51 protein-coding genes, 3 tRNA genes and 1 pseudogene (2 of these 55 only partly in view) are annotated in these 55,503 nt (G+C 72.2%); 28 read left to right on the top strand and 27 right to left on the bottom strand.

Translation table 11 applies throughout. The features are described from left to right. Positions 1-1,000: the 5' portion of a LacI family DNA-binding transcriptional regulator gene (locus tag M8J74_RS15675; protein ID WP_249836978.1), read on the bottom strand. It extends 59 nt beyond the left edge of the window; only the first 1,000 of its 1,059 coding nucleotides appear in the window; it begins with the start codon at positions 998-1,000; its stop codon lies beyond the left edge, outside the window. A 351-nt stretch (positions 1,001-1,351) separates the two neighbouring features. Here M8J74_RS15675 and M8J74_RS15670 point away from each other — a divergent pair, with 351 nt between their 5' ends. The 4 genes from M8J74_RS15670 (at position 1,352) to M8J74_RS15655 (ending at position 6,105) form a co-directional block, all read left to right on the top strand. Then, complete coding sequence (locus tag M8J74_RS15670; protein WP_249836977.1) at positions 1,352-2,674, top strand: ABC transporter substrate-binding protein; 1,323 nt, start codon at positions 1,352-1,354, stop codon at positions 2,672-2,674. Continuing rightward, positions 2,671-3,696 carry a carbohydrate ABC transporter permease gene (locus M8J74_RS15665; protein WP_249836976.1) on the top strand — a complete coding sequence of 342 codons (1,026 nt, stop codon included), beginning with the start codon at positions 2,671-2,673 and terminating at the stop codon, positions 3,694-3,696. The genes M8J74_RS15670 and M8J74_RS15665 overlap by 4 nt, the downstream gene beginning before the upstream one ends. Next, positions 3,693-4,586 carry a carbohydrate ABC transporter permease gene (locus M8J74_RS15660; RefSeq protein WP_203237724.1) on the top strand — a complete coding sequence of 298 codons (894 nt, stop codon included), beginning with the start codon at positions 3,693-3,695 and terminating at the stop codon, positions 4,584-4,586. The genes M8J74_RS15665 and M8J74_RS15660 overlap by 4 nt, the downstream gene beginning before the upstream one ends. A 79-nt stretch (positions 4,587-4,665) precedes the next feature. Continuing rightward, on the top strand, positions 4,666-6,105 hold the full coding sequence (locus tag M8J74_RS15655) for a GH1 family beta-glucosidase (protein ID WP_058925130.1): 1,440 nt from the start codon (positions 4,666-4,668) through the stop codon (positions 6,103-6,105). Positions 6,106-6,208: 103 nt separating this feature from the next. Here M8J74_RS15655 and M8J74_RS15650 read toward each other — a convergent pair whose 3' ends face one another. From M8J74_RS15650 to M8J74_RS15640, 3 genes are all read right to left on the bottom strand, one after another. Next, positions 6,209-7,669 (bottom strand): glycoside hydrolase family 18 protein, encoded by a 1,461-nt coding sequence (locus M8J74_RS15650; protein WP_249836975.1) that lies wholly within the window; start codon positions 7,667-7,669, stop codon positions 6,209-6,211. A gap of 614 nt (positions 7,670-8,283) precedes the next feature. Then, a complete protein-coding gene (locus M8J74_RS15645; protein ID WP_249836974.1) occupies positions 8,284-9,660 on the bottom strand; it encodes a sensor histidine kinase in 1,377 nt (458 codons plus the stop codon). Beyond that, a complete protein-coding gene (locus tag M8J74_RS15640; protein WP_058925127.1) occupies positions 9,657-10,361 on the bottom strand; it encodes a response regulator transcription factor in 705 nt (234 codons plus the stop codon). The genes M8J74_RS15645 and M8J74_RS15640 overlap by 4 nt, the downstream gene beginning before the upstream one ends. 97 nt (positions 10,362-10,458) lie before the next feature. Here M8J74_RS15640 and M8J74_RS15635 point away from each other — a divergent pair, with 97 nt between their 5' ends. After that, positions 10,459-10,968, top strand: a complete 510-nt coding sequence (locus tag M8J74_RS15635) for a hypothetical protein (RefSeq protein WP_249836973.1) — start codon at positions 10,459-10,461, stop codon at positions 10,966-10,968. Between the two features lie 6 nt (positions 10,969-10,974). Here the strand turns inward: M8J74_RS15635 and M8J74_RS15630 are convergent, their stop codons facing one another. Next, positions 10,975-11,844: a spermidine synthase gene (locus M8J74_RS15630; RefSeq protein ID WP_058925126.1), complete on the bottom strand. Its 870-nt coding sequence runs from the start codon at positions 11,842-11,844 to the stop codon at positions 10,975-10,977. 48 nt (positions 11,845-11,892) lie between these two features. Continuing rightward, entirely contained in the window at positions 11,893-12,324 is a 432-nt protein-coding gene (locus tag M8J74_RS15625) for a hypothetical protein (protein WP_249836972.1), read from the bottom strand. A gap of 270 nt (positions 12,325-12,594) precedes the next feature. On the opposite strand from M8J74_RS15625, the gene M8J74_RS15620 reads away from it, so the two are divergent. Beyond that, a complete protein-coding gene (locus M8J74_RS15620; protein ID WP_249836971.1) occupies positions 12,595-14,028 on the top strand; it encodes an NsdA family TPR-like regulatory protein in 1,434 nt (477 codons plus the stop codon). A 35-nt stretch (positions 14,029-14,063) separates the two neighbouring features. Here M8J74_RS15620 and M8J74_RS15615 read toward each other — a convergent pair whose 3' ends face one another. Beyond that, positions 14,064-14,657: a histidine phosphatase family protein gene (locus tag M8J74_RS15615; RefSeq protein WP_249836970.1), complete on the bottom strand. Its 594-nt coding sequence runs from the start codon at positions 14,655-14,657 to the stop codon at positions 14,064-14,066. 194 nt (positions 14,658-14,851) lie between these two features. On the opposite strand from M8J74_RS15615, the gene M8J74_RS15610 reads away from it, so the two are divergent. From M8J74_RS15610 to M8J74_RS15580, 7 genes are all read left to right on the top strand, one after another. After that, complete coding sequence (locus tag M8J74_RS15610; protein ID WP_249836969.1) at positions 14,852-15,805, top strand: phosphatase PAP2 family protein; 954 nt, start codon at positions 14,852-14,854, stop codon at positions 15,803-15,805. Then, complete coding sequence (locus tag M8J74_RS15605) at positions 15,756-16,886, top strand: PD-(D/E)XK nuclease family protein (protein WP_249836968.1); 1,131 nt, start codon at positions 15,756-15,758, stop codon at positions 16,884-16,886. The genes M8J74_RS15610 and M8J74_RS15605 overlap by 50 nt, the downstream gene beginning before the upstream one ends. Beyond that, positions 16,877-18,478, top strand: coding sequence for a hypothetical protein (locus M8J74_RS15600; RefSeq protein ID WP_249836967.1), 1,602 nt, complete (start codon positions 16,877-16,879; stop codon positions 18,476-18,478). The genes M8J74_RS15605 and M8J74_RS15600 overlap by 10 nt, the downstream gene beginning before the upstream one ends. Then, positions 18,475-19,809: an AAA domain-containing protein gene (locus M8J74_RS15595; protein ID WP_249836966.1), complete on the top strand. Its 1,335-nt coding sequence runs from the start codon at positions 18,475-18,477 to the stop codon at positions 19,807-19,809. The genes M8J74_RS15600 and M8J74_RS15595 overlap by 4 nt, the downstream gene beginning before the upstream one ends. A 168-nt stretch (positions 19,810-19,977) precedes the next feature. Continuing rightward, a complete protein-coding gene (locus M8J74_RS15590; RefSeq protein ID WP_249836965.1) occupies positions 19,978-20,343 on the top strand; it encodes a DUF8844 domain-containing protein in 366 nt (121 codons plus the stop codon). Positions 20,344-20,469: 126 nt separating this feature from the next. Then, positions 20,470-21,027: a bifunctional DNA primase/polymerase gene (locus M8J74_RS15585; protein ID WP_249836964.1), complete on the top strand. Its 558-nt coding sequence runs from the start codon at positions 20,470-20,472 to the stop codon at positions 21,025-21,027. Next, positions 21,018-21,091, top strand: a tRNA-Lys gene (locus M8J74_RS15580). Before M8J74_RS15585 ends, M8J74_RS15580 begins: the two co-directional genes overlap by 10 nt. 48 nt (positions 21,092-21,139) lie before the next feature. Here the strand turns inward: M8J74_RS15580 and M8J74_RS15575 are convergent. Beyond that, a complete protein-coding gene (locus M8J74_RS15575; RefSeq protein ID WP_249836963.1) occupies positions 21,140-22,411 on the bottom strand; it encodes a M6 family metalloprotease domain-containing protein in 1,272 nt (423 codons plus the stop codon). 313 nt (positions 22,412-22,724) lie between these two features. On the opposite strand from M8J74_RS15575, the gene M8J74_RS15570 reads away from it, so the two are divergent. Then, entirely contained in the window at positions 22,725-24,530 is a 1,806-nt protein-coding gene (locus tag M8J74_RS15570; RefSeq protein ID WP_249836962.1) for a putative bifunctional diguanylate cyclase/phosphodiesterase, read from the top strand. On the opposite strand, the gene M8J74_RS15565 is transcribed toward M8J74_RS15570, so the two are convergent. The 3 genes from M8J74_RS15565 to M8J74_RS15555 form a co-directional block, all read right to left on the bottom strand. After that, a complete protein-coding gene (locus tag M8J74_RS15565; protein ID WP_249836961.1) occupies positions 24,509-25,597 on the bottom strand; it encodes an LLM class flavin-dependent oxidoreductase in 1,089 nt (362 codons plus the stop codon). The two genes, M8J74_RS15570 and M8J74_RS15565, sit on opposite strands and share 22 nt — an antisense overlap. Positions 25,598-25,691: 94 nt before the next feature. Further along, positions 25,692-26,423, bottom strand: coding sequence for a maleate cis-trans isomerase family protein (locus M8J74_RS15560; protein WP_249836960.1), 732 nt, complete (start codon positions 26,421-26,423; stop codon positions 25,692-25,694). Continuing rightward, on the bottom strand, positions 26,420-27,229 hold the full coding sequence (locus M8J74_RS15555) for a maleate cis-trans isomerase family protein (RefSeq protein ID WP_249837000.1): 810 nt from the start codon (positions 27,227-27,229) through the stop codon (positions 26,420-26,422). Before M8J74_RS15555 ends, M8J74_RS15560 begins: the two co-directional genes overlap by 4 nt. Before the next feature lie 142 nt (positions 27,230-27,371). Between M8J74_RS15555 and M8J74_RS15550 the strand changes: the two genes are divergently transcribed. Both M8J74_RS15550 and M8J74_RS15545 read left to right on the top strand, forming a co-directional pair. Further along, the gene (locus M8J74_RS15550; protein ID WP_249836959.1) at positions 27,372-28,319 is read left to right on the top strand and encodes a D-2-hydroxyacid dehydrogenase; all 948 of its coding nucleotides are present in this window, start codon (positions 27,372-27,374) and stop codon (positions 28,317-28,319) included. A gap of 22 nt (positions 28,320-28,341) precedes the next feature. Next, entirely contained in the window at positions 28,342-29,739 is a 1,398-nt protein-coding gene (locus M8J74_RS15545; RefSeq protein WP_249836958.1) for an amidase, read from the top strand. Here the strand turns inward: M8J74_RS15545 and M8J74_RS15540 are convergent. Next, entirely contained in the window at positions 29,720-30,214 is a 495-nt protein-coding gene (locus M8J74_RS15540; protein WP_249836957.1) for a DUF3830 family protein, read from the bottom strand. The genes M8J74_RS15545 and M8J74_RS15540 overlap by 20 nt on opposite strands. Before the next feature lie 100 nt (positions 30,215-30,314). Between M8J74_RS15540 and ehuB the strand changes: the two genes are divergently transcribed. The 6 genes from ehuB (at position 30,315) to M8J74_RS15510 (ending at position 34,671) form a co-directional block, all read left to right on the top strand. Further along, complete coding sequence (gene ehuB / locus M8J74_RS15535; protein ID WP_079078128.1) at positions 30,315-31,244, top strand: ectoine/hydroxyectoine ABC transporter substrate-binding protein EhuB; 930 nt, start codon at positions 30,315-30,317, stop codon at positions 31,242-31,244. Then, positions 31,241-31,993 carry an ectoine/hydroxyectoine ABC transporter permease subunit EhuC gene (gene ehuC / locus M8J74_RS15530; protein WP_249836956.1) on the top strand — a complete coding sequence of 251 codons (753 nt, stop codon included), beginning with the start codon at positions 31,241-31,243 and terminating at the stop codon, positions 31,991-31,993. Before ehuB ends, ehuC begins: the two co-directional genes overlap by 4 nt. Further along, a complete protein-coding gene (gene ehuD / locus M8J74_RS15525) occupies positions 31,990-32,640 on the top strand; it encodes an ectoine/hydroxyectoine ABC transporter permease subunit EhuD (RefSeq protein WP_249836955.1) in 651 nt (216 codons plus the stop codon). The genes ehuC and ehuD overlap by 4 nt, the downstream gene beginning before the upstream one ends. A gap of 49 nt (positions 32,641-32,689) precedes the next feature. Next, complete coding sequence (gene ehuA, locus M8J74_RS15520; protein ID WP_058928390.1) at positions 32,690-33,460, top strand: ectoine/hydroxyectoine ABC transporter ATP-binding protein EhuA; 771 nt, start codon at positions 32,690-32,692, stop codon at positions 33,458-33,460. A 269-nt stretch (positions 33,461-33,729) separates the two neighbouring features. Beyond that, complete coding sequence (locus M8J74_RS15515; protein WP_249836953.1) at positions 33,730-34,488, top strand: IclR family transcriptional regulator; 759 nt, start codon at positions 33,730-33,732, stop codon at positions 34,486-34,488. 106 nt (positions 34,489-34,594) lie between these two features. Then, positions 34,595-34,671, top strand: a tRNA-Lys gene (locus tag M8J74_RS15510). On the opposite strand, the pseudogene M8J74_RS15505 reads toward M8J74_RS15510, so the two are convergent. The 5 genes and pseudogenes from M8J74_RS15505 to M8J74_RS15485 form a co-directional block, all read right to left on the bottom strand. Next, positions 34,634-36,300, bottom strand: a pseudogene (locus tag M8J74_RS15505) (long-chain-fatty-acid--CoA ligase). The gene M8J74_RS15510 and the pseudogene M8J74_RS15505 sit on opposite strands and share 38 nt — an antisense overlap. Positions 36,301-36,340: 40 nt before the next feature. Continuing rightward, positions 36,341-36,805: a DUF3592 domain-containing protein gene (locus M8J74_RS15500; protein ID WP_249836952.1), complete on the bottom strand. Its 465-nt coding sequence runs from the start codon at positions 36,803-36,805 to the stop codon at positions 36,341-36,343. Between the two features lie 90 nt (positions 36,806-36,895). Further along, complete coding sequence (locus tag M8J74_RS15495; protein WP_249836951.1) at positions 36,896-37,501, bottom strand: lytic polysaccharide monooxygenase auxiliary activity family 9 protein; 606 nt, start codon at positions 37,499-37,501, stop codon at positions 36,896-36,898. 97 nt (positions 37,502-37,598) lie between these two features. Next, complete coding sequence (locus M8J74_RS15490; protein ID WP_249836950.1) at positions 37,599-38,717, bottom strand: SPFH domain-containing protein; 1,119 nt, start codon at positions 38,715-38,717, stop codon at positions 37,599-37,601. Positions 38,718-38,802: 85 nt separating this feature from the next. Then, the gene (locus M8J74_RS15485; protein ID WP_249836949.1) at positions 38,803-40,167 is read right to left on the bottom strand and encodes a peptidoglycan-binding protein; all 1,365 of its coding nucleotides are present in this window, start codon (positions 40,165-40,167) and stop codon (positions 38,803-38,805) included. 187 nt (positions 40,168-40,354) lie between these two features. Between M8J74_RS15485 and M8J74_RS15480 the strand changes: the two genes are divergently transcribed. The 4 genes from M8J74_RS15480 to glxA all read left to right on the top strand — a co-directional run bounded on the left by M8J74_RS15480 (position 40,355) and on the right by glxA (position 45,571). Continuing rightward, positions 40,355-40,428: transfer RNA gene (locus M8J74_RS15480), tRNA-Lys, on the top strand. A 176-nt stretch (positions 40,429-40,604) separates the two neighbouring features. Further along, the gene (locus M8J74_RS15475; protein ID WP_249836948.1) at positions 40,605-41,321 is read left to right on the top strand and encodes a FadR/GntR family transcriptional regulator; all 717 of its coding nucleotides are present in this window, start codon (positions 40,605-40,607) and stop codon (positions 41,319-41,321) included. Between the two features lie 318 nt (positions 41,322-41,639). Beyond that, complete coding sequence (locus M8J74_RS15470) at positions 41,640-43,637, top strand: glycosyltransferase family 2 protein (RefSeq protein ID WP_249836947.1); 1,998 nt, start codon at positions 41,640-41,642, stop codon at positions 43,635-43,637. Beyond that, positions 43,634-45,571: a radical copper oxidase GlxA gene (glxA, locus tag M8J74_RS15465; RefSeq protein WP_249836946.1), complete on the top strand. Its 1,938-nt coding sequence runs from the start codon at positions 43,634-43,636 to the stop codon at positions 45,569-45,571. The genes M8J74_RS15470 and glxA overlap by 4 nt, the downstream gene beginning before the upstream one ends. A gap of 7 nt (positions 45,572-45,578) precedes the next feature. On the opposite strand, the gene M8J74_RS15460 is transcribed toward glxA, so the two are convergent. The 6 genes from M8J74_RS15460 to M8J74_RS15435 all read right to left on the bottom strand — a co-directional run bounded on the left by M8J74_RS15460 (position 45,579) and on the right by M8J74_RS15435 (position 51,425). Beyond that, a complete protein-coding gene (locus M8J74_RS15460; protein WP_249836945.1) occupies positions 45,579-46,616 on the bottom strand; it encodes a glycoside hydrolase family 6 protein in 1,038 nt (345 codons plus the stop codon). A 410-nt stretch (positions 46,617-47,026) separates the two neighbouring features. Next, positions 47,027-47,716, bottom strand: coding sequence for a class F sortase (locus M8J74_RS15455; protein ID WP_249836944.1), 690 nt, complete (start codon positions 47,714-47,716; stop codon positions 47,027-47,029). A gap of 203 nt (positions 47,717-47,919) precedes the next feature. Next, positions 47,920-48,456, bottom strand: coding sequence for a hypothetical protein (locus M8J74_RS15450; protein ID WP_249836943.1), 537 nt, complete (start codon positions 48,454-48,456; stop codon positions 47,920-47,922). A gap of 128 nt (positions 48,457-48,584) precedes the next feature. Next, positions 48,585-49,364 carry an HAD-IIA family hydrolase gene (locus M8J74_RS15445; RefSeq protein ID WP_058925096.1) on the bottom strand — a complete coding sequence of 260 codons (780 nt, stop codon included), beginning with the start codon at positions 49,362-49,364 and terminating at the stop codon, positions 48,585-48,587. Between the two features lie 85 nt (positions 49,365-49,449). Beyond that, complete coding sequence (locus M8J74_RS15440; RefSeq protein WP_249836942.1) at positions 49,450-50,247, bottom strand: hypothetical protein; 798 nt, start codon at positions 50,245-50,247, stop codon at positions 49,450-49,452. A 92-nt stretch (positions 50,248-50,339) separates the two neighbouring features. Beyond that, on the bottom strand, positions 50,340-51,425 hold the full coding sequence (locus M8J74_RS15435; protein WP_249836941.1) for an ROK family transcriptional regulator: 1,086 nt from the start codon (positions 51,423-51,425) through the stop codon (positions 50,340-50,342). Between the two features lie 30 nt (positions 51,426-51,455). Between M8J74_RS15435 and M8J74_RS15430 the strand changes: the two genes are divergently transcribed. Next, on the top strand, positions 51,456-52,532 hold the full coding sequence (locus tag M8J74_RS15430; RefSeq protein WP_249836940.1) for a Gfo/Idh/MocA family oxidoreductase: 1,077 nt from the start codon (positions 51,456-51,458) through the stop codon (positions 52,530-52,532). Continuing rightward, a complete protein-coding gene (locus M8J74_RS15425; protein ID WP_249836939.1) occupies positions 52,529-53,035 on the top strand; it encodes a heme-degrading domain-containing protein in 507 nt (168 codons plus the stop codon). Before M8J74_RS15430 ends, M8J74_RS15425 begins: the two co-directional genes overlap by 4 nt. Positions 53,036-53,130: 95 nt before the next feature. Here M8J74_RS15425 and M8J74_RS15420 read toward each other — a convergent pair whose 3' ends face one another. The 4 genes from M8J74_RS15420 to M8J74_RS15405 form a co-directional block, all read right to left on the bottom strand. Then, positions 53,131-53,988 (bottom strand): fumarylacetoacetate hydrolase family protein, encoded by an 858-nt coding sequence (locus M8J74_RS15420; protein ID WP_249836938.1) that lies wholly within the window; start codon positions 53,986-53,988, stop codon positions 53,131-53,133. A 128-nt stretch (positions 53,989-54,116) separates the two neighbouring features. Continuing rightward, a complete protein-coding gene (locus M8J74_RS15415; protein ID WP_249836937.1) occupies positions 54,117-54,839 on the bottom strand; it encodes a YidC/Oxa1 family membrane protein insertase in 723 nt (240 codons plus the stop codon). Between the two features lie 91 nt (positions 54,840-54,930). Then, positions 54,931-55,242 (bottom strand): DUF6412 domain-containing protein, encoded by a 312-nt coding sequence (locus tag M8J74_RS15410; RefSeq protein ID WP_249836936.1) that lies wholly within the window; start codon positions 55,240-55,242, stop codon positions 54,931-54,933. 47 nt (positions 55,243-55,289) lie between these two features. Continuing rightward, positions 55,290-55,503, bottom strand: the 3' portion of a protein-coding gene (locus M8J74_RS15405; RefSeq protein WP_249836935.1) for a winged helix-turn-helix transcriptional regulator. Its footprint extends 314 nt past the window's final position; only the last 214 of its 528 coding nucleotides appear in the window; its start codon lies off the right edge, out of view; its stop codon occupies positions 55,290-55,292.

The raw sequence follows: 55,503 nt of genomic DNA, 5'->3' as shown, positions 1-55,503 counted from the left end.
CGCGTGACGCCGCCGGGCGGCGGTCGGCGATCTCCTCCAGCAGGAGGTCGATCATGCGGCGGCCCATCTCCTCGATGGGCTGGCGGACGCTGGTGAGCGGCGGCTCCATGTGGCGGGCGATGGCCGAGTCGTCGTAGCCGACGAGCGCCACGTCGTCGGGGATGCGGCGGCCCTCCTCGCGCAGGACCTGGCGGGCGCCGGCCGCCATGACGTCCGAACCGGCGAAGACCGCGTCCAGGTCGGGGCAGCGGGAGAGCAGACGGGTCATCGCGCGGCGGCCGCCCTCCTCGGTGAAGTCGCCCGGTTCGATCAGGCTCTCGTCGACCTCGTGACCCGCGTCGCGCAGGGCGTCGCGGTAGCCGTCGACGCGGCGCTGGGCGCCGTAGACGTCGAGCCGGCCGGTGATGTGGGCGATCTTGCGGCGGCCCCGGGAGAGCAGGTGCTCGGCGGCCGAGCGGCCGCCGCCGTAGTTGTCGGAGTCCACCGAGGTCAGGGTCTCGGCTGCGGACCGGGGGCCGCTGATGACCGCCGGGATCTCCAGCTGGGACAGCAGGTCGGGCAGCGGGTCGTCCGCGTGGACCGAGACCAGCAGGACGCCGTCCACCCGGTGCGCGGCCAGGTACTGGGCGAGCCTGCGGCGCTCCCGGTCGCTGCCCGCGAAGATCAGCAGCAGCTGCATCTCCGTGTCGGAGATCTCCGCGCCCACGCCCTTGAGCATGTCGGAGAAGTACGGCTCGGCGAAGAAGCGGGTCTCCGGCTCGGGGACCACCAGGGCGATCGCGTCGGTGCGGTTGGCGGCCAGGGCGCGCGCGGCCGTGTTGGGGACGTAGCCGAGCTCGGCGACCGCGGCCTCGACCGCCGCGCGGGTGGCCTCGCTGACGCGGGGGGAGCCGTTGATGACCCGGGAGACCGTGCCGCGGCCGACGCCGGCCCGCGCGGCGACCTCCTCGAGGGTGGGCCGGCCTCCGCTGCGACCCCGCGCTCCGTGGCCTGTTGCCATTGGCTCCGCCCTCCCATGGACCTACGTTGGCTGGAATCTAACAGCCCCGCCGCCGGCGGTGACCGCGACAGGGTGCCGTCGTCCCCGGCCGGGGACCGTCCGGAGGGAGCAGGTCACGGACCCTGCTATTCCACTTAACGGCCAGATAACTGAACGCATAACTCCGCGTCTGCTCCCTTGACACCCCCGCCGGAACCGACGAACCTTCAACACATCACCTGTGGGAGCGCTCCCACAGTACCTGACACATACACATCCCGCACGTTCCCCGCCCGAGCCGCAGCGAGTATGAACGGGCCCAACAATGCCGTTGGCCGGGGGGTCGGCACGTCAGGCAACAGGAGGACGCACATGGGCACGAGTACCCGACGGTCCCGCAGGCTCATGGCCGTCGCGGCCGTGGCCGCGCTGGCCACGGGGCTGCTGGCCGGCTGCTCCAAGGACTCGGACAGCGGTTCGTCGAACGACGGTGGTGGCAGCGGCAAGGGCAAGACCACGCTGACCATCGGCACCTTCGGTGTGTTCGGCTACAAGCAGGCCGGACTCTACGACGAGTACATGAAGCTGCACCCGAACATCAGCATCAAGGAGAACGTCACCACTCGTACCGACGTGTACTGGCCGAAGGTGCTCACCCGCCTGCAGGCCGGCTCCGGCACGGACGACGTGCAGGCCATCGAGGTCGGCAACATCACCGAGGCCGTGCAGACGCAGGGCAGCAAGTTCGTCGACCTCGGCAAGGACGTCGACAAGTCCCAGTGGCTGGACTGGAAGAACGCCCAGGCCACCACGAAGGACGGCAAGCTGATCGGACTCGGCACGGACGTCGGTCCCATGGCGATCTGCTACCGCAAGGACCTGTTCAAGAAGGCCGGCCTCGAGGCGGACCGCACCAAGCTCGCCGCGCAGTGGAAGGGCGACTGGGCGAAGTACGTCGACCTGGGCAAGGAGTACATGAAGAAGGCGCCCAAGGGCACCAAGTTCGTGGACTCGGCCTCCTCGATCTACAACGCGGCCCTCGGCGGCGCGAGCGAGCGGTACTACGACAAGAGCGGCAACGTCATCTGGGACAAGTCCGCGGGCGTGAAGAAGGCCTGGGACGTCGCGATGTCGGTGGCCACCAGCAACATGTCGGCCAAGCTGAAGCAGTTCGACAAGCCGTGGGACCAGGGTTACGCGAACGCGTCCTTCGCCACGGTGGCCTGCCCGGCCTGGATGATCGGCTACATCGAGCAGAAGTCCGGCGACGCCGGCAAGGGCAACTGGGACGTGGCCGCGGCCCCGACCGCGTCCAACTGGGGCGGCTCCTTCCTCGGTGTGCCGACGGCGGGCAAGCACCAGAAGGAGGCCATCGCCCTGGCGAAGTGGCTGACCGCGCCCGAGCAGCAGGCGAAGGTCTTCGCCAAGCAGGCCAGCTTCCCGTCGACCCCGTCGGCGTACGCGAACCTGAAGCCGGCCGCCGACACCACGGCGTACTTCTCCGATGCGCCGATCACGCAGATCTTCGGTGACTCGGCGAAGACCATCCCCGTCCAGGTCTTCGGCATCAAGGACCAGCCGATCAACACCGCGATCACGGACGTCGGCATCCTCCAGGTCGAGCAGAAGGGCAAGAGCCCCTCGCAGGGCTGGGACGCGGCCACGAACGAGATCAAGGACGTGCTCGGCCAGTGACCAGCTCCAAGGCTCTCGCGCACCCCGCGACGAGCGCCGACGCCGCGCCCGGCACTTCGCCGGGCGCGGCCCGGGGCGCTCACGGTCGCGGTACACCGCCCCAGGGCCCTTCGTCCTGGCGCAGCCGGCTGTACCGCTGGGACATGAAGGCGTCCCCGTACGCGTTCATCGCTCCCTTCTTCATCATCTTCGGGGCCTTCTCGCTGGTCCCGCTGCTCTACACGGCCTGGTACTCGCTGCACAACGTGCAGCTGTCCTCGCTGGACACCCAGACCTGGGCCGGCCTGGACAACTACAAGAACCTGCTCAGCTCGGACTTCTTCTGGAACGCCCTGAAGAACACCTTCACGATCGGCCTGATCTCGACGGTGCCGCAGCTGATGGCCGCGATCGGGCTGGCCCACCTGCTGAACTACCGGCTGCGCGGCTCCACCGTCTGGCGGGTCGTGATGCTCACCCCGTACGCCACCTCGGTGGCGGCGGCGACGCTCGTCTTCACGCTGCTGTACTCGTGGGACGGCGGCATGATCAACTGGCTCCTGCACTTCGTCGGGATCGACCCGATCAACTGGCGTGAGTCCGACTGGGGTTCGCAGTTCGCGGTGTCGTCGATCGTCATCTGGCGGTGGACCGGCTACAACGCGCTGATCTACCTCGCGGCGATGCAGGCCATCCCGACCGACCTCTACGAGTCGGCGGCGATCGACGGCGCCAACCGCTGGGAGCAGTTCCGGCACGTGACGATCCCGCAGCTCAGGCCGACCATCCTGTTCACCGTGGTGGTCTCCACCATCGGCGCGACCCAGCTCTTCGGCGAGCCCCTGCTGTTCGGCGGGGTCAGCGGGTCCAAGGGCGGCTCGGAGCACCAGTACCAGACGCTCGGTCTGTACATGTACGACCAGGGCTGGATCATCGGCAACCTCGGCAAGGCCTCGGCGATCGCCTGGTCGATGTTCCTGATCCTGATGATCATCGCGGTGATCAACCTGCTGTTCACCCGACGCCTGAGGAAGTCCCAATGACCACCAGTGACCTGACGCTGCCTCAGGCGAGGCCGAAGAAGACCCGCAGCCGCCGGGTGATGGGCGCGGGCAAGCAGCTGCACGCCGGCCCGGTGACCTACATCGTCCTGGGGATCTTCGCGCTGGTCTCGCTGGCGCCCCTGGTGTGGACGGCGATCGCCGCCTCGCGCACCGACCGGCGGCTGGCCCAGACGCCCCCACCGCTGTGGTTCGGCGGGAACCTGTTCAAGAACATGCAGGCCGCCTGGGACCAGGCCGGGCTCGGCACGGCGATGCTCAACAGCGTGATCGTCGCGGGCACCATCACCGTCAGCACGGTGGTGTTCTCCACGCTCGCCGGGTTCGCCTTCGCCAAACTGCGGTTCAAGTTCTCCGGGGTCCTGCTGCTGCTGACCATCGGCACCATGATGATCCCGCCGCAGCTGGCCGTCGTCCCCCTGTACCTGTGGATGTCGAACCTCGGCTGGTCCAACCAGCTGCAGACGGTCATCCTGCCGACGCTCGTGACGGCCTTCGGCACGTTCTTCATGCGCCAGTACCTGGTGCAGGCGCTGCCGAGCGAGCTGATCGAGGCGGCCCGGGTCGACGGGGCGAGCAGCCTGAGAGTCGTCTGGCACGTGGTCTTCCCCGCGGCACGGCCCGCGATGGCCGTCCTCGGCCTGCTGACCTTCGTGTTCGCCTGGAACGACTTCCTGTGGCCGATCATCGCCCTGACCCAGCAGAACCCGACCGTGCAGGTCGCGCTGAACTCGCTCGGCACCGGGTACGTCCCCGACCAGGCCGTGATCATGGCGGGTGCGCTGCTGGGCACGCTGCCGCTGCTGATCGCGTTCCTGCTGTTCGGCAAGCAGATCGTCGGCGGCATCATGGCCGGCGCGATCAAGGGCTGACGCCCTGGGCCGAGGGCGACGCCCGAAAAGCCCTCATACGAATTCTCCGGTCCGTACGACCTCTCATGGGAGCGCTTCCATGCCTCAACCCGCAACGCCGGCCACCCCGGTGACCTTTCCCCCCGCCTTCCTCTGGGGCGCGGCGACCTCCGCGTACCAGATCGAGGGGGCGGTGCGGGAGGACGGCCGTACGCCCTCGATCTGGGACACCTTCAGCCATACGCCCGGCAAGACCGCCGGCGGCGAGCACGGTGACATCGCTGTCGACCACTACCATCGCTACCGCGACGACGTGGCCATGATGGCCGACCTGGGCCTGACGGCCTACCGGTTCTCGATCTCCTGGTCCAGGGTGCAGCCGACGGGCCGGGGGCCCGCCGTCCAGGTCGGCCTGGACTTCTACCGCCGCCTGGTCGACGAACTGCTGGACCACGGCATCAAGCCGGCCGTCACCCTCTACCACTGGGACCTGCCCCAGGAGCTGGAGGACGCGGGCGGCTGGCCGGAGCGGGACACCGCCTACCGGTTCGCCGAGTACGCGCAGATCGTCGGCGAGGCGCTGGGCGACCGGGTGGAGCAGTGGATCACGCTGAACGAGCCGTGGTGCAGCGCGTTCCTCGGCTACGCCTCCGGGGTGCACGCGCCGGGCCGCACCGACCCCGAGGCGTCGCTGCGGGCCGCGCACCACCTCAACCTGGCCCACGGCCTGGGCACTTCGGCGCTGCGCGCGGCCATGCCGGCCCGCAACTCCGTCGCCCTCAGCCTGAACTCCTCGGTGGTCCGGCCGCTTTCGCCGCAGGACCCGGCGGACCTGGCCGCGGTGCGCAAGATCGACGACCTGGCGAACGGGATCTTCCACGGCCCGATCCTGCACGGCGCCTACCCGGAGTCGCTGCTGTCGGCGACCTCGTCGATCACCGACTGGTCGTACGTCCTCGACGGCGACCTGCGCGCGATCCACCAGCCGCTGGACGCGCTGGGCCTCAACTACTACACGCCGACCCTGGTCTCGGCGGCGAAGACCCCGGTGGCCGGTCCGCGCACCGACGGGCACGGCGCCAGCGAGCACTCCCCGTGGCCGGGCGCCGACGACGTCTCCTTCCACCAGACGCCGGGCGAGCGCACGGAGATGGGCTGGACGATCGACCCGACGGGCCTGCACGAGCTGATCATGCGCTACACGCGCGAGGCTCCCGGTCTGCCGCTGTACATCACCGAGAACGGCGCCGCCTGCGACGACAAGCCCGAACCCGACGGCAGCGTCCACGACCCCGAGCGCATCGCCTACCTGCACGGGCACCTCTCGGCGGTCCGCCGCGCCATCACCGACGGCGCGGACGTCCGCGGCTACTACCTGTGGTCGCTGATGGACAACTTCGAGTGGGCGTACGGCTACGAGAAGCGCTTCGGCGCGGTCTACGTCGACTACGCCACCCTCGCCCGTACGCCGAAGTCGAGCGCCCACTGGTACGGACAAGCGGCGCGGTCCGGAACGCTGCCGCCGGTGATCTCCGACTGACCGGAAGACCGGCCGCACGGGCGGCGGGAGAGCGGGGGGCGGGGCGCGGCGGCCGAGGGGGGCGCCGCGCCCCGTTTCCGTTCGGGGCCTGTGCGGGTGCCGGTCAGTTGAAGGCGCCGAAGGCCTTGGAGAAGGCGAACGGGCTCTGGGTGATCGAGCTGCAGGTGGCGTCGGCGGTGGGCTTGGTGCCGCCGGCGCACTGCTTGTCGCGGGTGGCGGACCACATCGACAGCCCGCCCAGGCCCTTGGACTTGGCGAAGTCCACCAGCTGGGTGGCGTCGTCGACCTTGAAGACCTCGGTGGAGACGTCGTTGACGCCGATCATCGGGGTCACGGCGACCGCCTTCCACGCCGCGCTGTCGGAGAGCCCGAGGACGCTCTTGACCTGGGCCTGGGTGGCGGTCGCGGCCTGCTCGGCGTAGGTGCCCATGTCGCCGCTGTAGGAGGCGCCGTAGTCCATCGCCATGATGTTGACGGTGGAGGTCTTCACGCCGTTGGACTTGGCGTTCGACAGGAGGTTCACGCCGTCCTGGGTGAGGCCCTCGGGCATCACGGGCAGGGTGAACGACACGTCCAGGCCGGGGTGCTGGGCCTGGAGCTTGGCTATCGCCTGGGCGCGGCGGGTGTTGGCCGCCGTGTTCGGCAGCGCGCCGCCCTCGACGTCGAAGTCGACCTTGGTCAGCTTGTACGCGTCCACGACCTTCCCGTACGCCGCGGCCAGCGCGTCCGCCGAGGAGCAGGTCGTGGCCAGCTCGGAGCCGGAGGCGCCGCCGAAGGAGACCCGGACGTCGCCGCCCTTGGCGCGTAGCGAGCCGATCTGGGCGGCGACGCCGTCGCTGCCGAGGTCGGTCACGCCGCCCCACTTGGGCGTGCAGCCGCCGCCGTCGGTGACGAACGCGAGGTTGTAGGTCTTCACTCCGGTGGCGTCGGCGCTCGCGAGCAGGTCGAAGGCCGGGTAGAGGGAGGTGTCGACGTAGGGCGCGAAGCCGCCGCTCGTGGTGGTGCCCGTGCCGGTGCCGGTACCGGTGCCCGTGCTCTGCGAGGGGGTGGGGGTGGCGGTGGGGGTCGCCGTGGGGGTGGGGGTCGCCGTCGGGGTCGGGGACTCGGTGGGGCGGCCGCTCGGCTCGGGCGTCGGGCCGTCGTCCGCGGAGCACTTGGCGCCGTCGATGACACAGCTCTTCGGGTCCGCGGTGCCGTTGACGACGAAGCCGACGGTGACGGACTTGCCGGGCGCGAGGCCGTCGGTGTCCCACTTCGCCGGGGTCACGGTGACGTGCTGCCCGCTGACGGCCGACTCCGCGTTCCAGAGGGAGCTGAGCTTGGCGCCCGCCGGGAGGTCGAACTCCAGCTTCCAGGTCTTCTCCGTCGCGCCGCTGTTGTTCGTCACGACGTACTGGGCGGTGTACCCCGTCGACCAGTCACTGGTCTTCGTGTACGCGGCCCCGATGCCGGCGGCCTGAGCGGTACCGGTGAGCAGGACGGCACCGCCGCCCACGACCGCCGCGGCCACCAGACCGCCGATCGCCTTGTTCCTGCCGCTGATCCTGCGCCGGTGCGTGCTCATGCGCGTGCCTGCCTTCGCTCTTCACGGGGGTGGGGTGCGGCAGCACGCTAGCGATCCGGAATCGGGCAAAGCGCCTGATCCGGGCGGGGGTTGCGGATCTTAGGGGGCGCTTAAGGAAGGGATCGGGGGTGGTTAAAGGTAGAGACCAATACGGCGGCCGATGCCGCTCCCGGTCTGCGGCCGGCTCGCCGCTCGCGGTCCCGGTCCCGGCCGATCCCCCTCCCGGTACCGGTCCCGGGTCCCGGCCGAATCCCCCCTCCCAGTCCCGGTCCCGTGCGGACCGCCGCTCCCGGTCCCGATCCCGGCCGATCCCCGGTCCCGGCTCCGGTTCCCGGCCGGACCGCGCCGCTCGCGGTCCCGGTCCAGGCCGGATCGCCGCTGCCGGTGCGGGTCCCGGGCGAACCGCCGCTCGCGGTCCCGATCCCGGGTGGACCACCGGTCCCGGTCCCGGCCGATCCCCGCTCACGGTCCCGGCTCCGGTTCCCGGCCGGACACCGCCGCTCCCGGTCCCGGGTGGACCACCGCTCCCGCTCCCGGTCCCGATCCCGGCCGATCCCCCTCCCGGTACCGGTCCCGGGTCCCGGCCGGATCGCCGCTCCCGTTCGCGTTCCCGCTCACCTCGCGACGGCGCGCCTGCGTCGTCGTACCGACCGGTGCCCGCGGCCGCCCGGCGTCCGGGCCCGGCCGTCGAGCTGGATCCAGATGCGCACCTCGGTCCCGCCGAGCACGGACGACCCGATCCGCACGTCGCCGCCGGTCGACTCCGCGAGCCGCCGCACGATGTCCAGCCCGAGGCCGGTGGAGCCGTCGCTGCCCGATCCGCGCCCGCGCGCCATGGCCGCCTCGGGGTCGAGGATGCCCGGGCCCGCGTCGGAGACGAGCACGATCACCGCGTCCTCGCCGTTGTGCAGGTCGACCGCGAAGGCCGTGCCCTCGGCGGTGTGCCGGAAGACGTTGCCGAGCAGGGCGTCCAGCGCCGCCGCGAGATCCGCCCGGGCCACGGGTATCCGCACCGGCCGGTCGGCGCCGGCGACCCGCCACTTGCGGCCCTCGTCCTCGGCCAGCGCCGACCAGAACGCCATCCGCTCGCGCACCACCTCGGCCGCGTCGCACCCGGCGCCCGGCCCTGCCGCGGCGGTCTGCGGCTTGGCCTCCCGGGCGGTACGGATGATCGTGTCGACCTCGCGCTCCAGCTGGGCGACCGCGGCCCGGGTCTGGTCCGCGGCGGGCCCTTCCCCGAGCGAGGCGGCGTTGAGCCGCAGCACGGTCAGCGGGGTGCGCAGCCGGTGGGACAGATCCGCGGCCAACTCGCGCTCATTGGCCAGGAGCTGGACGACCTGGTCGGCCATGGAGTTGAACGCGACCGCCGCCAGGCGCAGTTCGGTCGGCCCCTCCTCCGGCACCCGCGCCCCCAGCTTGCCCTCCCCCAGTTCGTGCGCGCCCTCGACCAGCCGCTGGGCGGGCTGCACCATCCGCACCCCCAGCCGGTCGGCGACCGCGACGGACCCGACGATCAGCGCGACGCCGACCCCGGCGAGCACCGCCCAGGCCGTGCCGACGCCGTTGCTGACCTCGGACTCGGGCACGAACACCTCGACCACCGCGATCGCGCCGGAGCTGACCGCCACCGGTGAGAGCAGCGTGAAGCCGCCGGGGACCTCGGTGGTGGAGGCCCGGCCCAGCTTGCGCACGGTGGCGATGTCCTTGCCGGCGGCGTGCCTGCGCCCGATGTCGACGGCGGCCCGGCCGTCGGCCGACGGTATGTGAACGGCCACGCCGGCGTCGGAGCCCGCCGAGGCGACGACCTTCTCCAACTGGTCGCGCTCGGTGGTGATGGACAGCGCCGGGGCGACGGCGGCGGCCTGCCGCTCGGCGTTGGAGAACGCCCGGTCCCGGGCCATCTCCTTGATGACGAGCCCGAGCGGCACGGCGAAGGCGACCACGACCATCGCGGTCACCGCCAGACAGACCTTGACCAGAGCCCATCTCATCGGGGCACCTCCCCGCCCGGCGGCTCCAGCTTCACGCCGACGCCCCGCAGCGTGTGCAGATAGCGCGGCCGCGCCGCCGTCTCGCCCAACTTCCGCCGCAGCCAGGACAGATGGACGTCGATGGTCTGGTCGTCGCCGTAGGACTGCTGCCACACCTCGGCGAGGAGCTCCTTGCGGGCCACGACGACTCCGGGGCGGCCGGCCAGGAAGGCGAGCAGGTCGAACTCGCGGCGGGTGAGGTCGAGCCGGACGCCGTCCAACTCGGCCTGGCGGCGCAGCGGGTCGACGGTCAGGCCGCCGACGCGCAGCACGCTGGACGGCGGGACCTCGCCGGCGGCGGTGCGGGAGCGCCGTAGCACCGCCGCCATCCTCGCCGAGAGGTGCTCCACCGAGAACGGCTTGGTCAAATAGTCGTCCGCGCCCGCGTTCAGCAGCCGGACGATCTCCGTCTCGTCGTCCCGGGCGGTGGCGATGATCACGGGCACGTCCGTGATCCCGCGCAGCATCTTCAGCGCCTCGGAGCCGTCCAGATCGGGCAGACCGAGGTCCAGGACGACCACGTCGAAACGGAAATGGGCGACCTCGCGCAGCGCCTCCAGCGCCGTGCCGACACTGCGCACGGTGTGCGCGGCATCGGTCAGGTGCCGGATCAGCGCCGAACGCACGAACTGGTCGTCCTCGACCACGAGCACACTTGCCATGCGCGGCACCGTACGCCATGCGGGCGGGCCGCACCGGAGCCTGTGGACAACTCCGGGCATGTGCGGCCCGTGGGGCGCGTGAGGCAGTATGAGCGCGATGCGCAGAGGACTCGTACACGTACTGGCTTGGTCGCTCGCCACGGGCGCGGCGGTCACGCTGTCGTGGTGGGGCGTCCACACGGTGATGGCGGGCACGGCCTACGACCCGCCGCGCGCCCTGCCCATCACGGCGGCCGACGCGACCACGCAGGAGTCGAAGCCGCTGGCGTCGTCGACGAGGCGGCCCTCCCCGACGCCGACGCGCAGCCCGTCGCCGAAGCCGTCCGCGACCTCGGCGCCGGTGCCTTCGAAGACGCCGTCCCCCAAGCCGTCGCACAGCGCCTCCGGCCAGGTGAAGAGCTATGACACCGCCGGCGGCCGGGTGGTGTTCGACCTCGCTCCGGCCTCCGCGACGCTCGTCATGGCCGCCCCGAACACCGGCTGGTCGATGCAGACGTGGAAGACGGACACCTGGATCAGGGTGGAGTTCACCTCGGGCACGGACAAGGTGTCGGTGATCTGCGCCTGGCACGACGGACCGCCGCACGTGGACGTGGGCAACTACTAGCCGGCCCTAGCGGAAGACGGAGGGCGGCGGGGCGGGGGACGCGGTCGCCTCGGCGTCGGTGACCGGGAGCGCGCCGCCGGTGAAGTCCAGCAGGGCGCGGCCGTGTTCGACGCGGGCCGGGTGCGGGTCGGAGGCGGCGCGGCGGGTGAGTTCGGCGACCGGCAGCGGGGTGTCGCAGGCGACGAGGACGGCGTTGCCGAAGCGCTTGCCGCGCAGCACGGCCGGGTCGGCGATCAGCGCGAGTTCGGGGAAGCGGGCGGCGGCGGTGGCGATCTGGCCGCGCAGGTGGGCCAGCGGCGGGCCGTCGGCGAGGTTGGCGGCATACGTCCCGCCCGGCCTGAGGACGCGGCGTACGTCGTCCAGGAACTCCGTCGAGGTCAGGTGCGCGGGCGTGCGGGCGCCGCTGAAGACGTCGGCGACGACGAGGTCGGCCCAGCCGTCGAGGACCTTGGCGAGCCCTTCGCGGGCGTCCGCGGAACGCACCCGGATCCGGGCGTTCTGGTCCAGCGGCAGGCATCTGCGCACCAGTTGGACGAGGGCGGCGTCGCGCTCGACGACCTGCTGGGTGGAGCGGGGGCGGGTGGCGGCGACGTAGCGGGCGAGGGTCAGGGCGCCCCCGCCGAGGTGCACGGCGTGCACGGGTCTTCCGGCCGGGGCGGCGAGGTCGATGACGTGGCCGAGGCGACGCTGGTACTCGAAGGACAGGTGGGTGGGGTCGTCGAGATCGACGTGCGACTGCGGCGCCCCGTCGATCAGCAGCGTCCAGGCGCGCGCCCGGTCCCGGTCGGGTATGAGCTCGGCGAGTCCCCCGTCGACGGCCTCGACGACGGCTTCGGCACCGGCACCGCCGCGCCGCGGACTCCTGGACTTTCCCATTGCGCCATTATCGGCACCCCGGGGCCGCCCCGCCCGCCCGGACCGGTGTCAGCGGCAGTTGTCGGCGGCCTCGATCAGCCGGGCCGCCTCGCCGAGCGCCGCCCGCAGCACCGCCGGATCGGTCGCGAGGTCGACCTCGCCGGGCGGCAGCAGCCAGTCGGACCCCTCGGCGAGCGGCTCGGGGGCCAGGCTCATCCCCCGCCCGTCGGTCTCCGTGCACGTACTGCCCGGCACGTCCCAGGCGGCGGCCGTGCCCGGCGGGACCAGGAAGCCGAGGGTGTCGCAGCCGTCGTCGTGCAGGACGGGCCCGACGGCGTCGCCGGCCCCGCGGCGCAGGATGTCCACGGCCTCCAGCCCCTGGCGGGCCGGCACGGTGACGAGATCGCAGGGGCCCTCGGGCAGGGGCGGCGGGCTGTGGTCCGGGGTCGGGGCGTGCCCCGCCGTCGTCATCGGCGTCGTCTTCATCCCGGCCTCCACCACGGAACCCCTCCTTGAACGAAGCGGCTCGGGAGTCGGGCGGCTCCCGGTCCACCGGGTTCAACGCGGGCACGCGTCAACGGCTACGGCGGAAATGCGCCACAAAGGATGGCAGTTCATGGCAGATCCGGGATGAGATATCCGGTTTGTAGCCAAACCCTGCGTGGCGGGTCCGGCACAGCGGGTACGTTCTTGCCCGCCGGAAACGGGGTTCACGGATCAACCGACCTCAAACCCGGCATGGTTCGACGGTTCGCACGAGAGGACCCGGCCATGGCGTCGTCGAAGGCGACTTCGTCCCAGCCCATGCCCGCCCGGCCCAACGCCGCCTTCCGCCGGCTGCGCGGCCGGCGCTCACCGGCCGAGTTCGCCGCGGCGGTACGGCGGGCCGCGCGGGAGATCGGGGAGCGGGTCAGCTGCGACGCGCGCTACGTGGGCCGCGTGGAGGCGGGCGAGATCCGCTGCCCCAACTACGCCTACGAGCGGGTGTTCCTGCACATGTTCCCCGGCCGCACGCTCACCGACCTGGGCTTCGCGCCCCGGTCGTCCGTACGCGGGCGGCGGGCGCACACCGGCGAGGACGCGCCGCCCGCTGCGCCGACGGGCCGGTCGGGCGCGATCGGTGAGACTCCGGGGGCGCGGGCGCCGTATGACACACCGCACCACGAGACGTACGACGACTTCGAGGAGAGCGACGTGCTGCGTCGCGCATTCATGACCGGCGGCGCCACCGTGGCCGCTGCCTCGCTGGGCCCCATCGGGCTCGCCTTCGACGCCGCGGCGGCGGGGCGGCCCGTCCACCGCGCCGGAACCAGCCACGCGCACGCGCTGGAGGAGGCGGTCCGCAGGATCCGGCTGCTGGACGACCGGCACGGCGCGGACGGCCTCTACCGGCGCGCGTCGCTTCCGCTGCGCGCCGCCTACGCGCTGCTGGACGCCGGCGCGACCCGGCAGACGACCGCCGAGCGGCTGCACTCGGGCGCCGGTGAACTCGCCATCTCGGTGGGCTGGCTGGCGCACGACTCGGGGCGTTTCGACGACGCCCGCTCGCACTACGCGGAAGCCCTCGCGACCGCCCGGATGACCGGCGACGACGGGCTGGAGGCGCACGCCTTCTGCAACACCGCCTTCCTCGCGCGCGACGCGGGGCGGCCGCGCGAGGCGGTGCGGGCGGCGCAGGCCGCGCAGCGCGTGGGCCGCGGCCTGGGGTCCGACCGCCTGATGTCGCTGCTCGCGCTGCGCGAGGCGGGCGGCTGGGCGGGGCTCGCCGACCGCACCGGCTGCGAACAGGCGCTCGCCCGCGCGCAGGTCCTCTTCGAGCGGGGCCCCTCGGACGCCGACCCCGAGTGGATGAGCTTCTACGGGGAGGCCGAGCTGGAGGGTCTGGAGGCGCAGTGCTGGTCCACGCTGGGCGACTGGCCGCGCGCCGCCCGGCACGCGCGCCGCGCCGCGCACCTTCAGGACCCGCACTTCACCCGCAACATCGCCCTGTACACGGCGGAACTGGCGGACGACCTCGCGCGGGGCGGCCGGCCGGACGAGGCGGCGGACGCGGGGACGCGGGTGCTGGACCTGCTGGACCAGGTGCAGTCGTCCCGGGTCCAGACGATGCTCGCGGGGACGGCGAGGGTGCTGCTGCCGCACCGGCGGGCGGCGGGTGTCTCGGAGTTCCTGGAGCGCCACGCCTCGGTGCCGCGCACGGCATGAGGACACCGGCGCGCACCCGGTGCTCCGGGCGGGCTCTAGGCCTGGTGTCCCGAGTCGTTCCAGCTCTCGATCGCCGGCTCTCCGTAGGCCCAACCCAGGACCGACAGCGACGTCGGGTTGAGCCTGATGCGCGCGGCGAAGTCGATCGGCAGGCCGAGCCAGCGCGCCCCGATCGACCGCAGGATGTGCCCGTGCGCGAACACCAGCACGTCCCGTTCGGCCGAGCGCGCCCAGGCCACCACCTCGTCGGCCCGGGCGGTCACCTCGGACAGCGACTCCCCCTCGGGCACCCCGTCCCGCCAGATCAGCCAGCCGGGCCGCACCGCCTGGATCTCGTCCGGCGTCATGCCCTCGTAGGCCCCGTAGTCCCACTCCATCAGCGCGTCCCAGAGGGCCGCCCGCTCGCCGAACCCGGCGAGGTCGCACGTCTCACGCGCGCGTGCCAGCGGGCTGGTGCGCACCTCCACCCCGGGCAGGCCCTCGAATGGCGCCCGGTGCAGGCGCTCGCCGAGCAGCTTCGCGCCCCGGCGGCCCTCCTCCAGGAGCGGCACGTCGGTCCTGCCGGTGTGCTTTCCGGACAGTGACCACTCGGTCTGTCCGTGCCGGGCCAGCAGGATGCGCGGTGCCATGAGCGGGAAACCCTTCCGGAAGAAATCGCAGGCGGAACCGTTCCATCATCCCGCACCCCGGGCAGGGGCAACCCGGCGGTCGATCTCTGCGTCTTTGAGGGCCGGGGGCGCCCTGCGGGGCGGCGCGCGTACACCGTAAAGTGGCACGACCCGATCACCAGGTGCCGCGCGAAAATGAAGGGGGAGGCGATCGGATGCCGAAGACCGAGACGACACCGGGCATCGAGGCAGCAGCCCCGCGCACGCGCCTGCGCTGGTGGACCGAGCTGCCGCTGATCGTCCTGGTGTACGCCTGCTACTCGGCGGGCCGGCTCGTCGTGCGCGGCGACACGGCCGGGGCGGTCGACCACGGCCTGGCGATCCTGCGCGTCGAGAAGTTCCTGCACCTCAACGCCGAGCACCCGCTCAACCGGCTGTTCACGCGCGAGGCATGGCTCGGCGTCCCGGCCGACTTCTGGTACGCCTCCCTGCACTACGTGGTCACACCGGCGATCCTGATATGGCTGTTCCGGTATCGGGCCGCGCACTACCGGGCGGCCCGCACCTGGCTGATGACGTCCACCTTCATGGGCCTGATCGGCTTCACGCTGCTGCCGACCTGCCCGCCCCGCCTGCTGTCGGCCGGCCACGGCTTCGTGGACACGATGGCCCAGTACAGCTCGTACGGCTGGTGGGGAGGCGCGGCCAGCGCCCCGAAGGGGCTCGGGGGCATGACGAACCAGTACGCGGCCATGCCGAGCCTGCATGTGGGCTGGGCCCTGTGGTGCGGGGTCATGCTGTGGCGGTACGGCAGGACGCGTACGACCAAGGTGGCCGCCGTGGCCTATCCGCTGCTGACCACGATCGTGGTCATGGGCACCGCGAACCACTACTTCCTGGACGCGGTGGCGGGCGCGGCCGTGATGGGCGTCGGCCTCTTCCTGACGCCGTACGTGATGGGTGTCATGGACCGGCTGCGGGCGCTGCTCTCCTTCGGCTCGCAGCCCTCCGCCGCCTCAGGTTCCTCAATTGTCAGTGGCGGATGCCAGACTTCCGCGGGTGAGCGATTTCCACGGCAGCACGAGTCCCTCGCCGGGTCCGGACCGAGAGGCGAGCCGAGTGCCTCCCCCACGGACGCAGGGGAAGGCGCTGCGGCAGCGGCTCGCTGAGCTGCGCGGCCCGGGTGTCCCGGCCAAGGCGCTGGACGCACGCGCCCTGGCCGCCCTCGCGGCCAACCCGGGCTGCAGCCGGCGCGCGATCCTCGACGGCGCCGGGGTGAACAAGGCGGCGCTGGCGGGTGCGCTGGGCTCGCCGTCGGCCTTCGGGCAGTCGCAGTTCGCCCTCACCCGGGGCAACGCCTTCGAGGCGAAGGTCAAGGCGGACGGCGGCGCGGAACTGCTGCGGCTGGTGCACGAGAAGCTGGACCGGGGCGCCGAGCCGCCCGCCGGGGCGTCGGTGCCCGACCTGTCCGCGGCCGGTCCCGAGGGGCGGGCGGCGCGCACCGCCCTCGCCCTGCGTGAGGCGACCGCCGCGGCCGGCACCTGGACGCTGCTCGACCACCCGATGCTGGCCCTGGACGTGGCCGGCTCCCCCGCCTTCCTGGAACCGGACGCCGTGGTGGTCCACCCCGACGGCCGCTGGACGGTCGTGGAGATCAAGTCCTTCCCGATGCTGGACGGTTCGGCGGACCCGGCGAAGGTCGGCGCGGCGGCCCGGCAGGCGGCGGTGTACGTGCTGGCGCTGGAGGAGGTCGCCGCCCGGCTCGATCCCGCTCCGGTCGTCCGGCACCGCGTTCTCCTCGTGTGCCCCAAGGACTTCTCCAACCTCCCCACCGCCTCCGCCGTCGACGTCCGCAAGCAGCGTGCCGTCACCGGCCGCCAGCTGGCCCGCCTCACGCGCGTGCAGGACATCGCCGACGCGCTGCCCGAGGGCACCTGCTTCTCCCCCGAACTGCCCACCGCCGAGCTGACGTCCGCCGTGGAGTCGGTCCCGGCCACGTACGCCCCCGAGTGCCTGTCCGCGTGCGAACTGGCCTTCCACTGCCGCACCCGCTCCCGCGAGGCCGGCGCGGTGACCGCCCTGGGCCGCTCGGTCCGCGCCGAGCTGGGCGGCCTGACCACGGTCGAGGACGTCCTGGCGGCGGCCCGCGGCGAGACGGGCGACCCCGAGGACCCCGCGGTGGCGGCGCTGCGCCGGGCCGCCCGGCTGCGGGCCGAGGCCCTGGGGCAGGAGGCCGCCCCATGTCGCTGATCTCCACCCTCGCCCGCCTGGAGGCCGTCAGCACCGGCCGCGCCCAGGCCGCCGCCACCGTGCGGCACCGGCACCTCGCCGAGCGGCCCCTGGTCCTGGTCCCGCTCACCACCGCCGGTGAGGCCGGCGCCCCGCTCGGCGCCCTCGTCGGCACCGACCGGGACGCCCCGCGCCTGCTCGTCGTACCGCAGCCGCGCGACCGCGACCTGCGGTTCGCGTTCCTCGCCGAACTGGCCGACGTGGTCCTGCCGTACATCGACGCCTACGCCGGGCAGGTGGAGGCCGCCGAGCGCAACGAGACCGACCCGGAGACCGGCAAGCGGGTCAAGGTCGAGGTCGAACTGTGTGCGGACGCCCCGCAGTTGATCGTCCCCAGCCGCCCCGGCGTCGACTTCCTGCGGCTGCTGGGCCGGTCCATGCGCTTTCGGCGTACGGCGGAACAGGACCCGGAGACCCCGTATCCCGCGCCCCCGCGCGTGCCGCTGCTCGGCCGCTGGCTGACCCACTTCGGGGAGCGGGCGCGGGTGCCCGGCTCCTCCCTGCTGCTGGCCATGACCGACGTCCTGTCCCGGCACTGGGCGACCGGCCAGTCCACGCTGGAGGACCAGCACCTGGGCGCCCTGCTGGCCTGGATCGCCCCGCCGGAGGGTTCGACGGGCGCGGAGGCGGCGCTGGACGCCGAGCTGGCCCGGGACGCCAAGGGCCAGCTGCTGTGCCCGCCCGCGGGCCCGGCCACCGACCCGGCGTTCGACAACAAGCTGCTCGCCCCGGCCATCGAGCGCTACGACCGCGCGCGTACCGCTCTGGCCGCCGCCGAGGACGGCCTGGAGGCGGACGACCGGCTCGGTGAGCTGACGGCCGCCGAGCGCGGCATCCGCGACCTGGTGCTCAGCCGCACCCTGCCCACCTGGGAGAAGGTCTGGCAGGGCCTCGACCTGCTGCGTGAGCTGCCCGTCGGCGCGCACGTCGAGGAGCGGTGGACCCGCGACCGCTGGTCGTTCACCGCGCACCGCGACCGGATCGCCGCGGGCGAGCCGCCGCAGCCGCGCCGCGACGACGCGGTGACCGCCGCGAACAAGCTGGCCTCCCGTGAGCGCGAGCAGGCCCGGCTGGAGGCCCAGGAGGCCCTCGACGACCCGCTGGTGATGGCCGGGCGACGGCTGTCCGGCGAGGCGTTCACCGGCGAGGTCATCGAGGTCGTGATGGCGTACAGCGAGAGCAAGCGGCCGAGCCCCCGCCCGCTGGTGACCCTGCGCACGGACGACCGGCCGCATCTGGGCGAGCGCGTCAAGGTGTACCGCTCGCTCGGCGGCAAGCCGCAGACGGCGGAGTTCGTGGGGCTGGAGGACTCCCCCGGCGACGGTGCCCTGCTGGTGCTGCGCATCCTCGACAAGATGGGCCGCGGCAAGGAGCCGGAGGCCGGTTCCGTGCCGGAGAAGGGCGACCGGCTCTGCTTCACCCTCTTCGAGCACGAGCAGCGCGGCGGCCCGAAGCTGCCCGACCCGGAGCAGACGCCGTGGACGCACGGCGGTCCGCCCGGTGAGGCCGTCGCGGAGGCGGCCGACCCGACGACCGCGGAGGACGTCCTGTGACCACCGTCTTCGACCCCGGCGCCGCGGCCGCCGAGGCCACCGACGCGATCCTCCACGACACCCTGCACGGCACCGCCCGGGGCGTGGTGGTGGACTCGCCGCCCGGCGCCGGCAAGTCCACGCTGGTGGTGCGCGCGGCGCTCGAACTGGCCGACGCCGGACGCCCGTTGATGATCGTCGCCCAGACGAACGCGCAGGTCGACGACCTCGTGCAGCGGCTGGCGGAGAAGAGCCCCGAGCTGCCGGTGGGACGGCTGCACAGCAGTGACGCCGACGCGTACGACAAGGCGCTCGACGACCTGCCGAACGTCCGCAAGTCGGCGAAGGCGGGCGACCTGACCGGCCTGCCGGTGGTCATCTCCACGGCGGCGAAGTGGGCGCACGTGAAGACCGACGAGCCGTGGGGGCACGCCATCGTCGACGAGGCGTACCAGATGCGCTCGGACGCGCTGCTGGCCGTCGCCGGGCTGTTCGAGCGGGCGCTGTTCGTCGGCGACCCGGGGCAGCTGGACCCGTTCTCCATCGTGGGCGGCGAGCAGTGGGCGGGGCTGTCGTACGACCCCTCGGCCTCGGCGGTCACCACTCTCCTGGCGCACAACCCGGAACTGCCGCAGCACCGGCTGCCGGTCTCCTGGCGGCTGCCCGCGTCGGCCGCGCCGCTGGTCTCCGACGCCTTCTACCCGTACACGCCGTTCCGCAGCGGCACCGGCCACCAGGACCGGTCCCTGGCCTTCGCCGTCCCCTCGGACGGCTCCGGCCCCGACCGGGTGATCGACGAGGCGGCGCACTCGGGTTGGGGCCTGCTGGAGCTCCCGGCCCGGCACACCCCGCGCACCGATCCGGAGGCGGTGCGCGCGGTGGCCACCGTCGTACGGCGCCTGCTGGACCGGGGCGGCGCGGCCACGTCGGAGCGCTCGCCGGACGCGACGCCGCTCACGGCCGACCGGGTCGCCGTCGGCACGGCCCACCGGGACCAGGCGGCGGCGGTCCGGGCGGCGCTGGCGGAGCTCGGCGTCACGGACGTCACCGTCGACACGGCGAACCGTCTGCAGGGCCGCGAGTACGACGTCACGGTGGTCCTGCACCCCCTCTCCGGCCGCCCGGACGCCACGGCGTTCCATCTGGAGACGGGCCGGCTGTGCGTGCTGGCCTCCCGGCACCGGCACGCGTGCATCGTGGTCTGCCGGGCAGGAGTGAGCGAACTGCTGGACGCCTACCCCTCCACGGAACCGGTCCAGCTGGGAACGCTCGTGAAGTTCCCGGACGGCTGGGAGGCGAACCACGCGGTGCTGGCGCGGCTGCGGGAACACCGGGTCGGCTGGTCACCGTGACGGCCCCCCGGCATCGGGCGGGCCGGGAACATCGGGTGGTCCGGACGCCTTGATACCGCCGGAGCCACGGGCGACGGCCCTCTTGCATACCCGCGGGACAATGGACGGTGGCCCACGCACGGCCGGTGGGCCGTGACGGACGAGCGTGACCTACGAGGAGGAGAAGACATGGCGGAGCAGACGCCGCGTCGGAACGAACCGCGGCTGCGCCCCGCGCCCCTGCTCTTCGAGCCCGCGGAGGCCGCCGCGGATCCGGAGCACTTCTTCGACCTGGAGTCGATCGACGACCCGAAGGCGCTGCTGACCCGCGCGACCGAACTGACGCACGCGTTCCGCGCGGCGGCGGACCGGGCGGTGGAGTTCCAGGCGATGGCCGCCGCGCAGCTCGCCGATCCGCGGCGGTTCGACCGGCTGACCACGGCCGCCATCGCGGAGCGGGCCGAGTGGACCGAGGACTACGCCAAGAAGATGGTCGAGTTCGGGCGCGATCTGATGCGCGGCGCCGAGGGCCGCGGGTCGGCGGACCCGGTCTGATCTGAACACGGCGCACTTCGGTTTGGCATATGCCAGGCGGGCAAGATACCCGGGCCCGCATCGCCGTGTCCCGGTTTTCGGCAACCCTCGGAGACGGGACGTTCACAGCCGGTAGATGTAGTTGCCATGACCAGCAACCTCACCACCCCGGACGGAGCAGCGTGGCTCGCCTCGGCGGGAACGTATCCGCGGAGCACGCTCGCCCTCTGGGAGGAGCGCCCCGAGGCGCCGGTCGTGCTGCCCTGCGGCTCCGCCTTCGACGTCGTCAGCGCGCCCGCGGTCTTCGGGCGCCGCATGGTGGACCGGCTCTGGGAGGAGGGGCCGGGATCGGGTCCGGTGGCCACCTTCCGCGGCCGGCTGCTGCTGTTCGCCGCGCCCGGTACGGCGCAGCGGCTGCCCTCGCTGCTGCGGTGGGAGGAGTTCGGCCGTACGGGCGCGATCCCGCCCCTGCTGTGCCACGGCAAGGGCGACGCGGTGACCGTCCCGGCCCTGCTCGCCACCACCCCCGCGACCTCGGGTGATTCCCGCTGGCTGGTCGCGCCGGACACCCGCCGTCCCTGGCTGCCGGGCCCCGAGACCGTGCTGTGGGCGGCCGTCCGGGCGGCCCGCGCCGCGGTGCGGATATCGATTTCGTCCTCTCCGGATCAGGATGCTAAGGTCTACGACGTCAGCAGGCGCCGCTAGCTCAGTTGGTTAGAGCAGCTGACTCTTAATCAGCGGGTCCGGGGTTCGAGTCCCTGGCGGCGCACAGACAGAGAAGACCCTCCGTGACAACGGAGGGTCTTCTTCGTGTCCCCTAACCCGGCGTGATCTTCACCGTCCACGCCCCCGACGCCGTGCGGTCCTCCGCCTCCACCCGTACGCCCGTGCCCGGCACGGTGAAGTTCTCGCCGAGGGCGACCGGGGCGTCCGCGAGGGGCGGGTAGACGGAGTTCTCCCAGCAGGCCTCGGTGTGCGGGTGGGCGTCGATCACCTGGACGGGGCCCTCGCCGGAGGCGGTGTCGCCGTTGACGCGGTAGACGAGGATGCCGGAGCGGCAGGCACCGGCGTCGTTGCCGACCGGGCCGCGCGCCTCGAAGGCGAGCACGCTGTCGGGGCCGGTCCGCACCAGTGCCAGCTTGGTCCCGTCGCCGAGCCCGAAGGCGGGCGCCCCCGCCGCGCCGGTGACCGGCGTGCCCGGTCCGGCGCTCAGCGGCTCCAGGGTCAGCCGGGTGGTCCGCCGCACGCACACCACCTGCCGCGGCCGCAGCCAGCCCAGCTTCCACTTGTGCCAGCCGAGGAAATCCGGCGCCAGCGCGAACTGGCTGCCCATCAGGTCCCAGTCGCCCACATAGGTGTCCCAGTCGCCCTTGCCGTCGGCCGGGCGGTGGTAGAGGTCGGGAAGGTCGAAGACGTGGCCGGTCTCATGGGCGAGAACCAGCCGGTCCGGCGGGTGCTTCTCGAACACCGTGACGACCCGCCGGATGTCCCGGCCGTCGGCCCGCAGCGGGGTGTCGAGGTTGACGACCTTCGTCGCGTCCGAGTCCACGCCGGGCGCGTCCGGGTCGGCGACGAAGTAGACGATGTCGTAGCGGGAGAAGTCCACCCGGGGATCGGCGGCGGCGAGCGCGTCGCGCAGGTAGGCGGCCCGGTCCGCGGGCGACCAGTCGCGCTGTATGGCGTACGCCGTCGACGGCTTCGGCATCCGGATCCACCGCTTCATGGGATGCGGGCGCAGGGTGAACCGGCCGTAGGAGGCGCGCTCGTAGAAGCGGCTGGTTTCCGGGAAGTGGTCGGCGGTCAGCTCGGCGGGGGTGGTGCGTGGGACCGCGTCGGGGAAGGAGAGGAAGACCAGCACCGCGTCCAGCCGGCGGGTGGGGCGCGGATAGGCGGCGTTCCAGGTGTCCACCCCCTCCGAGTGGTGGGCCGCGGTGCGCTCCAGGGCGCACGGTCCGGCCGAGAAGGGTTCGGCCACCGAGGGCCCGGTGATCAGGGAGGTGGCGGCGAGCGCGGACAGCGTGGTGCACACCGCGGCGGTGCTGCGCAGTCGGGGACCCCTGAAGCGCGCGCGGGGAAACTGACGCAGCACGAAGCACCTCCGGGAGCGGTTGACGGGACACCGCACCCAGCCTGTGTGAATTTGTCGTACTACGCCCTGTTTGTCTGCCCCAGACGAGTGAGGGAGCCGACGCCCCCTCAGTTCCGACACCCCCGAATCGCTCACGGAACGTCACAACTGGTCCGAGGCCGAAGAACCCGTCCAGTTGCGGGCAGAAACGATCTGTCAGAAGTGGTGTCCGATCCGGGACACTGGACAGTGGGTGGAAGGCCCCCGGGTCTGCCTCTATGATCGGCACACTTTCCGGCACGGACAGGGATCGAGTGCACTGCGGGAGCTAGCGGTGAGCGGAACGTCCGAAGGGCCGGCGCCCACGGCAGACCTCGACCGGGGCGCCGTAACAGAGAGTGATCACATCTATCGGTCCGTCTTCACGGACGCCCCTCTCCCCATGGCGGTGGTCGACCGCGAGGGACTGGTCGTCAGTGCCAACGACGGCCTCGGCGCACTGCTCGGCAGCCCGCCCGCCACTCTGGTCGGCCGGATCGCGGCCGACCTGGTGGACCTGGCCTCCGACGCCCGGACCTGGCACGCCTACCGCGAGGTGCTGCGCGGCCGCGAGGCCCGGCTGCGCTGCACCCGGCGGCTCAAGCACCCCGACGGGCAGTCGGTCTGGGCCCAGGTCGCGGTGCACCCGCTGCCCGCACCGGCCGACGGCCTTCTGCTGTCCGTCACGGACATCAGCGCCCAGCGTGAACTCCAGGGCCGGTTGCGGCACTTGCAGATGCACGACCCGGTGACCCGGCTGCCCAACCGCACCCTGTTCTTCGAGCGGCTGACGGCCGCGCTGGAGGCGGGGGCGTACGAGGAGGGCGGGACCGGCCGGATCGGCCTGTGCTACCTGGACCTCGACGGCTTCAAGGCGATCAACGACACCCTCGGCCACCGCGTCGGCGACCGGCTGCTGGCCGCCGTGGCCGAGCGGCTCACGCGCTGCGCCGACGAGGCGGGGTACGCCAGAGCGAGCGCGCCGCTGGTGGCGAGACTGGGCGGCGACGAGTTCGCCCTGCTCGTCGAGGACTCGACGGGCACCGACCAACTGGCCGAGCTCGCCGAGTCGGTGCTCAAGGCCGTCCAGGCGCCCTTCGACCTCGCGGACCGCCGGCTGTCGGTCTCGGCGTCCATCGGCGTCGTCGAGCGGCACGCCGCCGGCACCACCCCGACCGCCCTGATGCAGGCCGCCGACACCACCCTGTACTGGGCCAAGGCCGACGGGAAGGCCCGCTGGACGCTCTTCGACCCCGAGCGCAACGCCCACCGCATGACCCGCCAGGCCCTCGCCTCCACCCTCCGGCCCGCCATCGAGCGCGGCGAGTTCGTGCTGGAGTACCAGCCGCTGGTGGGGATGGAGGACGGCCGGCTGCGCGGTGTGGAGGCCCTGGTCCGCTGGAACCACCCGCAGTTCGGTGTCCTGACGCCGAATCGGTTCATCGGACTGGCCGAGGAGGACGGCTCGATCGTGCCGCTGGGCCGCTGGGCCCTGCGCACCGCCTGCCGTCAGGCGCGCCGCTGGCAGCTGGACCACCCGGACCGGCCGCCGCTGTTCGTCAGCGTCAACGTGGCCGTGCGCCAGGTGTGGGACTCCGACCTGGTGGCGGACGTGGCGCAGACCCTGGCCGAGACCGGCCTGGCCCCCGACCTGCTCCAGCTGGAGCTGACGGAGTCGGCCGTGATGGGCTCGGCCGGCCGCCCGCTGCAGGCGCTGCAGGCCCTCAGCGACATGGGCGTCCACATCGCCATCGACGACTTCGGCACCGGCTACTCCAACCTGGCCTATCTCAGCCGGCTGCCGGTGTCGGTCCTGAAGCTGGACGGGTCCTTCGTACGGGGCTTCCAGTACGAGAGCGACAAGGACGGGGCCGTGCCGCCCAACCCGGCCGACGAGGTGGTCGTGGAGGCGATGATCCAGCTCGCCCACCGGCTGGGCCTGACGGTCACCGCGGAGTGCGTGGAGACCTCGGCGCAGGCCACCCGGCTGCGCCGCATCGGCTGCGACACCGGCCAGGGCTGGCTGTACTCACGGCCCGTCTCCCCTGGCCGGATCGCGGAGTTGATGGGCGATCAGGCCTACGCGGTGGGCAACCCGTAGACGTCCGCGATCAGTTCGTAGGAGCGCAGGCGCAGCTTGCCGGTGTGGGCGTGCGAGGTGAGCATCAACTCGTCGGCGCCGGTGCGCTTCTGCAGCGCGTCCAGACCGGAGCGCACCTCCTCCGCCGAGCCGTGCACGATGTTGGCGGTCCAGGACTGCACGAACTCCTCCTCGTACGGGCTGAATTCGTGCTTCTCGGCCTCCTCGGGGTCGGGGAAGAGGCCGGGGCGGCCGGTGCGCAGACGGATCATGTTGAGCGCCATGGCGCGGGTCTGGCGCCGTGCCTCGTGCTCGTCGTCGGTGGCGAGGGCGGAGACGCCGATGAGGGCGTAGGGCTCGTCGAGGACCTCGGAGGGGCGGAAGGACTCGCGGTACAGCTCCAGCGCCGGGACGGTGTTCTGCGCCGAGAAGTGGTGCGCGAAGGCGAAGGGCAGGCCGAGGGCGGCCGCGAGCCGGGCGCTGAAGCCGGAGGAGCCGAGCAGCCAGACCGGGGGCCGGTGCGGGGACTGGATTCCGCCGGGCGTGCTCCCCTGGATCGGGCCGGGGATCGCGTGGATGCGGCGGTAGGGGTGGCCGTCGGGGAAGTCGTCGTCCAGGAAGCGGGTGAGTTCCAGCAGCTGCTGGGGGAAGTCGTCGGCGCCCTCGTTGAGGGTGTCGGTGCGGCGCAGGGCGGCGGCGGTGGCGCCGTCGGTGCCGGGGGCACGGCCGAGGCCGAGGTCGACGCGGCCGGGGGCCATGGCCTCCAGCGTGCCGAACTGCTCGGCGATGACGAGGGGCGCGTGGTTGGGCAGCATGACGCCGCCGGAGCCGAGGCGGATGCGCTCGGTGTGGGCGGCGAGGTGGGCGAGGATCACGGCCGGGGAGGAGGAGGCGACGCCCGGCATGGAGTGGTGCTCGGCGACCCAGTAGCGGTGGAAGCCGCGGGACTCCGTGAAGCGGGCCAGGTCGACGCTGGTGCGCAGGGCGTCGGTGGCGGTACTGCCGGCCCCCACGGTCACCAGGTCCAGCACGGAGAGGGGGACGGGGGCGGTGCCCTGCACCACGCCTCGGATCTCGTCTGCCACCACGGGGGATGCCTCCTGTTCGGTACGACGCGGGGTGCGCGCCGGGGTAACAGGAGGCACTCTCCGTTTATTCCCGGGGTTGTGCGTGGGGGGCCGCTCAGGCCTGCACGAGCGGCTCCCTCGTGAACAGCGCGCCCAGCCGCGGCGCGTTCACCCGCCGGTCGGCCAGCCGCAGCCCCTCCCAGACCGTGACCTGGTTGGCCGTGAGGACCGGCTTGCCCAGCTCCTTCTCCAGGGCCTGGACGTGGGCCGCGGTGTGCAGGGCCGTATCCGGCAGCAGAAGGGCGTCGGCGTCCGGGCGGTCGGCGTCCCGGGCCAGCGTCAGGACCTCGGCCTCGCCCCAGGTGCCGACCTCGGCGGCGGTGACGATCCCGGCGCCGTGGACGTGCGCCACCTCGAAGCCGCCCGCCCGCAGGAAGTCCGCGAAGAGGCCGGCCACGTCCTCGGGGTAGGTCGCGGCGACCGCCACCCGGTGGGCCTTGATCTCGCGCAGCGCGTTGACGAAGGCGAACGACGTCGAGGAGGCCGGCATCCCGGCCGCGACGGCGAGGCCGCGCACCTGCTCGTGGGCGCCCTCCCAGCCGTAGACGAAGCTGCCGCTGGTGCAGGCCCAGACCACGGACTCGGCGCCCGCCATGCGCAGTTCCTCGACGCCCGCCGCGAGCCGCTCGGCCGAGCCCATCCGCCGCAGCGCGTCCACGCGGTGCGCGTCCTCGCCGATCTCGGTGTGGATGACGTCGAGGCGGATGTCGCTGCCGAGCAGCTGCTCGATGCGCGGGTAGTCGTCCTCGGCGGAGTGGCCGGGGTAGAGGAATCCGAGTGCGGTCATGCCATGCCTTCCTGCTGCTGTTCACCGTCCGGAAGTTCCGGCAGTACGGGGCCCGAGCGCGCCGCCGGATCGATCAGCGCCTGATACGGCCCCATGGCCCGAGTACCCATTCGGGCGAGCGCCGCCCACATCGTCACCTGGTTGGCCGAGATCACCGGCATGCGCAGTTCGGCCTCCAGCTGCGGGATGACGTCGTAGGTCGGCAGGTTGGTGCAGCTGATGAACAGCGCGTCCGCGCCGCGCCGCCCGCCGCCGCGCACGGCCTTGCGGGCCATGGCCGCCACCTCGCGGTACGGCACCTTCCAGATGTGCCTGGTCAGGCCCATGAACGCGCACCCGGCGACGGTGACGCCCGCCTCGGCCACGTACTCCCGCAGCGCGCGGGTGACCGACACGGTGTACGGGGTCACCAGCGCCACCCGGTGCGCTCCGAGCGCCGCCAGCGCCTCCAGGAGCGCGCCCGAGGTGGTGACCGAGGGCACCGCGCCGGCGCGGGTCATCGCCGCGCACATCCCCCGCTCGCCGGCGATCCCGCCGACGAAGCTGCCCGAGGTGCAGGCGTAGGCGACGACCTCGGGCGAGATCGCGGTCAGGGTGCGCACCGCGTCGTCCAGGGTCTCGTGCTCGCTGACCAGCCGGGCCAGGTCGAGGCTCACCTCGACCGGCACGTACGGCGTCCGCGTCAGGTGCAGCGACACGTCGTCGGGGACCCAGCGCCACAGCTCGCGGTCCAGCGCGAAGTCGAAGGGTGCCACGACTCCGACACCGCGTTGCGGCCGCGGTCCGCCGAGGAAGGAGACATCCATGCCGGGCACCGCCCTCACTGTGGGAAAGGGGTGGGCAACGGACCGTGCGCACGCCCGTGTTGACGAAGGTAGGTTCGGGTGCGAGCGTGGTCAAACCTCGCATGTCAGACGGCCGCCACCCACCGGAATCGAGCCCTCCTGCATGACTGTCCCCACCCTTCTGGTCCTGGACGCCGATCCCCTCCCCCGCCTCGGCAGGCTCACCGGCCGGGTCCGCGTCGAGCACGCCGACGACTCCACGCTCGCCGAGCGGCTGCCGCACGCGGACGTGCTGCTGGTCTGGGACTTCACCTCCACGGCGGTGCGGGACGCCTGGCCCGGCGAGGGCCCGCGGCCGCGCTGGGTGCACACGGCGAGCGCGGGCGTGGACCATCTGATGTGTCCGGAACTCGCCGCGTCCGACACGGTGGTGACCAACGCCCGCGGTGTCTTCGACCAGCCGATCGCGGAGTACGTCGCCGCCCTCGTGCTGTCCATGGCGAAGGAGTTGCCGCGGACGTGGGAGCTCCAGCGGGAGCGGACGTGGCGGCACCGGGAGACCCAGCGGGTGGCGGGCACGCGCGCGGTGGTGGTCGGCTCGGGGCCCATCGGCCGGACGATCGCCCGGCTGCTGAAGGCGCTCGACGTGACGACGGCGATCGTCGGGCGCACCCCGCACACCGGCATCCACGGCCCCGAGGACCTCGACCGGCTGATCGCCCGCGCCGACTGGGTGATCGCGGCGGCGCCGCTCACCGAGCAGACGTACGGCATGTTCGACGCGCGCCGGTTCGACGTCATGCAGCCCTCGGCCCGGTTCATCAACATCGGCCGGGGCGCTCTGGTGGTCGAGGACGCGCTGGCGGAGGCGCTGGCCAAGCGGTGGATCGCGGGCGCCGCGCTGGACGTCTTCGAGCACGAACCCCTCGCGCCCGACAGCCCGTTGTGGGAGGTCCCGGGCCTGATCGTGTCCCCGCACATGAGCGGTGACACCGTCGGCTGGCGCGATCAGCTCGGTGCGCAGTTCGTGGAGTTGTGGGAGCGCTGGGAGGCGGGCAGACCCCTGCTGAACGTGGTCGACAAGGAACGCGGGTACGTACCGGGACGCTGAACCGCCGAGCCATGGAGGGCAGATGACGGATTCCGACCTCACGGATCTGACCGCCGCACGACTCGTGGAGGGCTATCGCAAGGGCGAGTTCAGTCCGGAGGAGGCCACCCGGGCCGTGCTGGAGCGGGCCGAGCGGATCCAGCCGGAGGTGAACGCGTTCGTCCGGCTGCTGCCCGAGCAGGCGCTGGCGCAGGCCCGGGAGTCGACGGACCGCTGGCGGCGCGGTGAGCCGAGGGGTCTGGTCGACGGGGTCCCGACGACCGTGAAGGACATCATCCTGCTGCGCGGCGCCCCCACCCTGAAGGGCTCGAAAACCGTCTCGGAGCAGGGGGGTTGGGCCGAGGACGCGCCGTCCGTCGCCCGGCTGCGCGAGCACGGCGCGGTGTTCGTGGGCAAGACGACGACCCCGGAGTTCGGCTGGAAGGGCGTCACCGACTCGCCCCTGTCCGGGGTGACCCGCAACCCGCACGACCCGGCCCGTACCGCCGGCGGCTCCAGCGGCGGCGCGGCGGCCGCGGTGGCCCTCGGCGCGGGCCCGCTGGCCCTCGGCACCGACGGCGGCGGCAGTGTCCGTATCCCGGCGGCCTTCTGCGGGATCTTCGCGCTGAAGCCGACCTACGGCCGCGTCCCGCTCTACCCCGCGAGCGCCTTCGGCACGCTGGCGCACGTGGGCCCGATGACCCGGGACGCGGCGGACGCGGCGCTGCTGCTCGACGTGATCGGGACGCCTGACTCGCGCGACTGGTCGGCGCTCGGGCCGGCCCCGGCCTCGTTCTCGGCGGGGCTGGCGGGCGGGGTGCGGGGGCTGCGCGTGGCGTACTCGCCGACGCTCGGCGGGCAGGTGGCCGTGCGGCCGGCGGTGGCCGCCGCGGTGCGGCGCGGGGTGGAGCGGCTGGCGGAACTCGGCGCGTACGTCACCGAGGCCGACCCCGACTTCGCCGACCCGGTGGACGCCTTCCACACGCTGTGGTTCTCGGGGGCGGCCCGGGTGACCTCGCAACTCGGCGCGCGGCAGCGGGAGTCGCTGGACCCGGGTCTGAAGGAGGTCCGCGCGGCGGGGGCCCGGTACTCCGCGCTGGACTACCTGGCCGCGGTGGACGTCCGCATGGAACTGGGCCGCCGCATGGGCCGCTTCCACGAGTCCTACGACCTCCTCGTCACGCCCACCCTGCCGATCACGGCGTTCGAGGCGGGCGCGGAGGTGCCGAAGGGCTCGGGGCACCGGCGCTGGACGGGGTGGACGCCGTTCACGTACCCGTTCAACATGACGCAGCAGCCGGCGGCGACGCTGCCCGTCGGCACGGACGCGGACGGCCTGCCCATCGGCCTGCAGCTGGTGGCCGCCCGGCACCGGGACGATGTGGTGCTGCGGGCGGCGCACGCGCTGCAGGAGACCGGGATCAGCGGCGGCGGAAGCTGAGCGTCTCCCCCGCCGCTCCCGAGCGCCACAGGTCGTTGCAGGCCTCGGCCATCGTCTCCAGGCCCTCGACGACCTGGCCCCAGACGATGCCGGGCACCCAGCCGACGTCGGCGTTGAGCAGCAGGTTGTTGCGCTCGTAGAACAGGGCCAGGTCGACCACCGTGGTGCCCGGGCGGACCTCGCGGTCGTAGCCGTAGGCCTTGGTGCCCAGTTCCGTGCCCGCGAAGGAGAAGTAGCACAGGTCGCCGGGGATGGGGGTGACCGTCGGGTTCTCCAGGGGCGGCTCCCGGTCGGCGAACGGCGGGAAGAGGGCGTAGATCTCGTTGCGCGCGTACTTGGCGTGGTAGACGTCGCCGCCCAGGGGAAGGGCGTCCCACACCGCGGCGCAGGTGCGGGGCGCGCGTTCGTCGAGGAGTCGCGCCGTGCAGCTGACCCCCCGCTTGTCCAGGGAGACTTCGATGTGACGGTCGGCCATGTGCCCTCCTGTCGGCCTCTGCCTTCCCTGTTGCTGCCCGCACAGTGAACGGCCGCAAACGACCGGCATACGCACGATCGACCTGGGTAGGCGCGCGCCCATGGCTCCACCACAGGGGAAGAATCCAGCAGACGACATAAGAACCCACGAGGTGAAAGGCATCCGGCGCCGCTCGCTGCTCGCGGGGGTGGCGGCGCTCGGCGTGGCGGGCACGACCAGCGCGTGCAGCAGGGTTGCGACCGCAGACACCGGCGACGGCGGGCATCTGCTGGAGCAGCTGCGGGCGAAAGGCGTGGTCCGGCTGGGCCTGGCGGGCGAGCAGCCCTACGGCTACATCGGCAAGGACGGAAAGATGACGGGCTCGGCCCCCGCCATCGCCGAGCGCATCTTCAAGCGGCTCGGCGTCGACCGGGTCGAGCCGTTCGCGACGGAGTTCGGCTCGCTCATCAGCGGCCTGAACTCCCTTCAGTTCGACTGTGTCGCGGCCGGCATGTACATCACGCCGGAACGCTGCGGCCAGGTCATCTTCGCCGACCCCGAGTACCAGATGCGCGACGCCTTCATCGTGCCGAAGGGGAACCCGAAGAACCTGCGTACCTACAAGGACATCGCCAGGACGGGCGCCCGGATGGCCACCGGCGTCGGCTACGCGGAGATCGACTACGCCAAGGAGGCGGGGGTCGAGCACATCACGACCCTGCCCGACCAGCTGGCCGGTCTCCTCGCGGTCGAGCAGGGCCGCGTCGACGTCTTCGTCGGCACGGCGGTCACCGTGCGCAACGTCGTGAAGGAGACCGGCTCCACGAAGGCGGAGGGGACCCCGGAGGTCACCCCGTACATGGACGGCAAGCCGGTCATCGATGTCGGCGCCTTCGCCTTCCGCAGCCCGGAGACCCACCTCCGCGACGCCTTCAACCGCGAACTGCGCACGATGAAGCGGAGCGGCGAACTGCTGGAGGTCATGCGGCCCTTCGGATTCACGAAGGACCAGATGACGACCATCACCGCCGAGGAGAAGTGCAAGCCATGAGCGAAATCAGCTGGGGTTTGTGGAAACTCCTCCTCGACGGCGTCTGGATCACCGTCCAGCTCACCGTCTTCAGCGCCGCGCTCGCCGCCGCGGTGGCCTTCGTCATCGGGCTGGCGCGCACCCACCGCCTGTGGGTCGTGCGCTTCCTCTCCGGCGCCTACTTCGAGATCTTCCGCGGCACCTCCGCGCTGATCCTGATGTTCTGGATCTTCTTCGTGCTGCCGATCGGCTTCGGCTGGCAGCTGGTGCCGATGTGGGCGGCGGTGCTGGCCCTGGGGCTGAGCTACGGCGCGTACGGCTCCGAGGTCGTACGCGGCGCGGTCCAGGCCGTGGCACCGGCCCAGCGCGAGGCGGGCATCGCGCTCAGCTTCACGCCCGCCCAGCAGCTGCGCAAGATCATTCTGCCGCAGGCCTGGCCGGAGATGGTCCCGCCGTTCAACAACCTGCTCATCGAGCTGCTCAAGGGCAGCGCGCTGGTGTCGATCATGGGCGTCGGCGACATCGCCTTCGGCGCCTCGCTGGTGCGCAACGCCACCGGCCAGAGCGCGCCCGTCTACACCGTCATCCTCGTCATGTACTTCGTGCTCGCGTTCGTCCTCACGCGCGGCATGCGCCTGGTGGAGCGGCACGCCAAGGCGAGCGTCGGCCGCGCCCCGCAGAAGCGCGAGGGCCTGCGGACCCGGATGAACGGCGGCCGCGGCGACGAGCTCGCGTCCTCCGGCGCGACCACCGCGGGAGGTGCCCGATGACCTGGGACTGGAACGCCGTCGGCGACTTCATGCCGATGTTCTGGCACGGCCTGCTGGTCACCCTGGAGGCACTGGCGCTCGGCGCCCTGCTCGCCTTCACCCTGGGCCTGGTGTGGGCGGTGCTGCAGCGCTCGGAGCACGCCGTGGTGCGCTGGCCGGTGACGGCGGTCACCGAGTTCGTCCGCAACACCCCGCTGCTGGTGCAGCTGTTCTTCCTCTTCTACGTGCTGCCCGAATGGGGTCTGACGCTCTCGGCGCTCAGCACCGGTGTGATCGGCCTGGGCCTGCACTACTCGACGTACACCGCCGAGGTGTACCGCGCCGGCATCGACGGCGTGCCCGCGGGCCAGTGGGAGGCGGCCACCGCGCTGAGCCTGCCCCGCCCGCGCACCTGGTTCGCGGTGATCCTGCCGCAGGCGATCAGGCGCGTCGCGCCGGCGCTCGGCAACTACGTCGTCGCGATGCTCAAGGACACGCCGATGATCTTCGTGATCGGTGTGCTGGAGATGCTGGGCGAGGCGCGGCAGTACTCCGCCCAGACCTTCCACACCGTCGAGCCCATCACGATCGTCGGCATCGCCTTCATCCTCATCTCCTACCCGGCATCCCTTCTCCTGCGAGTCCTGGAGCGTCGTCTTGTCCGCTGACAGCAACCTCTCGAAGGAAAGCGCCGCCGTGACGGCGGCCAACCCCGCGGTGGACGGCAGCGAGCTGATCCGCTTCGACAAGGTCACCAAGCGCTTCGGCAGCAACACCGTCCTCGACTCCCTCGACTTCACGGTCTCCTCCGGCAAGCACGTCACCCTCATCGGCCCGTCCGGATCGGGCAAGACGACGATCCTGCGGCTGCTGATGACCCTGACCAGGCCGGACGAGGGCACCATCAAGGTCGACGGCGACTACCTCACGCACGAGGAGCGCGGCGGCGGGCTCGTCCCGGCCGGCGAGAAGCACGTGCGCGAGGTCCGCAAGAAGATCGGCATGGTGTTCCAGCAGTTCAACCTGTTCCCCAACATGAAGGTGATGCGGAACATCACCGAGGCCCCGGTCCACGTCCTCGGCCTGTCCGCGGACGAGGCGGAGGCGCGGGCCCGCGAACTGCTGGAGCTGGTGGGGTTGACCGAGCACGCCGACAAGTACCCGACCCAGCTGTCCGGCGGCCAGCAGCAGCGCGTCGCCATCGCCCGCGCTCTCGCCATGCGCCCGCAGGTGCTGCTGCTGGACGAGGTGACCTCCGCGCTCGACCCGGAGCTGGTGGCCGGGGTGCTGGACGTGCTGCGCGACATCGCGCACACCACGGACATCACGATGCTGTGCGTCACCCACGAGATGAACTTCGCGCGGGACATCTCCGACGACGTCCTGATGTTCGACGCGGGCCGGGTGATCGAGTCCGGCTCCCCGGAGAAGATCTTCAGCGAACCGGACCACGAGCGCACCCGGCAGTTCCTCAGCGCGGTGCTGTGACCGGTCCCCGGGTTTCGGACCTCGGAAGTTGAACGCATTTCAACTTCCGAGGTCGAAGCACCGGGGCACGCCTCTGGCATATGCCAGAGGTCCCGCGCTCCTGCTGAGAGCCGTGCACCCACCGCCGGAAAGTCGTCAACAGCCGCTCCCAACACGCTTCTTGGCCGTTATCGTGGAACGGATTCGCTGTCCAGGACTACGGCCCAGTTGTAGAGCGACGCTTACAGACCGGCGTCGCGGAGCTACCGAGCGAGCGCAGGGGGAACACCGTGGCGCTGAAGCACGAGCCGACCGCGCCGTACCACTCGGCCCAGGACGCCTTGCGCGTCCTGGAGACCGTGGCACGGCACACGACCGGAATCAACGACACCGAGCTCGTCCGGCACACCAACCTCGACCCGGAGCGGCTGACCACCCTCCTGAGGATGCTGCGCCGCGAGGGATACGTGGAGCAGATCACCGACGGGGGGTACATCTCCGGCGACGCCCTCAGCCGCCTGGGCTCCGCGCAAGGCCGCGAGAAGGCGCTGCGCGACAAGATCCAGCGCACGCTGGACCGGCTGCGCGACTCCGTGGGCGCGGCCGTCTACCTCAGCCGGTACGTCGACGGCGAGGTGAGGATCGCCCAGTACGCGGACGGCCCGACCACTCCGGTGGTCCACGAGTGGGTGGACTTCCGCTCCTCGGCCCACGCCACCGCGATCGGCAAGAGCCTGCTCGGCCAGCTCGACCCGGCCGGCCGGCGCGACCATCTCGCCCGCCACAAGCTGCCGAGGCTCACCTCGCGCACGATCACCAGTGACCGGCAGCTGCTGTCCCGGCTGGAGTCCCAGCCGCCCAGCATGCCCCACCTGGACCTCCAGGAGTACGCGATCGGCACGGTCTGCGCGGCCGTACCGATCACCGCCGGGTCGGCGGTGGGATGCCTGGCGCTGTCCCTGCCGGTGGAGCACGCCCACCGGCTGCGCCGGGCCGCCGACACCCTCAACCGGAACGCGGCGCCCGTGCTGCTGTCCCTGTCGATCTAGACCTTGCGGGGTCCCGGGGGGTGGTCGGAAGCACCCCCCGGGACCGGGTAGTATTTTCTTCGTCGCCGACCACAGGCCCCCAGGTCAAGTGGTGGGTGAGAGTCATGCGCCGCTAGCTCAGTTGGTTAGAGCAGCTGACTCTTAATCAGCGGGTCCGGGGTTCGAGTCCCTGGCGGCGCACCAGACCGATGGGTCTCTCGTGGGAGCGAGAGGCCCATCGGCGTTTTCCGGGGCCAGTCTCCGATAGGTGCGCTCCCCCGGCGGGCGCCACCACACCGGCTCGGGACATCGCGGGCCCTCGCGCCTGAGCGCGGCCCGGTGGATCTTGTTGGTGGCGGTGACCGGCATCCGCTCCACCACCCGCACGAACCGGGGCGCCATCTTCGTGCCGAGATCGGGCTGGGTGGCGAGGAAGGCGGCGAACCCGGCCGGCTCGAAGCTCCCGGCGATCGTCGCCATCACCTGGTCGCCGGTCACCGGGTCGGGCACCGCGTACACGGCGACGGCGTCGGCGCCCTCGTAGCGGGCGAGGATGTTCTCGATCATCGCCGCGGCCAGGTTCTCGCCGTCGACGCGGATGCGGTCGTCGGTGCGGCCGGCGAAGTACAGGTATCCGTCGGCGTCCCGGTAGAAGAGGTCACCGGTCCAGTAGGCGCCGTCCCGGCGCCGCTCGGCCTCCGCCGCGGGGTTGCGCCAGTACCCCTCGAAGGGGTTCGGACCGCGGTTGACCAGTTCCCCTATCGCCTCGTCCCCGTTGAGCAGCCGCCCCTCGGCGTCGAACCGGGCCGCCCGGCACTCCCGCCCCGTCTCCCGGTCGAGTACGACGAGACCGGGCCCCGCCCGTCCCACCGCGCCGGCCGGCGTCCCCGGCGACCACTGGACCGCCGCCCCGCCCTCCGAGGAGCCGTAGCCCTCCACCAGCCGCACCCCGAACCGCCGCTGGAAGGCCGCCGCGTCCACGGCGCCCGCCTCCGTGCCGAAGCCGAGCCGGAGCGGGTTGTCGCGGTCGTCCGCGCGCTCCTCGGTCGCCAGGACGTACTGCACGGCCCGGCCGACGTAGGTGAAGTACGTCGCCCCGAACCTCCGCACGTCCGGCAGGAAGCCCGAGGCGGAGAACCGCCGCCTGAGCGCCACCCCCGCCCCGGCCACCAGCGCGGGCGCCCAGTCGGCGATCACGGCGTTGCCGTGGAACATCGGCATGCAGACGTAGTGCACGTCCTCGCGCCGCACCCCGAACTGCCCGACCAGGGAGGCCCCGGCGGCGGCCAGCCGGCCCTGGGTGCAGATCGCGGCCTTGGGGGCGCCGGTGGAGCCGGAGGTGAAGTACAGGAGCAGACGGTCCTCGGGGCAGGCGCGGGACGGGTCCGGCACGGCGGTCGCGTACGGGGCGAGGAGGCGGTCGTACTCCTCGCCGTCCGTCGACAGCACCCGCACGTCCGGGAGTTCGAGCCCCGCGAGGAGCGGGAGATGGGCGTCCTCGGTGACGACGATCCGGCACTCGGTGTGCAGGATGTCCCGGGCCAGCTCCGGGCCGCGCCGGGTGGGGTTGACGCCGGCGACGGCCGCCCCGGCGAGGGCCGCGGCCGCCAGCCACAGCGGGTACTCGAGGGTGTTGTCGAGCAGCACGCCCACGTGCGGTTCGGCGCCGGACGGCAGGAGGTCGGCCAGCAGGGCCGCCCGGGCCGCGGCACCGGCGGCGAACTCGTGATGGGTGAGCACCCGGTCCTCGCACCACAGGCCGGGACGGTGGTCGCCCCACCGCCCGGCGACGAGCTCCGCGACCGTGCGCCTCTTCGCCTCACTGGACTCCATGGCGGCGCACGGTAGTTGACGGTTCGTCAGATGTGGAGGGCTACGGCATGACCTCGTGCGCCGCGCTGAAGCCCACGTGCACGGCGAGCATGAAGAAGAGGCAGAAGGCGATGAACACGCCGAAGAAGGCGAGCAGGCAGCCCTGTTCGGCGAGCAGCCGGCCGGGCCGGGGCGGCTTCGCCGTGGCCCGCTCGGGGTGCTCGGCGGTGTAGCGCACGGTGACGACGTCGCCGGTGAGGATCGTCCCCGGCCCGTTGCGCTCCTCGAAGCGGACGGCGCGGCCCTCGCGGGTGGTGAACTCGTAGACGTGGTGCAGTGTCGTGCTCACGGAGGTGTCACCGGCGCCCCCGCTGGTCGTGGTGTAGGTGTTCAGGCAGCGCGCCTCGGCGGTGAGCCCGCTGTTCCAGGCGCCGCTGACGTGCCGGGCGCGGCGCAGCACGGTGATCAGGGCGCCGACCGCGACGGCGATCATGAGTGCGGGCACGGCGTAGAAGAAGAGCTCCATGTGCATCCCCCGAGGTCGAGACGCCGGCCTCGGACGGCCGGCGTGGCAGGAACCTACCCACGCCGGCCGGGCGATTGGCTCAAGGAACCCTCAGAACGTGACGTCCGAGCAGGCGTAGAACGCGTTGCCCGTGTCGGCGATCGTCCACACGGCGACGATCACATGGCGTCCGCTGAGCCCGGACGGCAGGGTGCCGCTGTGCGAGAGGGTGGAGGGGGGCCGCTGGCCGCCGTAGGGGACGGTCAGGAACGGTGTGGTGTTGAGGTCGGAGCGGGCCAGGTTGTGGTTCTGGTTCCAGCCCTGCCGGGTGACGTAGTACTTGAAGTCGGTCGTGGCGTGCATGGCGGTGAACTGCCAGCGGAAGGTGTAGCTCTGACCGCCCGTCACCTTGGTGGCGGGCCAGGTGCCGCCGGACGGCGTCCGGGGGCTGTCGAGCTGGGCGAAGCGGGTGTTGCCGCCGGAGCAGATCGCGCCGTCGGCCGGCCCGGAGGCCGGGAAGCCCTTGGGGCCCTCGACGCTCTGCGGCTCGTACTGGATGTCGCCGCAGTTGGTCACCGTGCCGTTGGCGCAGAGCTTCTGCCTGCTGACGGGGAGGTCGGTGTAGCCGTGGCCGCTGGCGCCGCCGGTGGACAGCACGAGTGCTCCGGTGGTCGCGAGGCCGACCACGGCCCCGTAGAACTTGGTCTTTCTGCGCATGCTGCCGCTCCTGGAGAACGTGGGGGAAGTTCCGTGAGGCGTGCAGGTCTAGACCAAGTCCCAGATTATTGCCGTGGGTTGACCATGTCCATACCATTCACGGCGTCTGTTCTCCGCGCCCCGAGCAGAAGGCGACCGTCAGGTCCTTCACCAGCGCCTTGCGTTCGTAGTCGTCCAGTTCGACCAGTCCGCGCACGGTCAGCCGGGTCACCGTGTCCTCCACCGAGTCCACCACCGACGTCAGCACGCTCGCCCGGTGCTGGGCGTCCAGCGCGGCGATACGGCGGCGGTGCATCGCGGCGGCGACCTCGGGGGCGTACTCGATACGGACCGGCCGGACCGAGAACACCTCGAGCCCGACCGGCGTCGCGTCCGCCGCGACCACCCGGGTCAGCGCCTCCCCGGCCGCCTCGACCGAGTCCCGCGGCCCGCCCGGCATCTCCACCGGCACCCGCGCCAGCCCCGCCTCCACGCACTCGCGCAGGTACGTCTCGTGGTCCTCGACGCCGAGCACCGCCCGCGCGGTGTCCCGGACCCGCCACACCACCAGCACCACGACCCGGAGCGCGACCCCGTTGCCGTCGGCCGCCGGCATCGGCTCGCTCCGCCAGTGCCGCAGCCGTACGTCGACCCGGCGGCGCAGCAGCAGGGGGTTGACCCACAGCAGGCCGGTGCGCCGGACCGTCCCCCGGTAGCGGCCGAACAGCCCCAGCACCCAGGCCCGCCCGGTCCGCCCGCGCGCCAGACCGCCGAAGCCGAACAGACCGAGGGTGCCGGCGCCCGCGTACGCGGCCCACTGCGCGGGACCGAGACCGACGCCCGCGTACGCCGGCAGCCTGAGCGCCTCCACCGCGAGCGGCGGCAGGACGCCCGCCCACCAGGAGTTCGCCAGAGCGCCGGCCAGCCCGCACGTCCCGGCGAGGACGCCCGCCGCGCCGGGCAGCACCCTGGCCCGGCGCTCGGCCAGTTCGGGGTCGACCTGGGGTGCCGGGCGGGGCCTGACCGGTGCCGGGCGGCGCAGGCGCGGCTGCTCGCCGGTGCCCTGCCGGCGGCCGACGACGGCGGGACGCACCGGCACCGGCGCGGGGTCGGGATCGTCGCGGAAGAGCAGGTGGACGGGGATCTCCATGGTCGCCTCGTTATGGATGAGACGGGCGGGTCCGGGTCTGCTCGGCCCCTCGGACTCGGGGTTCGGTGAAGTGGTCGTCGTGCTCATGCGTGCCTCCAGCCTCCGCGCCAGATGCGTCACAACAGATGGGTCACCACGGGTGGATCACAACAGGTGGTCACAGCCGAACGGCTCAGGAGAACAGGCGCCTCCAGGTCTCCGGCCCCGGAAAGCCGTCCGCCGCGCCGCCCCGCCAGCCCTGGGCACGCTGGAACGCCTCGACGTTACGGCGGTCCGCCTCGCCCCATCGCGGACCCGGACCCTTCGTGTAGTACTTGCCGAACCCTTTCTTCACCAGCTGCTTCCCGAGCAGCGTGACGTACCGGTTGTTCGCGCCCGGCCGGAACAGCGCGCGTCCCGGATAGCCGGGCACCCCGTGGGAGGCGGGCGGCCCCGCGGCGCCGGACGAGGGAGCCGTGCCCGTGCCGCCGGCCGGGTTCGTGCCCGCCGCCGGCACGTTCCTGCCCTTGCCCGTCACCAGCAGCGCCCAGGTCTGCGGCCCCGGCAGCCCGTCGGCGTCCGCCCCCTGCCAGCCCTGGGCCAGCTGGAAGGCCTGGGTGGCCCGCCGGTCGGCGTCGGACCAGCGCGGGCCGGGGCCCGAGGTGTAGAAGCGGGCGGCGCCCCGCGCCACGAGCATCTGCCCGAGCTGGGTGACGTAGGGGTTGTCGGCTCCGGGGCCGAAGTATCCCGCCCCGGGGAACACCGTGGACGGGTGGTCCGCGGAGGCCGGTGTGGCCGGAGTCGACCCCGTCCCGGAGCCGCCCGCGTCCGCCGCGAGCCCCTTGTACCGATAGGGGACGTACTGGTCCGAGTGGCTCCAGTAGGCGTACGGGGTGGCCTGCCGGCGGGCGTGCGGGGGGGTCTGCTCGTAGGCGATGTAGTAGGTGTGCGTGTAGTCCGTCCAGCCGCCGAAAATGACGACGTGCGAGCCGCTCTCCGGGTTCGCCGGATTGTGGAACAGCAGAATGTCGCCGGGTTCCAGGGCGTCCTTGGAAATGCGGTCGCCGTACTTGCCGAGGCTGCCCGTCCATTCGTTCCCGGGCAGGTTCCAGGCCATCGAGACGAACCCCGAGCAGTCCTGCCGGTAACCGTCGGACCAGTAGTCCGTCATGCTGTACGGCACCTCGGCGGCCACCCACACCTTGGCCCGGTTGATGATCTCCGCGCGGGTGGTCGTGGGCGTCCGGAGGGTCTGGGCCGGCTTGACGGGCTTGCCGGCCGGGCCGTGCAGCGGGGCCTTGCCGCCCTGCGGGGTGGCGGGCTCGTCACCCGTGTCACCTGCGGGAACGCCGGGCCCCGGGGGTACGTGGGGCGCGGCGACCGCCGGTGGGACATGGCCGGCGCCCAGCGCCGCGGCGGCAGCGGCGACGATCACCGCCCGGTGGGCGGCGGGGTGGTGGAACGTACGGGAACGGGGAAGCACCCGGCGCCAGTGAAGGCATCCGGGGCAGTCGCAGTCGCTCGCGGGATCGAATTCCTCGAATACCGGAGTCTCCATGCGATTCCCCTCACACTGCAGGCCGAAATCTCCGCACTCGTGCACGTCGATCAGTTTCCCAACTGTCTTCCGCGCGCGCATTCTGACGGTCCGAATGACGTAACGCCGCTCACCCTCCCCCGGGCTCGCCGGCCCGCCCGCGGTCCGGAGCACCCCCGGAGATCGGGTAGAGTTACGACGTCAGCAGGCGCCGCTAGCTCAGTTGGTTAGAGCAGCTGACTCTTAATCAGCGGGTCCGGGGTTCGAGTCCCTGGCGGCGCACGTTGTCGATGGCGAGGCATGTTCGCGGAAAACGCGAACCGGCCTCGCCATCGTCGTTTCCACGCGGCCGCAACCGCACCGTCCGGACAGCCCTCCGCGATGGGGGCCCTTCACGTGGGCGCTCGGTGTGGCCGGAAGCGGGGACCTCGCCCTGTTTGGCCGGATACCCTCTCGCCATGGCAGCCCGAGACCTCCAGGAGCGGATCAAGAAGCTCATCATCGACCGCAGACTGCCCTCCGGGGCCCCGCTGCCGACCGAGCCGGAGCTGATGGAGTTCCTGGGCGCGAGCCGGAACTCGGTGCGCGAGGCGCTCAAGGCGCTCCAGGCGATGGGCATCGTGGAGATCCGGCACGGATTCGGGACGTACGTCGGTCCGATGTCGCTGGCCCCGATGATCGAGGGCCTGGCCTTCCGCACGGTGGCCGGGCACTACCGCGGCGAGGACTCCCTGCTCCAGCTGCTGGAGCTGCGCGAGGCGGTGGAGACCGGGCTGGTGTCGCGGCTCGCGGGCCGGATCCCGGAACGGGACCTCGTTGAACTGGACGCGCTCGTGGACCGTATGGAACGGCAGGCCGCACAGGGAGGTGCCGGCCTCGCCGAGACCGACCGCGCGTTTCACGCCACCCTCTACCGGGGTCTGGACAACGTGTTGCTGGGCGAGGTCCTGGAGGCGTTCTGGGACGCCTTCCACCGTGTGCACACGGACCTGGGAGGCGCCCCACCCGACCACAAGGTCACCTGCAGACAGCACCGGGACATCCTCGACGCGGTGCGGTCCGGCGACTCGGCACGGGCGGAGGAGGCCATAAGAGAGCACTTCGGCAACCTTCGCGCACGGCTGTCCACCACCGCCCCACAAGGTTCCCACAGGCACCGCAATGAACGTGTATGACCGGTAAACAGCGCGTTTCGCATCTTGCGATCATGCTGAACGCCGTAGAACCCTGTTCTCCACGATGCTGCGGATACGCGGCAGTTGGGGGACTAGTAAGCGGTTGCGTCGTTCTGCGGGGATAGGGGGCCCTGTTCACGAGCCGATGCCGAGGGGGGCATCATGCAACCGGAAGGGCGCGGTTCCATGTCTACGGCTGTGGAAAGCGTGGTGGCCGTGGCCCGCCGCTGACACGCCTGTGAGGGGTCGAGGGGGACCGTTCACGGGTGGTAAGGAAACGACACGACACGCGGTCGCCCGCGTGTGGGGGGATGACTCATGACGTCGACGCCGACGGGCGCCCGGCATAACTTCGACCCGTCCGAAACCACCCAGTTGAGAACCGATCCGCACCGGAACAGCACGACAGGACAGTTCCGGCGGATCAAGAAATCCCTGCCGAGATACGACTACGAGCACTACAGCCGGCTGGCCGGCCCCCTCACCCAGCCCGACCCGGACAAGCCCTACAAGGTGCAGTACCGCTCCCTGCTCTCGCAGGAGCCGCACCGCATCAGGGCCGCCCTCATGCTGGGCGCGGCCCCGCTGCTGTCCCTGGTCCTGCTGGCCTGGCTGCTGCAGCCGGAGCACTGGACCGAACGCGACTACCCGGCCTTCGACTTCCTGCCGGTGCTGGACGTCGTGATGCTCGTCTCGATCGGCCTGATCGAGTTCTTCCGCTGTATGAACGTGCTGTCCAACGCGCATGCCACCCTGGTCGCCCGCGACCCCATCCCGGTGGTGCCGGAGACCGGCACGAGAGTCGCGTTCATCACGACCTACGTGCCCGGCAAGGAACCTCTGGAGATGGTCACGAAGACCCTGGAAGCGGCCGTACGGCTGCGCCACCGGGGCCTTCTGCACATCTGGCTCCTGGACGAGGGCGACGACGACGAGGTCAAGGCGGTCTGCGAGCGCCTCGGCGTGCACCACTTCTCCCGCAAGGGCGTCGAGCAGTGGAACCGGCCGAAGGGCCCGTTCCGCGCGAAGACCAAGCACGGCAACTACAACGCCTGGCTCCAGGCGCACGGCGACGACTACGACTACTTCGCCTCCGTCGACACCGACCACGTGCCGCTGCCCAACTACCTGGAGCGGATGCTGGGCTTCTTCCGCGACCCGGACGTCGGCTTCGTCATCGGCCCGCAGGTCTACGGCAACTACGACAACCCGATCACCAAGGCGGCCGAGTCCCAGCAGTTCCTCTTCCACGCCCTCATCCAGCGGGCCGGGAACTTCTACGGCGCCCCCATGTTCGTCGGTACGTCGAACGCCGTACGCATCAAGGCGCTGAAGCAGATCGGCGGCCTGTACGACTCGATCACCGAGGACATGGCGACCGGCTTCGAGATCCATCGCCACAAGAACCCGGCGACGGGGCGGAAGTGGCGCTCGGTGTACACGCCGGACGTCCTCGCCGTCGGTGAGGGCCCGGGTGCCTGGACGGACTTCTTCACCCAGCAGCTGCGCTGGTCGCGGGGGACGTACGAGACGATCCTCAAGCAGTACTGGAAGGGCTGGTTCTCGCTGCCTCCGGGCAAGCTCTTCAACTACACCATGATGATCATCTTCTACCCGATGTCGGCCCTCAACTGGATCCTGGCGGCGCTGAGTTGCGCGCTGTTCCTGGGCCTGGGCGCCTCGGGTGTGAACATCGACCCGACCGTGTGGCTGATGCTGTACGGCAACGCCTCCGCGCTGCAGATCGGGCTGTACATCTGGAACCGCCGGCACAACGTCTCCCCGCACGAGCCCGAGGGCTCCGGCGGTGTGGCGGGCATGGTGATGTCGGCGCTGTCGGCGCCGATCTACGCCCGCTCGCTGATGGACGCGGTGCTGCGGCGCAAGAGCAAGTTCGTGGTGACGCCCAAGGGCGACTCGGCCAGCCCGGACACCCTGTTCGGGACCTTCCGCATCCACCTGTTCTTCATCCTGGTCTTCGGCGGCTCGATCGCCGCCGGTTTCGCGCTGGGGCACTCGCACCCGGCGATGATCACCTGGGCCGTGTTCGCCCTGCTGATCACCGCGTCCCCGATCTTCGCCTGGCGGTACTCGCTGCGGAAGGCGAAGAAGGAGCCGGTTCCCGTGTACGCGGAGCCGCAGGACGCGCCGCCCGCCGTGCCGTACCAGCCGCGGCCGCTGCCGGAGCGGCAGGCGACGCCGCCGCACGGCACCGGGCACAAGCCCACCTGGGCAGCCGCGGACGGCGCCTCGGACGCGGGCAACGACCAGACGATGCAGATCGCGCTCGGTGGATTCGGGGGACGTAAGGAATGAACGACCGTGCAGGCCGCCGCCGCGCCCGCAGGCTCGCGATCGGGACGGCGGTGGTGCTCGCGCTGGCCGGGATGAACGGTCCGTGGCTGTACCGCTTCGGGACGGCGAAGTACCACCAGTACCAGATCAACAAACCCGAGTACAAAGCGGACAACGGCCACTGGCAGATCGTCGAGTTCCCCAAGCAGTACCGCCAGGACACCATCCACGCGGCGCTTCTGCGCACCGGCAAGGTGCTGATGATCGCCGGCTCGGGCAACAACCAGGACAACTTCAACGCCAAGAAGTTCGACACCCGGATCTGGGACCCGGTCAAGGGCACGATCAAGAAGGTCCCGACGCCCAAGGACCTGTTCTGCACCGGGCACACCCAGCTCGCCAACGGCAATCTGCTGATCGCCGGCGGCACCAAGCGGTACGAGAAGCTGAAGGGTGACGTCACCAAGGCCGGCGGCCTGATGGTGGTGCACAACGAGAACCCGGACAAGCCGATCACGCTGCCCGCGGGGACCGTGTTCACCGGCAAGGAGAACGGCAAGACCTTCGTCTCCAAGGACCCGGTGCTCGTGCCGCGCGCCAAGAAGGTCTTCGACCAGGCGACGGGGAAGTTCCTGCGCAACGACCCCGGGCTCGGCCGTATCTACGTCGAGGCGAAGAAGAGCGGCACCAAGTACGAGACCGGCACCCAGGACAACTACCGCATCCAGGGCCTGACCGGTGCCGACGCGCGCAACACCTACGGCATCGCGCAGAAGCTCGCCCTCGACAAGAAGGACTTCCAGGGGATCCGGGACGCCTTCGAGTTCGACCCGGTCGCCGAGAAGTACATCAAGGTCGACCCGATGAACGAGGCCCGCTGGTACCCGACGCTCACCACCCTGAGCGACGGCAAGATCCTCAGCGTCTCGGGGCTCGACGACATCGGGCAGCTGGTGCCGGGCAAGAACGAGATCTTCGACCCGAAGACGAAGAAGTGGACGTACACCTCGAAGATCCGGCAGTTCCCCACCTACCCGGCGCTGTTCCTGATGCAGAACGGCAAGATCTTCTACTCGGGCTCCAACGCCGGGTACGGGCCGGACAACGTCGGCCGTGACCCGGGCGTCTGGGACGTGGCGACCAACAAGTTCACCAAGCTGCCCGGGCTCAGCGACGCGAACGAGATGGAGACCTCGGGGACGGTGCTGCTGCCGCCGGCGCAGGACGAGAAGTTCCTGGTGATCGGCGGCGGCGGGGTCGGCGAGTCCAAGCTGTCCAGCAACCGGACCCGGCTGATCGACCTCAAGGACAAGAACCCGAGGTTCACGGACGGGCCGACGCTGGAGAAGGGCACCCGCTATCCGCAGTCGTCGATCCTGCCGGACGACTCCGTGCTGGTGTCGGGCGGCTCCGAGGACTACCGCGGGCGCGGCGACTCCAACATCCTGCAGGCCAGGCTCTACCACCCGGACACCAACACGTTCGACCGGGTGGCCGATCCGCTGGTGGGGCGCAACTACCACTCCGGGTCGATCCTGCTCCCCGACGGGCGCGTGATGTTCTTCGGCTCCGACTCGCTGTACGGCGACAAGGCCAACACCAAGCCCGGCACGTTCGAGCAGCGGATCGAGATCTACACGCCGCCCTATCTGTACCGGGACTCCCGGCCGTCGCTGTCGGGCGGACCGCAGACGATCGCGCGGGGCGGGACGGGCACGTTCACCTCACCGCAGGCCTCCGCGATCAAGAAGGTGCGGCTGATCCGGCCCAGTGCGTCGACCCACGTGACCGACGTCGACCAGCGGTCGATCGCCCTGGACTTCAAGACGTCGGGGAACAAGCTGACGGTGACCATGCCGAAGAACCGGAACCTGGTCACCGCCGGCTGGTACATGCTCTTCGTGGACGACGACCAGGGGACGCCGAGCAAGGCGCAGTGGGTCAAGGTGCCGTAGCCCGCGGCTACTTGGCGGCCTTGGCGAGGGCGAGTGCGTAACTCGCCCACCACTGCCCCGCGTTCGGTCCGCCCCGGCACGTGCCGTCCGACTCCCCCGGCCGCTTGACCCACAGGTAGGCGTCGACGAGGGGGTCGGACGTCCTGGTCGTCGGTGTCTCCCCGAGCGCCCGGCCCGGCGGGTTGCACCAGTTCTCGTCGGGCTTGCCGCCCGTGTACGGGCCGTTGCCGTTGCGGCTGGTGTCGACGACGAAGTGCTTGCCGCCGACCTTCGCGGCGAGCTGCTTGCCGTAGGCGACGGAGTCCTTGGTCGAGTAGAAGTTGGAGACGTTGACCGCGAAGCCGTCGGCCTGGGCGATGCCCGCGCGCTGGAGGGGCTGGAAGATCTGGTCGGGGTGGCCCCAGCCGGCGTTGCCCGCGTCCAGGTAGACCCGGGTGGACTTCAGCGACTTCAGCTTGCCGACGGCGTAGTCGAGCAGGGCGTAGCGCTCCTCCTGGAACTGACCGGGTGTGCAGCCGTCCACCAGGTGCAGTACGGCGTCCGGTTCGAGGATCACCATCGCCGGACGGTCCTGGATGCCCGCGGCCACCCCGTCGATCCAGGCGCGGTAGGCGTTGCCGTCGGCGGCGCCGCCCTGGGAGTACTGGCCGCAGTCGCGGTGCGGGATGTTGTAGAGCACGAGCAGGGCCGTGCGGCCGGCGTTGTCGGCGGCCTCGGTGAAGCCCCTGGCCTCCTGCTCGGGGTTCTCCGGGCCGATCCACTCACCGGTCGGCTGCTCGGCGATCTTCCTGATCTGCCCGGCCTCGGCGTCCTTGCCGGCCTTGGCGTACGCGGCGACCTGGCGGGCCGCGTTGCCGTCCGGGTTGACCCAGAACGGGTCGCTCTCCTTGGGCTGTTGGGTGATCTTCGCGCCGGCGTCGCCGTCCTTGCCGTCACCGCCGGAGGAACACCCCGCCACCAGCAGCGCCACCCCCAGCGCCACCGCGGAGGCCCTCATCGCGGCCCCGGAGGCGAACACCGATCCAGCCCCCCTGCTGCCGTACATCCAACTCCCCCTTGGGTGCACCGGTCCAAGTCTCAATCCTGACATAGCGGCGCGGCGCCCACGAGATCGCCCGGGCCTTGTCGGAGAGCTGTTACAGCACGGACGGCGAGGGGCGGGCGGGAGTGACACGGTCCTCGCGCCGTTGTGGAACCTCGAATCACCAGGGCATATGACGCAGAGCCACCGGAGCGGAACCTGGCGTCATATCCCTCTAGGCTCCGGCGCTCATTCGTTCTAGGGTGGTCCCACATGGCCCCAGTCCCCGGCCAGTCGGTTTCTGCCGGACCTCCCGTACCTCCCGCGCCGGTCGCCGGGTTACTCCCGCAGCCCGTGCGCCCGCGGTCGAGGACCAGCCCGGTCGGCGGCTTCGGGGGGAGCGGGCCGTCGACCGGGCCAGGTGCCCGCGCGTCTCACACGCCGGTTGCGGTGAGGTACGCCGACACGACCACGTTCGCCGTGTAGCTGCGGCGGGCCGCGTCGAAGGTGCCGCCGCAGGTGATCAGGCGCAGTTCGGCGCGGCCGGGCCGGTGGACGCCGTAGGCCTGCCGGGCGTCGAAGCGGTCGCGGCTGAGGACCCGGACGTCGTCGACGGTGAACTCGGCGACGCGGCCGTCGGCGCGGACGACGCGGACGGTCCGGCCCGGTGTGAGGGTGCTGAGCTTGTAGAAGACGGCGGGCCGGGTCTCGGTGTCGACGTGCCCCACCATGAGGGCGGCTCCCGGGGCCCCCGGCTCGACGCCCGCCGCGTACCACCCGACCACGCCCGCCTGGTCGAACGGCGGCGGTTCGATCGCTCCCCGCCGGTCCAGCCCCCGCCGCACCACCGGCGCCTGGACGCCGAGGTCGGGGATGTCCAGGCGCAGCGGCAGCGCTTTGGCCAACGGCCGTGCGGCCGGGGGCAGTTCCGCCTCCGGCGGCCGCAGGCCCGCCGCCATGTCACCGGTGGCCGGGCCGGACGTCTCCGGCCGCACCTCGGTCAGGTCCCGCCCCCACAGCCACAGGCCGAGCAGCAGCACGGCCCAGGCGACACCGGTCACCAGCCGACCGGACCCACCGGACCGCCGCCGGTCGAACGGGCAGTCGGAGAAGTCGTCACGCATGGGCGGGACGTTCCGTCGGCGGGGGCGGCTGGGAGCGGGGAGGGCGGGCCGGCGCCGTCGGGGGAACCGGCGGCGCGGCACTGTCCGGATGCGGTCCGGCGGGGTCGGCCGGTGCAAGCGGAAGGCGGGCGAGGGGCGGGACGGTGCCGACGGCATGTGCGCCGGCGAGGGCCGCTGCGGGTGCGGGTGTGGGCACGGTCCGCTCACTCCGTCTCGCGGCGCCTGCGGGCGCCCAGGACGGCCACGGTGGTCGCGGCGACTCCGGCGAGGATCAGTCCGGTGACCGCGTGCGCCGTGCCGGGGCCGGTGGTGCGGGTGTCGACGGTGGCGAAGTGGGCCGTACCGCCGCCGCCCGCGTCGACCGGGGCGACGGGCGAGGCCGGCGGGGAGGGCCGCGTCCCCCGCGCCACGACCGTGATCGTGCCCTTGACCTCGGCTTCGGCGCAGTGGACCCGCACGTCGTAGGTGCCGGGCCCGGCCGAGGAGCGGACGCGGGTCTCCCCGGCCAGGGTGCCGTCGGCGGCGTCCGCGAGGCGCGCGTCCGCGACGAACGCCGTGGAGACCGCGGTGGCCGTCCTCCCGGTGCACCCGGTGACCCGAAGGCCGATGTCGGCGCCGGCGGCCGGGGACGAGGGGGTCACCGAGACGGTGCCGCCTCCTCCGTCCGCCGCGTGCGCCGCCGGGGTGAGGGCGCAGGCACCCAGGAGTCCTGCACAGAGAGTGAGGCGTAGTGAGCCCATCGTGAAACCTCCAGATATCTGGAGGCTCCCCCGGAGGCCCCGGCCCCGCACGCTCAGCGGGCCGGGACTGCTCCAAACGGGTTCAGAAAGGTTTCAGCACCGTCGGGCGGCACTGTCGGACCTCGCCGTCAGATCAGGTCGACCAGGTCCGCGATCGAGTCGACGACGTGGGACGGCCGGTAGGGGAAGTCCTCGATCTGTCCCGGCCCGGTCAGCCCGGTGAGGACCAGGAACGTCTGCATCCCCGCCTCCATCCCGGCGAGCACGTCGGTGTCCATGCGGTCGCCGATCATCGCGCTGGTCTCGGAGTGCGCGCCGATCGCGTTGAGGCCGGTGCGCATCATCAGCGGGTTGGGCTTGCCCGCGAAGTACGGCTTCTTGCCGGTCGCCTTGGTGATCAGCGCGGCCACGGCGCCGGTCGCCGGGAGCGGGCCCTCGTGGGAGGGGCCGGTCTCGTCGGGGTTGGTGGCGATGAAACGGGCGCCGTTGCGGATGAGCCGTACCGCCTGGGTCATGGCCTCGAAGGAGTACGTGCGGGTCTCGCCGAGGACGACGTAGTCGGGCTCGTGGTCGGTGAGGATGTACCCGATGTCGTGCAGGGCGGTGGTCAGGCCCGCCTCGCCGATGACGTACGCCGAGCCGCCCGGCCGCTGGTCGTCCAGGAACTGGGCGGTGGCCAGCGCCGAGGTCCAGATGGACTCGATCGGCACGTCCAGGCCCATGCGCCGCAGGCGGGCGTGCAGGTCGCGCGGGGTGTAGATGGAGTTGTTGGTCAGGACCAGGAAGGGCCGCCCGGACTCGCGCAGCTTCTTCAGGAAGGCGTCCGCGCCGGGGATCGGCACACCCTCGTGGATGAGCACACCGTCCATGTCGGTGAGCCAGGACTCGATGGGCCTGCGTTCTGCCATGTGCGGGTTCTCCTGCCGTACGCATGGACGCGGTGCTGCGTGCGTCCAGCCTAGACAGAGGTCGGATCTTGCGGGAATGGGCGTCTCACCGGCGCGCTCGCGAGCGGCGGGCCAGCAGGAGCGCCCCGCCGACGGCGAGGAGGAGGACGGCGGTGGCGGCGAGGGCGGTACGGGGGGTGGCGATGCCCGTGCTGGCGAGTTCGTCGGCGAAGGGGAGGTCGTCGCGGCTGCGGACGGGAGGAGCCGTACCGGTGTCGGTCCCGGTACCCGTGCCGGTGCCGGTGCCGGTGCCGGTGGCCGTACTGGTGGCGGTGCCGGGCTCGGTGGGCGGGTCGTGCCGGACGCGGAAGCGGTAGTCGTTGGACTGGCCGATCCAGTCGCCGTCGTCGTCGTGGCGCTGCACCAAGGCGGCGTTCGCCGTGATCTCGTCGGCCTCGGCGTCGGAGGTCAGCGCGAGCCGGACCGTGACGGTGACGGTCCGGCGGGGGCCGACGGTGAAGCCGGGGAAGCCGTCGTCGAAGGCGCCGACGAGTTCCGCCTCGTCGGTGGCCTGGAAGCGGACGGGGTGGGAGCGCGCGCCGTCGGAGAACTCCAGGCGGGCCTGGGAGGGCTTCAGGGTCCGGTCGTCGTCGACGAGTACGACGACCGGGTGCACGGCCGTGCAGGTCCGGGTGGTGGTGTTGGTCAGGTCCAGGGACCAGGTGCCGTATCCGCCGCCGGCCTCATAGGTGTCGGGGGCGTCGTGGATACGGGTGGTGAGGGGGAAGCCCGGACCGCTCGCACAGGTGGGAGCGGCAGGGGTGGGAGCGGCGGAGGCGGAAGACGCCGAGGAGAGGAGGGCGGCTGCCGCCAGGCAGAGGGACAGGGGCGTACACAATCGCATAAGCACATGAGCATGTCGGTGCGATGGGGGCGACCGTGGCCGACGCTCCGTACGGCCCGGGCGGGTCCCCCCGATCGGCGCACGCCGGTGCGTCAGCCGTCGGTGCGCCCGAACACCGGTCCCAGTACCAGCTGCGCGGCGCCTTCGGCGACCCCGCCGCGGGCGACCCGCACGGGTACGGCCTCCTCGCCCGCACGCCGGGCACGGTCGTCGAGTACGGCGGCCACGCCCCGTACGAACTCCTCCGCCGCGGCGGCGACGGTGCGGCCGCCGAGCAGGACGAGGTCGACGTCGAGCAGGGCGACGAGGTTGCCGGCACCGACGCCGAGCACCCGCGCGGCCCCGGCCAGGTCGCCGCGCGCCACGGCGTCCAGGCACAGCGCCTCGACGCAGCCCCGGTCGCCGCAGCCGCACGGCGGCCCGTCGAGCTGCACGACCTGGTGCCCGAACTCCCCCGCCCCGGTCCGGGCGCCGCGGTGCACGGTCCCGCCGATGACGAGCCCCGCCCCGAGCCCCGTACCGAGGTGCAGGTAGGCGAAGGAACCGGCCTCGCCCGCCACCGCCAGCCCCAGCGCCGCCGCGTTGGTGTCCTTGTCGACGACGACCGGCACGCCGAGCCGCCGCTCCAGCGCGTCCCGCAACGGGAAGCCGTCCCACTCGGGGAAGCCGGTGACACGGTGCAGGACGCCGTGGGTGTGGTCGAGGGGCCCGGGCAGGGCGATCCCCACCCCCAGCCCGTCGCCGGACGGCCCGTCCCCCATCAGCCCCCGCGCCTCGCGCGCCACGGTCCGCACCACGGCGTCCGCGCCCACCCCGAGATCCACCGGCACGCGCCGCTCGGCCACCACGGCCCCCGTGAGGTCGACCCGGACCGCGCGCAGTTCGTCGCGGTCCAGGTGCACGCCGACCGCGTGCCCCGCCTCCGGCACCAGGCGCAGTACGGTCCGCGGCTTGCCGCCCGTCGACGCCCGGCGGCCCGCCTCCGTCGCGAGGCCGGCGTCCCGCAGCCGGGCGGTGATCTTGCTGACGGCCTGCGGGGTCAGCGCGGTGCGCTCGGCGAGCTCCAGCCGGCTGATGCCGTCCGGGCCCGCGGTGCGCAGCAGGTCGAGGACGAGTGCGGTGTTGTGGCTGCGCAGGGCGAGAAGGTTCACGCCCTCGATTGTCCCCGGCGCTTGCACTTTGGCAACAGCGTTGCGAAAGTGGAGGGCATGACTGGTACGACAGCCTCTCCCCGCCGCGTCGGCCTCATCGGCTACGGGCTCGCGGGTTCCGTCTTCCACGCCCCGCTGATCGCGGCCACCGAGGGCCTGGTCCTCGACACGGTGGTCACCTCGAACCCGGAGCGGCAGGAGCAGGCCCGCGCCGAGCACCCGGGCGTGCGGGTGGCCGCCACCGCGGACGAGCTGTTCGCACGCGCCGCCGAGCTGGACCTGATCGTCGTCGCCTCCCCGAACCGGACGCACGTCCCGCTCGCCACCACCGCCCTGAAGGCCGGTCTCCCGGTCGTCGTCGACAAGCCGGTCGCCGGCACCGCCGCCGAGGCGCGCGAGCTCGCCGCTCTGGCCGAGGACCGCGGCCTACTGCTGTCCGTCTTCCAGAACCGCCGCTGGGACAACGACTTCCTCACCCTCCAGCGGCTGCTCGCCGAGGGCGAGTTGGGCGACGTATGGCGCTTCGAGTCACGGTTCGAGCGGTGGCGGCCGCAGCCGAAGGGCGGCTGGCGCGAGTCCGGCGACCCGGCAGAGATCGGAGGTCTCCTCTACGACCTCGGCAGCCATGTCGTCGACCAGGCGCTGACCCTGTTCGGCCCCGCCACCCAGGTCTACGCCGAGTCGGACGTCCGCCGCCCCGGCGCCGAGGCCGACGACGACACCTTCATCGCCCTCACGCACGCGAACGGCGTCCGCTCCCACCTCTACGTCTCCGCCACGGCCGCCCAACTCGGCCCGCGCTTCCGGGTGCTGGGCTCGAAGGCGGGCTATGTGAAGTACGGGCTCGACCCGCAGGAGGCGGCGCTGCGGGAGGGCGAGCGCCCGGGTCCGGACTGGGGACGGGAGCCGGAGTCGGCGTGGGGCACGCTCGGTGCCGGGGAGTCTCCGGCGACCGGCGGCGGCACGCCCGTACCGACCCTTGCCGGCGACTATCCCGCGTACTATGCGGCCGTGACCAGGGCCCTCGACGACGACGGCGCCAACCCGGTGACCGCCGACGAGGCGGCCGCGGCCCTCGATGTGCTCGAGGCGGCCCGCCGTTCGGCCCGCGACGGAGTGGCGGTGAAGCTGTGACGCACAACACCGAGCTGACCCCGAAGTTCCACCCGGAGATCACCCCGTCCCTGGAGGAGCTCCAGGCGCAGCAACGGCGCCTGGTCTTCCGCCGGTTCACGTACGAGGACGCCTGGGCGCTGGGCTCGCTGCTCGTCGAGCTGGCCCGGGAGCGCCAGGCCCCCGTCGCCATCGACATCCACCGGGCCGGCCAGCAGCTCTTCCACGCGGCGCTGCCCGGCTCGGCCCCCGACAACGACGCCTGGATCGCCCGCAAGCGCCGGGTCGTCGAGCGCTACGGCGAGGCCTCCTACCTGGTGGGCGCCCGGTTCCGGGCCAAGGGCACGACCTTCGAGGACTCCTCCCGCCTCGACCCCGACCGGTACGCGGCGCACGGCGGCTCCTTCCCGATCACCGTCGAGGGCGTCGGGGTCATCGGCGCGGTGACGGTGAGCGGGCTGCCGCAGCTGCAGGACCACCGGTTCGTGGTGGAGGCGCTGGAGGAGTTCCTGCGCGAGGACTGAGTCCGCCGGGGGCACGGGGAACCGCACGGCCGGCCGCCACCCGGCCCGCGGCCGGCAAGCCGCCGCAGTTCCCCCCGCCTCTCCCGGCGAAGCCGCTACGCGTCCTTCAGTTCCTGGCGCTGCCGGCCCAGGCCCTCGATCTCGAGCTCGACGACGTCGCCCGCTCGCAGGAAGGGCTTGGGCTCGGGCTGTCCGAGCGCGACGCCCGCCGGGGTGCCGGTGTTGATGACGTCGCCGGGGTACAGGGTCATGAACTGGCTGACGTAGCGCACGACTTCGGCGACTGGGAAGATCTGCTCGGCCGTGGTGCCGTCCTGCTTCAGCTCCCCGTTGACCCACAGCTTGAGCGACAGGTTCTGCGGGTCGGCGACCTCGTCCGCCGTCACCAGCCAGGGGCCCAGCGGATTGAACGTCTCGCAGTTCTTGCCCTTGTCCCAGGTGCCGCCCCGCTCGATCTGGAACTCCCGCTCGGAGACGTCGTGGGCGACCGCGTACCCGGCGACATGGCCGAGCGCGGCCTCGGCCGACTCCACGTACCGGGCCGTGCGCCCGATGACGACGGCCAGTTCGACCTCCCAGTCGGTCTTCACCGAACCGCGCGGCACGAGCACCGTGTCGTGCGGCCCGACCACCGTGTCCGCGGCCTTGAAGAAGATCACGGGCTCGGTGGGCGGCTCGGCCCCGGTCTCCCGGGCGTGGTCGTGGTAGTTCAGGCCGATGCACACGATCTTGCCGATCCGGGCGAGCGGCGGCCCGGTGCGCAGCCCGGCCGGGTCCAGTGCGGGCAGCTCACCGGACTCGGCGGCGGCGCGGACCCTGCCGAGCGCCGCGTCGTCGGCGAGCAGCGCGCCGTCGATGTCGTCGACGACGCCGGACAGGTCCCGCAGGGTCCCCTCGGCGTCCAGCAGCGCGGGCTTCTCCGCTCCGGCCGTACCGACTCGCAGCAGCTTCATGGTGACAATCTCCCTCGATCGCGGGCGGTCCTCCGACGGGTGCAGCCATCGGATGACTGGTCGATCGTCCAAGGTCGGCGTCCGGTCCGCAATACCCGGTTCACGGACTGGACCGCCCGCCGGCCGGCTCAGGGGTAGAGCACGGCCCGCTCGACGGCGCTCCAGGTGGTGCTGGTGATCACGTACAGGGCGGCGGCGAGCGGCACCACGGCGACGGTGAAGAGGGTGAAGAAGGACATGAACGGCATCACCTTGTTCATCGCGCCGAGTCCCGGCACCTGCTGCCCGCCGTCCGCCGGCGCGAGCGCGGCGGCCGTGGCCATCGTCCGCCTGGTGCGCCGGTAGTTGAAGGCGGCGACGGCGGCGACGAGCGCGAACAGCGCGAGGTACACGAGCCCGGCCCCGTCCAGCAGCCCGCCGCCGAGCGCGTCGGCGAACCGGCCGCCGAGCGGCGCGGCGAACAGCTGATGGTCCAGCAGGGAGTTGGCCCCACCGCCGATGCTCGTGCTGGAGAACAGGTGGTAGAGCAGGAAGAACGCGGGCAGTTGCAGCAGCCCGGGCAGACATCCGGACAGCGGTGACACCTTCTCCTCGGCGTGCAGCTCCAGCACCGCCTGCTGGAGCCTCTGCGGGTCCTTCACGTGCTTGCGGCGCAGTTCGGCGATCTTCGGCTGGAGCGCGGTGCGGGCCTTCTGGCCGCGGGCGGCGGCCCGGGACAGGGGGTGGACGAGGAGTCGTACGAGCGCGGTGAACAGGACGATCGCGGCCGCGGCCGCGGTGGCGCCGAACAGCGGCTGGAGCAGGTCGGCGAGGTCTTCGACGAGCCGGGCGAAGACGGTGAAGACGGACATGGGTGAGCCCTCCGAGGGTCATGCCGGAAGTGGAGCGGTGCGGGCGGCATGACGACCGCGCGAGGGGCCGGTGCGAGGTGGTGCGCGTGCCCTACGCGGCGGTCGCCGGAAGGGCCGATCCGGGGGCCCGGGGCCGGGTGCGCCCCCTGGCGTCGGGGTCGCGCTGCGGCAGGAAGGCGGTACGGCGGGCGCGGTCCCGGATCGCCGTGCGCACCCGGGTGGGCGGTACGGCCGGGGCGCAGCGCGCGGCGACGAGGGCACAGGCGGCGAGCGCGGAACCGGCCGCGGCGGTGGCGGCCAGCGCGACGGTGGCGGCGAGGGTGCCGGTGTCGAACAGGGCGATCTGCAGGAGCAGCAGGACGAGCACGGCGAAGGGGCGCGCGCCGATCCGGTCGCGGATCACGGCTTCCCCCCTTCCCTCGCTCGTACGGCTGTCTTCCCTGCCGTCGGTTATACCTGACCGGTCTCGATCGGCTCCAGGAGCCTCTTCGGTGCGAGCAGGGCCCGGCTGACGGGGTCCGCCGGGTCCGGGCTCAGACCGGGTCCCGGCTCCATGACGACGTCCGCGACCGGCACGACGGTTCCACAGGCGGGGCATTCGCCGTACGGACCGAGTTCGGTGCCGCAGTCGGCGTGCCGGAAGACGCGCACTGGTTCCTCGGCG

The sequence above is a fragment of the Streptomyces panaciradicis genome, from assembly GCF_023516615.1.
In the GTDB taxonomy this organism is placed as follows: domain Bacteria; phylum Actinomycetota; class Actinomycetes; order Streptomycetales; family Streptomycetaceae; genus Streptomyces; species Streptomyces panaciradicis.
Note: the sequence above shows the minus strand (reverse complement) of the source record. Positions and strands in the feature narration are given on the sequence as shown.

Excerpts from the sequence above, each read along its gene's own strand:
- M8J74_RS15670 (WP_249836977.1), top strand. The coding sequence starts at position 1,352 with ATGGGCACGAGTACCCGACGGTCCCGCAGGCTCATGGCCGTCGCGGCC.
- M8J74_RS15660 (WP_203237724.1), top strand. The coding sequence starts at position 3,693 with ATGACCACCAGTGACCTGACGCTGCCTCAGGCGAGGCCGAAGAAGACC.
- M8J74_RS15655 (WP_058925130.1), top strand. The coding sequence starts at position 4,666 with ATGCCTCAACCCGCAACGCCGGCCACCCCGGTGACCTTTCCCCCCGCC.
- M8J74_RS15650 (WP_249836975.1), bottom strand. The coding sequence starts at position 7,669 with ATGAGCACGCACCGGCGCAGGATCAGCGGCAGGAACAAGGCGATCGGC.
- M8J74_RS15645 (WP_249836974.1), bottom strand. The coding sequence starts at position 9,660 with ATGAGATGGGCTCTGGTCAAGGTCTGTCTGGCGGTGACCGCGATGGTC.
- M8J74_RS15640 (WP_058925127.1), bottom strand. The coding sequence starts at position 10,361 with ATGGCAAGTGTGCTCGTGGTCGAGGACGACCAGTTCGTGCGTTCGGCG.
- M8J74_RS15635 (WP_249836973.1), top strand. The coding sequence starts at position 10,459 with ATGCGCAGAGGACTCGTACACGTACTGGCTTGGTCGCTCGCCACGGGC.
- M8J74_RS15630 (WP_058925126.1), bottom strand. The coding sequence starts at position 11,844 with ATGGGAAAGTCCAGGAGTCCGCGGCGCGGCGGTGCCGGTGCCGAAGCC.
- M8J74_RS15620 (WP_249836971.1), top strand. The coding sequence starts at position 12,595 with ATGGCGTCGTCGAAGGCGACTTCGTCCCAGCCCATGCCCGCCCGGCCC.
- M8J74_RS15615 (WP_249836970.1), bottom strand. The coding sequence starts at position 14,657 with ATGGCACCGCGCATCCTGCTGGCCCGGCACGGACAGACCGAGTGGTCA.
- M8J74_RS15610 (WP_249836969.1), top strand. The coding sequence starts at position 14,852 with ATGCCGAAGACCGAGACGACACCGGGCATCGAGGCAGCAGCCCCGCGC.
- M8J74_RS15600 (WP_249836967.1), top strand. The coding sequence starts at position 16,877 with ATGTCGCTGATCTCCACCCTCGCCCGCCTGGAGGCCGTCAGCACCGGC.
- M8J74_RS15590 (WP_249836965.1), top strand. The coding sequence starts at position 19,978 with ATGGCGGAGCAGACGCCGCGTCGGAACGAACCGCGGCTGCGCCCCGCG.
- M8J74_RS15585 (WP_249836964.1), top strand. The coding sequence starts at position 20,470 with ATGACCAGCAACCTCACCACCCCGGACGGAGCAGCGTGGCTCGCCTCG.
- M8J74_RS15560 (WP_249836960.1), bottom strand. The coding sequence starts at position 26,423 with ATGACCGCACTCGGATTCCTCTACCCCGGCCACTCCGCCGAGGACGAC.
- M8J74_RS15555 (WP_249837000.1), bottom strand. The coding sequence starts at position 27,229 with ATGGATGTCTCCTTCCTCGGCGGACCGCGGCCGCAACGCGGTGTCGGA.
- M8J74_RS15550 (WP_249836959.1), top strand. The coding sequence starts at position 27,372 with ATGACTGTCCCCACCCTTCTGGTCCTGGACGCCGATCCCCTCCCCCGC.
- M8J74_RS15545 (WP_249836958.1), top strand. The coding sequence starts at position 28,342 with ATGACGGATTCCGACCTCACGGATCTGACCGCCGCACGACTCGTGGAG.
- M8J74_RS15540 (WP_249836957.1), bottom strand. The coding sequence starts at position 30,214 with ATGGCCGACCGTCACATCGAAGTCTCCCTGGACAAGCGGGGGGTCAGC.
- ehuB (WP_079078128.1), top strand. The coding sequence starts at position 30,315 with ATGGCTCCACCACAGGGGAAGAATCCAGCAGACGACATAAGAACCCAC.
- ehuC (WP_249836956.1), top strand. The coding sequence starts at position 31,241 with ATGAGCGAAATCAGCTGGGGTTTGTGGAAACTCCTCCTCGACGGCGTC.
- ehuD (WP_249836955.1), top strand. The coding sequence starts at position 31,990 with ATGACCTGGGACTGGAACGCCGTCGGCGACTTCATGCCGATGTTCTGG.
- M8J74_RS15500 (WP_249836952.1), bottom strand. The coding sequence starts at position 36,805 with ATGGAGCTCTTCTTCTACGCCGTGCCCGCACTCATGATCGCCGTCGCG.
- M8J74_RS15495 (WP_249836951.1), bottom strand. The coding sequence starts at position 37,501 with ATGCGCAGAAAGACCAAGTTCTACGGGGCCGTGGTCGGCCTCGCGACC.
- M8J74_RS15490 (WP_249836950.1), bottom strand. The coding sequence starts at position 38,717 with ATGAGCACGACGACCACTTCACCGAACCCCGAGTCCGAGGGGCCGAGC.
- M8J74_RS15485 (WP_249836949.1), bottom strand. The coding sequence starts at position 40,167 with ATGGAGACTCCGGTATTCGAGGAATTCGATCCCGCGAGCGACTGCGAC.
- M8J74_RS15475 (WP_249836948.1), top strand. The coding sequence starts at position 40,605 with ATGGCAGCCCGAGACCTCCAGGAGCGGATCAAGAAGCTCATCATCGAC.
- M8J74_RS15470 (WP_249836947.1), top strand. The coding sequence starts at position 41,640 with ATGACGTCGACGCCGACGGGCGCCCGGCATAACTTCGACCCGTCCGAA.
- glxA (WP_249836946.1), top strand. The coding sequence starts at position 43,634 with ATGAACGACCGTGCAGGCCGCCGCCGCGCCCGCAGGCTCGCGATCGGG.
- M8J74_RS15460 (WP_249836945.1), bottom strand. The coding sequence starts at position 46,616 with ATGTACGGCAGCAGGGGGGCTGGATCGGTGTTCGCCTCCGGGGCCGCG.
- M8J74_RS15455 (WP_249836944.1), bottom strand. The coding sequence starts at position 47,716 with ATGCGTGACGACTTCTCCGACTGCCCGTTCGACCGGCGGCGGTCCGGT.
- M8J74_RS15450 (WP_249836943.1), bottom strand. The coding sequence starts at position 48,456 with ATGGGCTCACTACGCCTCACTCTCTGTGCAGGACTCCTGGGTGCCTGC.
- M8J74_RS15445 (WP_058925096.1), bottom strand. The coding sequence starts at position 49,364 with ATGGCAGAACGCAGGCCCATCGAGTCCTGGCTCACCGACATGGACGGT.
- M8J74_RS15440 (WP_249836942.1), bottom strand. The coding sequence starts at position 50,247 with ATGCGATTGTGTACGCCCCTGTCCCTCTGCCTGGCGGCAGCCGCCCTC.
- M8J74_RS15430 (WP_249836940.1), top strand. The coding sequence starts at position 51,456 with ATGACTGGTACGACAGCCTCTCCCCGCCGCGTCGGCCTCATCGGCTAC.
- M8J74_RS15420 (WP_249836938.1), bottom strand. The coding sequence starts at position 53,988 with ATGAAGCTGCTGCGAGTCGGTACGGCCGGAGCGGAGAAGCCCGCGCTG.
- M8J74_RS15415 (WP_249836937.1), bottom strand. The coding sequence starts at position 54,839 with ATGTCCGTCTTCACCGTCTTCGCCCGGCTCGTCGAAGACCTCGCCGAC.